The following is a 56,262-nucleotide window of genomic DNA, read 5'->3' as shown; positions in this document are numbered from 1 at the left end:
CCTTCGACGCTCCCTACTGGATCGGCGACTTCATCAAGGCGGCGGTCGCCGCGGTCGTCGCGTCACAGGTCCACCGCGCCTTCCCGAAGCTGCTCGCCCGACGTGCCTGAGATCCGTTTCGAGGCCGCCGAGGTCCGGGTCGAGTCCCCGGACCTCGACGGCGAGCGCACCATCCTCCGTCCCACCACCCTCACCTTGACCGAGCAGCGGATCGGGATCATCGGCAGCAACGGCTCGGGCAAGTCGACCCTGGCCCGGATGATCAACGGCCTGGTCACCCCGACCGCCGGGAGCGTCACCGTCGACGGTCTCGACGTGGACCGCAAGGGCGCCGCCGTGCGCCGACGTGTGGGGTTCACCTTCACCGACCCCGCCGCCCAGCTGGTGATGCCGACCTGCGTCGAGGATGTCGAGCTGTCCCTGCGCAGGACGGTGAAGGATCGCGTACGCCGCAAGCAGGTCGCCCTCGAGACGCTGGCCCGGTTCGGGCTCTCCGAGCGGGCCGAGGTCAGCGTCCACGCTCTCTCCGGTGGCCAGCGCCAGCTGCTCGCGCTGGCCGGCGTGCTCGCCACCGAGCCCGAGGTGATCGTCACCGACGAACCGACGACGCTGCTCGACCTACGCAACACCCGGATGGTCGGCGACCTGCTCTTCTCGCTCCCCCAGCAGCTCGTCCTCGTCACCCACGACCTCGACCTCGTACGCCGCTGCGAGCGGGTCCTCGTCGTCGAGGACGGCCGGGTCTGCTACGACGGCGAGGCCGGCGCCGCCGTCAAGCACTACGTGGGGACGGTGGACGCGGAATGAGCATGACCATCGGGCTCTACCGTGCCGGCGACACCGTGCTCCACCGGCTTCCGGTGGGCGCCAAGATGCTCGGTCTGGCCGTGCTCAGTGTGGCCATCGTGGCTCTGCGCGGTCCGCTGCTCTCGCTCGGTTTCCTCGGCGTCGCCATCGTCCTCGCCCTGATCGGCCGGCTCGACCTGCCGTCCACCGCACGGGCGCTGCGCGCCGTGCTCGTCATCGCACTCGTGATCGCGCTGCTGCAGTGGTGGCTGTTCACCTTCGACCGGGCGGTGGAGTCGCTGCTCGACCTCGTCTCCCTCGGCCTGCTGGCACTCACCCTGACCTCGACCACGCCGACCACCGAGACCCTCGACGCCGTCGTACGCTGGATCCGGCCCCTGCAGCGCTTCGGTCTCGACCCGGAGCGGGTCGCGCTCACGATCGCGATGGCGATCCAGGCCCTTCCCGGCACCCTCGCCCTGGCTCAGGAGACCCGCGACGCCGCTCGTGCCCGTGGCCTCGGACGCTCCCCCAGGGCGTACCTCTCCCCCTTCGTCATCCGCGTCGTCGCCCGCGCCCACGAGACCGGCGACGCCCTCAAGGCCCGCGGCCTCGGCGACTGACCCCCAGCCGAAGCGTCACCCCCGTCGGCCGAAGCGTCACCCCCGTCGGCCGAAGCGTCACCCCCGCCGCTCGAAGCGTCACCCCCGTCGGCCGAAGCGTCACCCCCGCCGCTCGAAGCGTCACCCCCGTCGGCCGAAGCGTCACCCCCGCCGCTCGAAGCGTCACCCCCGTCGGCCGAGACGGCATCAGCGTGCCATCTCGGCCGACGTAGTTGACGTCTCGGCCGACCGGGGTGACGTCTCGGCGAGTGGGGTTACCAGCCGGGCGGGAGGCGGTGGTCCCAGAGGGCGGCGGCCTCGATCTGGGCGGAGAGGGAGAGCAGCAGGGACTCCTGGGCGGGGCGGGCGGCGAGCATGACGCCGACGGGAAGGCCGGAGGGGGTCCAATGGAGGGGCAGGGAGATCGCGGGCATGCCGGTCACGTTCCAGGCCGAGGTCCAGGGGGTGAACTCCTTCTGCGCCTGGAAGTCGGCCGCGGGATCGGCGTCGTCCCGGATCGCGCCGACCTTCGGCGGCGGAGTGGCCAGGGTCGGGGTGAGGACGGCGTCGTAGGGGGCCAGGGCCTCCAGGGTCGCGGCGGCGTACCGGCGCAGCTCCGCGAGCGCCAGCCCGAACTCGGGCCCGCTGACAGCCTCTCCCCGCTCGGTGAGCCAGCGGGTGAGCGGCCGGATCTGGGACCGCTGGTCCGGGGCGAGGTTGACCACCGACATCGCGGTGCCGACGGACCAGACCGTCTCGAAGACGGCGACCGCCTCGACCGGCAACGGACGAGGGATGTCGACGATCTCGTGGCCCAGCGACGCCAGCAGCGTCGAGGCGTTCTCCCACGCGGCGACGCACTCGGCATCGACGGCCGTCTCCGCGATCAACGGCTCGATGAACCGGGCGATGCGCAGCCTTCCCGGCGGCCGCTCGCACGCGTCCAGGAACGGGAGCTGCTCCTCGGGCGCCCAGAAGGGATCACCCGTACGCCGCCCCGCGAGCACATCGAGAAAGGCCGCCGCATCCCGCACGGACCGAGCGATCGGGCCGGCGGTGGCGAGCCCGGCCGCGTCGCCGTACATCGGCGACGGGGAGATCCGTCCGCGGGTCGGCTTCAGGCCGACCAGCCCGCAGCAGGAGGCCGGGATCCGGATCGAGCCGCCACCGTCGGAGCCCTGCGCGACCGGCACGAGCCCGGCTGCCACCGCAGCGGCGGCACCTCCGGAGGAGCCGCCGGCGATCCGCGTACGGTCCCAGGGGGTGACGGCGGGCGGGGCCACGTCAGGCTCGGTGTAGCAGGGCGAGCCGAACTCGGGGGTGTTGGTCTTCCCGAGCGAGATCATCCCGGCTGCCTCGATCGACAAGGTGACGTTGTCGGAGACGTCAGGGACGAAGTCGGCGAAGACCGCCGACCCGAAGGTCGTCCGCACCCCACGGGTGAGATTGAGGTCCTTGATCGCCGTCGGCACTCCCCACAGCGGTGAGGCGCCGAGCGGCTTGACCACGAGCTCACGAGCGCAGGTCGAGATCCGCTCCTCGGCCACGGTGATGAAGGCGCCGACATCGTCGAGTCTGGCGATCCTGTCGAGATAGTGCTCGGCGAGCTCTCCCGGGGAGATCTCGCATCGATGCAGCAGCTCTCCCTGTTCCAGGGCGGTCAGATCATGAAGCTCGGCCACCCCTGCAGGCTAACGCCACTCGTCCTCGAGCATCGCGTAGTTCACCAGTGTCGCCCACTCGCCCTTGGTCCATTTCGCGTCACGCTCGACCGCCTCCTTGCGCATCCCGACCCGCTCGACCACCCGCGCCGAAGCGGCGTTGCGCTCGTCGACCCGGGCGACCACCCTGTGCAGGCCGAGCCCGTCGAACGCCAGCCCGAGCAGCGCTCGGGCCGTCTCGGTGGCGAATCCGCGCCTCTGGAACTCGGGGTTGAAGGCATACCCGATCTCCCCCGACCGCTGCTCCTTGCTGTGCCAGAAGAGCACGACGTCACCGATCAGCCGGCCCTCGTGCTCGACGGCGAGAGAGAGCACCTCACCTTCGCGGCGCAGGACGGAGAGGCGCCTCTCCGGCGCGTACGCCTTCCGCAGCTGGTCGCGGTCGCGCGGCACCGGCGGGATGTAGCGGCACACGTCCTCGAGCGAGAGATAGGCATGCAGGTCCTCGAGATCGCGCTCGACGTCGATCGGGCGCAGCGTCAACCGCTCGGTTCTGATGGGGTACTCCGGCGCCAGGGCGGGCTCGGCGAGCTCCTGGAAGAGACTCAGGTGCAGGTCGGCGGGACCGTCGAGACGTGCGTTGAGCGACTCCCACGGGGTGCGGGTGGGTGAGGCGACGAGCGCCGCGCCGCCCTCGACGAGCCGATCGGTGACGGTGGCGGAGTCGTCGACCTCGAACGCCACCCGTACGTGCCCGGCCACCGGGCGTCCGACCTCGACCTCGTCGATGTACGCGTGCTGGGCCGGGTTGGCGAGCTCGAGCGTGGCCCGGCCGGCGTCGAGGATGGTCACCTCAGCCCCGTCAGGGCCGGAGAAGGCTGCCTCCTCAGGAAGACCGAGGGTGTCGCGGTAGAACGCCACCGCCTCCTCGTAGTCCTTCGCCTCGACCACCACACGAAGCTGCTTCACGGGTCCGCTCATTCCGCCGCCTCCGTAGCGAAGAGCGAAGAATACGGAAGCGGCGGCCTGAGGCCTACCGTCGTTCGCTGGCGCTCACTCATGGCCGCAACGTACGGCCTAAGGCCCGTAAGTGCACGCGATAAATGACGAAGGTCAGGTCTCCCCCCGGAGACCTGACCTCGTGGCGCCGCCTGGCTTGGGAATCAGACGGCTGCGGGCGCGAAGCCCGCGAGCTTCTCGACGGCAGCTGCGAAGCGCGCCTGGACCTCGGCGTCGGCGAACACGTCGATCTCATGGGCCGGCTGCGAGACGATCGCGTCCTCGACGACGATCCCGCCGGCGATGCCGACGGAGCGAGCGGCGTCGGCGTGCGCCCACTTGCCGCCGTAAGGGGTCGGGGTCACGCCGACGACGGCGACGACCTTGCCCTTGATGGCACCCGCGGCGTACGGACGGGAGAGCCAGTCGATCGCGTTCTTGAGGACGCCCGGGATGGTGGCGTTGTACTCCGGGGTCACGATCAGCACGCGGTCGGCCTCGGTGACCGTCTTGCGGAGCTGAGTCACGGCCTCGCCCGGGTCGGCCTCGAGGTCCTCGTTGAAGAACGGCAGCTCGCCGAGGCCCTCGACGATCTCCAGGGAGACGCCCTCGGGCGCCCCGGCGGCGAGCTTCTCGGCGAGCTTGCGGTTGGTGGACTCAGCGCGCAGGCTGCCAACGAGTACGGCGATGCGGGTGTCGGACACGGGTTCTCCTCGAATGACGCGGAAAGTTCAATGTTGAACTGTCCAACACCCTCCCGCCGGAGATTCATTCCACGGCGACGGCGCCTGCGGGTGTGGTCTTGCTCACGTGACGTCGCAACCCGAAGGTGAGCCCGTCGACCAGCGCCTCCCAGGAGGCCTCGATCACGTTCGACCCGACACCCACGGTCGTCCACGAGGTCACGCCGTCAGAGGTCTCGATCAGCACCCGGGTCTTCGCGTCGGTGCCGTGGCCCTGGTCGAAGATCCGCACCTTGAAGTCGATCAGGTCGAAGTCGGCGACCACGGGGAAGGCACGCGTGATCGCGGCCCGCAGCGCCTGGTCCAGCGCGTTGACCGGGCCGTTGCCCTCGCCGGTCGAGACGTGGCGTACGCCGTCGGCGTGGATCTTCACGATCGCCTCCGTGGTCGAGGCCCCCGAGCCGGTCGAAGCAGCCTGACCACCACCACGTGCCTCGGAGATGACCCGCCAGGACTCGACCTCGAAGTAGGCCGGGCGCGCGCCCTCGACCTCCTCGATCAGGAGCAGCTCGAAGGAGGCGTCAGCCGCCTCGAAGGTGTAGCCGCGCTGCTCGGCCTCCTTGACCCTCTCGGTCACCCGGGTCACCAGGTCGCGGTCGTCGGAGAGGTCGTAGCCGAGCTCGCGTCCCTTGAGCTCGATCGAGGCCCGGCCGGCCATGTCCGAGACCAGCAGCCGCATGTCGTTGCCGACCGCGGCCGGGTCCATGTGCTGGTAGAGGTCGGGGTCGACCTTGATCGCGGAGGCGTGCAGACCGGCCTTGTGGGTGAAGGCGGAGGCGCCCACGTAGGGCTGCCGTCCCGCGGGTGGCACGTTGGTCACCTCGGCGACCGCGTGGGCGACGCGGGTCGCCTCGCCCAGCAGACCGGTCGGGAGCACCTCGCGGCCGAGCTTGAGCTGCAGGTTGGCGACCACGGAGACCAGATCGGCGTTGCCCGTACGCTCCCCGTAGCCGTTGATGCAGCCCTGGACGTGCATCGCGCCAGCCTCCACTGCGGCCAGCGAGTTGGCGACCGCGCACCCGGTGTCGTTGTGGCAGTGGATCCCGACAGCGCCCTGGGTGGTCTCGCGGACGTCGTGGACGACGTCGGAGACCCAGCCCGGCAGCATCCCGCCGTTGGTGTCGCAGAGCGCGACGACCTCGGCGCCGGCCTCGTAGGCCGTCCTCAAGACCTCCATCGCGTAGTCGCGGTTGGCCCGGTAGCCGTCGAAGAAGTGCTCGGCGTCGAGGAAGACCTGCTGACCCTCTTCGCGCAGGTGGGAGACGGTGTCGCGGATCATCGCGAGGTTCTCCTCGAGCGTGGTGCGCAGCGCGAGCTCGACGTGGCGGTCGTGGGACTTCGCCACCAGGGTGACGACCGAGGCGCCGGAGTCACGGAGCGCAGCGACCTGGGGGTCGTCGGCCGCCCTCACCCCGGCCCTGCGGGTCGACCCGAAGGCAGCCAGCCGCGCGTGCTTGAGGTCGAGCTCGGAGACGGCTCTTCTGAAGAACTCGGTGTCCTTCGGGTTCGCCCCGGGCCAGCCGCCCTCGATGAACCCGACGCCCAAGCCATCGAGATGCCGAGCGATCGCGAGCTTGTCGGCGACGCTGAGGTTGAGGCCCTCCTGCTGCGCACCGTCGCGCAGAGTGGTGTCGTAGACGTGGAATTCCATGGCTCTTCTGTCCTCGGGCTGGATCTGGGGTCTTGGGGCTGGGCTGGCTTCTGGGGCTGGGCAACAAAAAACCCTCTCGGGGACGAGAGGGTGGCGCGTCGAGCGGGGCTCGGCGCGCTAGCGAATGATGATGGCGTACGTCGTCATGGCCCTGATCCTGCCACGAAATCTCCTCCAGTGGGACGAGCGTCTCACCAGCCGAGGAGCTCGACCCACCACGGCTCGTCGCCGCCGGAGAACTGCGGGCCGTTGTCGGCAAGCGTCTGGACCGGGAAGAGAGCCAGGGTGAGGACCACCGCGAACCCGAGGGCCCACGGCACCCATCGCTCCGAGACCCGCCGGACCACCTTGGTCACCGGGTCGCGCAGCCGGTCGCGTCCGGAGCCGGTCCACAGCGCGCCCACGAAGGCCAGGCCCGCCAAGCCCAGAGCCGTCGGCAAGGAGAGCTGCAGGGCGAAGCCGATCAGCACTGCCGCCACCACGAACCCGAAGCCCCACACCCCGACGACGAACGTCTTCGGGAGCGAGCGGACCAGCCGCCAGGGCGCACCGATCAGGAGCCGGGGCGCGTCGTGCCACTTGCGGCCGCGATACCAACGCCAGCGGCGCAGATCGCCGGCGGCCAGCGTGCCGGCGCGGATCAGCCACGCCGCGCCGAGCACCGCCCAGAAGCCGACGCTCGGGAACGCAGCGATCACGCCGACGGCGAAGGCGAGCAGACCGAGCCAGATCGCCCCGCGGCGCAGCTTCTCCAGGCCGTTGTCGCGGCGGCTGTCCGGGCGCGGGCCGGGCCGGCCGACCGGCGGGAACGGCGCAGCGGGGGTGGTGGCCTTCTCACGCTCGGTCCGGTCGCTGAGCGAGAGCTGCTCGACCGGCTTGTGCACGAACGGTCGGCGCGGCGTACGCAGCCACTCGCGCACCTCGTCCAGCGTCGGGCGGTCGGCCGGATCGGGCGAGAGCGCCTGGCCGAGCAGCCCGCGCAGCAGCTGCGGCACGCCCTCCAGGTCGTGCTCACCGCGCCGGGCCCGGTCCATCAGCTTCATCGAGTTGCCTTCGCCGAAGGGCGGGCGGCCGGTCGCCGCGTACGCCACCACGGCGGCCCACGAGTGTACGTCCGACGCCGGGGTGGCCGGGTCGCCGACGGCGATCTCGGGCGGCAGGTAGCCGGGCGTGCCGATCAGCAGGCCGGTCACGGTGATCTTCGGGTCGTCGGCGACGCGGGCGAGCCCGAAGTCGATCAGGATCGGGGTGCGCCGCCCCTCCATAATTATGTTGGCGGGCTTGACGTCACGGTGAAGAACTCCGACGGCGTGGCAGTCGGCGATGCCCTCGGCCAGGTCGCTGGCCAGCTGCTCGACCTCGTCGCGCGAGAGCACACCCTCGTTGACGATCTTGTCGTGCAGCGTCGGCCCCGGGACGTATCGGGTCGCCAGCCACGGCACCTCGCCCCACGGGTCGGCCGCGACCACACCGGCGACCCACCTGCTCCGCACCCGTTGCAGCGAGGAGACCTCGCGTGCCAGCCGCTGGCGCCCCTCCTCGTCCCCGACGAACTGGGTACGCAGCACCTTCAGCGCCACCCGCTCACCGCTCACGCGGTGGCTGGCCAGATGGACCCGTCCCATCCCGCCCTGCCCCAGCAAGGAGAGCAGGTCGTAGTCACCGACGCTCTCTCGTCGGCTCGCCCGGGGCAGGCGCGGGGCTGTCGTCACGGGACAAACCTTAACCGCCGCAACCGACACCCGCCGAGACCGTGAAGCGCCGAGACGTCACCCCCGTCGCCCGAAGCGTCACCCCCGTCGCTCGAAGCGTCACCCCCGTCGCCCGAGTGGGCATCCATCTGCCATCTCGGTTCGCGGGAGTGACGCTTCGGCCTGCGTACGTGACGTCTCGGCCGACGCGACCGACGTCTCGGCCTCAGACGATCTTGCGCATCCAGCCGAAGGTGTCCTCGGCGCGGCCGAACTGGATGTCGACGAGCTGCTTGCGGATGGTCCGCCAGACCTCGCCGTCACCGGCCGAGGCGATGGAGCCGCCCTCGTGGACGAGCTCGCCGACCGGGGTGACCACGGCGGCGGTGCCGCAGGCGAAGACCTCGGTGATCTCACCGGACTCGACGCCGGACTTCCACTCGTCGATGGTGAACTTGCGTTCCTCGACGGTGTAGCCGAGCTTGCCCGCGAGCTCGATGATGGAGGCCCGGGTGATCCCCTCGAGGATGGTGCCGGTCTCGGGGGTGACGATCCGGCCGTCGGAGTGGACGAAGTAGAGGTTCATGCCGCCGAGCTCCTCGACGTACTTCCCCTCCTGCGCGTCCAGGAAGACGACCTGGTCGCAGCCGTTGGCCGTGGCCTCGGCCTGGGCGACCAGGGAGGAGGCGTAGTTGCCGCCGGTCTTGGCCGCGCCCATGCCGCCGCGGCCGGCGCGGGTGTAGTTCTCGCTGAGCCAGATCCGGACCGGCTTCACGCCGCCCTTGAAGTAGGAGCCGGCGGGCGAGGCGATGACCATGTAGGTGACGTGCTGGGCCGGGCGGACACCGAGGAACGCCTCCGAGGCGAACATGAAGGGCCGCAGGTAGAGGCTCTTCTCGTCGCTCTCGGATGCCTCGGGGACCCAGCGGTGGTCGACCTCGACCAGGTCGAAGACGGTCTGCACGAAGTCCTCGATCTCGAGGACGGGCAGAGCCAGGCGCTCGCTGGAGCGGGCCATCCGGGCGGCGTTGGCCTCGGGCCGGAACGACCAGATCGAGCCGTCCTCGTGCCGGTAGGCCTTCATGCCCTCGAAGATCTCCTGGGCGTAGTGCAGCACGGCTGCCGACGGGTCCAGGCTGATCGGCGCGTACGCCTCGATGCGACCGTTGTGCCAGCCCTGTTCGGGCGTCCACTCGACGGTGAGCATGTGGTCGGTGAAATGGTTGCCGAAGCCTGGGTTCGCCAGGACCTCCGCGCGCTGCTTGTCGGTGGCCGGTTGGGTCGACAATGTGGTGCTGATCTCCATGACCATGAGATTAGTCCTGTTCTGCGAGGGCTGTGCTATCGCGGGCGGGGTAAATGATGGGGACAGAGAAAGGGCCGGACGCAGGAGAATCTGCGCCCGGCCCTTCGAGGGTGAGCGTCTAGCCGACTACTCGCGCGGCGATCGCGTCGCCGACCTCGGAGGTCGTACGAGGCTCCGGACCGCGCTCGGAGAGGTCGGCGAGCACGGCGGCGTCGATGGCAGCGGCAGCCTCGGGGCGACCGAGGTGTTCGAGCAGAAGGGACCCGGACAGGATCGCCGCGGTGGGGTCCGCCTTCTGCTGGCCGGCGATGTCGGGGGCGGAGCCGTGGACGGGCTCGAACATCGAGGGGAACTCGCGGGAGGAGTTGATGTTGCCGGAGGCGGCCAGGCCGATGCCGCCGGTGATGGCAGCGGCGAGGTCGGTGATGATGTCGCCGAAGATGTTGTCGGTGACGATCACGTCGAAGCGGGCCGGGTCGGTCGCGAGGAAGATCATCACCGCGTCGATGTGGAGGTAGTCCACGGTGACGTCGGGGAACTCCTCGGCGACCTGCTGGGTGATCCGCCACCACAGCGAGCCGGCGTTGACGAGCACGTTGGTCTTGTGGACCAGGGTCAGCTTCTTGCGCGGGCGGGCCTGAGAGCGGGCGAAGGCGTCGCGGACGACCCGCTCCACGCCGTAGGCGGTGTTGACCGAGGTCTCGGTGGCGACCTCGTGCGGGGTTCCGACCCGCATCGCGCCACCGTTGCCGGTGTAGAGGCCCTCGGTGCCCTCACGCACCACGACGAAGTCGATCTCGCCCTTGTCCAGCACTGCCGGCGACAGCGGGGAGGTCGCCCCCGGGAAGAGTCGCGACGGGCGCAGGTTGACGTAGTGGTCGAGCTCGAAGCGGAGCTTGAGCAGCAGCCCGCGCTCCAGGATGCCCGGGGGCAGGTTGGGGTCGTTGGGCTTGCCACCGACCGCTCCGAGCAGGATGGCGTCTTGCTCCTTGATCTCGGCGAGAACAGACTCGGGCAGGACCTCGCCGGTGGCGAGATAGCGCTCGGCGCCGAGGTCGTAGCGGGTCTGCTCGAACTTCACCGGTCCCGCCGAGGCGGAGCCCGAGGCGATGTTTGCGGCGACCTCGAGCACCTTCAGCGCCTCGGCGGTCACCTCCGGTCCGATGCCGTCGCCGGGGATCACTGCGAGGTTGGTCGTAGACATGACGGCGAGACTAGTTGTCGTCAGGCAGCTGGCCGCCGTTGTCCCGCAGGTCGAGCGCCTGCTGGACCGCGGCGATGGTGTTCTCGACGCTGTGCGGGTTGTCGGGGTCGTGGCTCGCCGGGCCCCACTCGCGGCCCCACTTGTCGCCAGCATAGTCGGATCCAGCGGCGGGGCTCTCGGGGTACATCGCGTACATGGCTTCTTCCTTCACACGTCAGGGAATCAGAGGGTGTGGGAGAGAAGCCGGGGTCTTTGGAAGACGGAAGCCACCGCGACGAGGTGGCTTCTCCTGCGGTCGTTACCGCCGGGCCCCGTCGCGGCACTCGAGTACGAGAAAAATGCTCCGCATGGTGTTCTGACGTTAACCCGGCAGACGCCTTGAAAGAACGGATCTGGACGAATGGTCCGCCATCCGAGACGCCCGTGCGCACGATCACACCCGTCATCAGGAAGACTGGCCATGTGAGTGCACCCCCAGAGCTTCCGGACATCGTGACCCGCGCCTTCGACGTCTCCCGTCGGGCGGGGTACGTCTCGTTCTGCCGCAACGAGACCGGACGGCTTCTGGCGACCCTCGCGGCCACCCGGAGCGGCACCATGGCGGAGTTCGGGACCGGATGCGGTATCGGCACCGCCTGGCTGCGAAGCGGCGTACGCGGCGACGCGGCCCACATCGTCTCCGCCGAGCTCGACGAGCACCTCGCCAAGGAGGCCGCCGAGATCTTCGCCGATGACAAGCAGGTCGAGGTGATCGCCGCCGACTGGGGCATCCTGCGCGACCGCGGCCCGTTCGCACTGCTCTTCTTGGACGCCGAGACCCCCGGCGGGGTCTCCCCCGACCAGCTCGCTGAGCTGGTCGAGGAGGGCGGCATCGTCGTCATCGACGACCTCATCCCCACCGACCTGTGGCCGCCGATCGTCTACGGCCGGGTCGACAGCCTGCGCGAGTCCTGGCTCACCGACGAGCGCTTCACCACCGTCGAGGTCATGGTCGCCCCCGACACCAGCGTCCTGATCGCCACCAAGCGCTAGCCGGACTCCGACCGGACGGTCAGATCGCGCAGCCGTCGGGACCGCAGGCATCGCCGTCGCCGACGATCGTCAGTGCCGGCTTGGTCTCGGCGTGCACCCGCTCCAGCAGCTGGCTGAACACCTTCGTGGGCTGCGCGCCGGAGACGCCGTACTTCTCCTCGACGACATAGAACGGCACCCCGGTCGCGCCGTAGGCGCGGGCCTGGTCGACATCGGCCTGTACGTCGGCCGCGAACTCGTCGCTCGCGAGCACCTCGTCGACGCGGGCGGCGTCGAGACCGACGTTGACAGCGGCCTGCCGCAGGACGGCATGGTCACCCATCGACTCGCCCCGGGTGAAGTACGCAGCGAGCAGCTCCTCCTTGAGCGCGGCCTGTCTGCCCTCGGCCTTGGCCAGGTGGATCAGCCGGTGGGCATCGATGGTGCGCGCGTGCGGCGTGTCCTCGTAGCTGAACTCGAGACCGGCCGCGGCGGCAGGGACACTGACCTGCTTCATCATCTCGCGGGTCTGCTCGACGGAGGCACCGAACTTCTTAGACAGCGCCTCGACCGTGGTCTCGGTCGGCACCTGCGGCGCGGTCGGGTCGAGCTCGAAGGAGTGATAGACGATCTCGACGTCGTCGCTGTGCTCGAAGCCCTCCAGGGCCTCCTCGAGGTGGCGCTTGCCGATGTAGCACCAAGGACAGACGACGTCGGACCACACATCAATACGCATGTGACGGGAACGTCTCGTCCGGTACGAAACATTCCGCAGCAGACTGCTGTGCCTGATGGGCAGGATGAGCAGGACCCCTGAGACCGTCTCAGGGGTGACCAGGGGATGGTCCAGGAACCCGCCAGGGATCTGCCGGACGCGGCCGAGGGTCGCTTGGGGCGAGGCTCGATGCATGATCCAGATCGATGCCCTCTCCAAGAGGTACGGCGGGTTCACGGCCGTCGACAACGTGACCTTCAATGCCGAGCCCGGTCGGGTGACCGGTTTCCTCGGCCCCAACGGCGCCGGCAAGTCCACGACCATGCGCATCCTGGTCGGGCTCACCGATCCGACCTCCGGCAGCGCCCATCTCCTCGGCCGCCACTTCTCCCAGCTGCCCAACCCTGGCCTCGAGGTCGGCGTCCTCCTCGACGCCTCCGCACAGCACGGCGGCCGCACCGGCCGGGAGATCCTCACCCTGGCCGCCCGCACGATGGGTCTGCCGAAGACCCGCGTGGCCGAGACCCTCGAGCGGGTCAGCCTGACCGAGGAGGAGGCCGGGCGGCGCGTACGCAACTACTCCCTCGGGATGCGTCAGCGGCTCGGGATCGCGACGGCCCTGATCGGGGAGCCGGAGGTGCTGATCCTCGACGAGCCCGCCAACGGGCTCGACCCCGCAGGCATCCGCTGGATGCGGGACCTGCTGCGCGGCTTCGCCGACGACGGCGGCACCGTGCTCCTCTCGTCCCACCTGCTGCACGAGATCGAGGTCATCGCCGACGACATCGTGGTCATCGGCAACGGCCGGATCGTCGCGCAGGGCACCAAGCAGGAGCTGCTCGCCGGCGGCGGGACGTACGCCCGCTCCAACGACCTCACCGCCCTCGGGCGGGCGCTCCAGCGGGCGGGCCACACCGCCGAGATCACCACCGAGGGTGCCGTCCTCAGCGACGCCGAGCTCGCCGCTGCCGGCCAGATCGCCTTCGACGCCGGGCTGGTGCTGACCGAGCTCCGCGCCGCCGACGGCGCCGGCCTGGAGGAGATGTTCCTCCAGCTCACCGCCTCCAACCAGCGCGACCACCTCGAGTCCCCCGAAGGGCTGGATTCATCGAAAGGGAAGGCAGCATGACCACCACGACCATCGCCCCTGAGCCGGCCAGCCCGGCCGGGCATCAGCAGGAGGCGGCCCACCGCCGCACGCGGGCCGTCCCCGCCCCGATCCCGTTCGGGCGCATAGCCGGCATCGAGCTGCGCAAGATGTTCGACACCCGCTCCGGCTTCTGGCTGGTGGCGAGCATCGGCATCCTCGCGGTGATCGCCACCGCGGCGATCATCGTCTTCTCCGATGACGACGCGCTCACCTACGGCATGTTCGCGACGGCGATCGGCATCCCGATGGCCGTGATCCTGCCGATGATCTCGGTGCTGTCCGTCTCGAGCGAGTGGAGCTCTCGTACGGCGCTGACGACCTTCACCCTCGTCCCCAGCCGCGGCAAGGTGATCGGCGCCAAGGCGGTTCTGACCGTCGCCCTCGGCGTCGTCTCGATGACAGCCGCGCTGGGGATCGGGGCACTGGGCAACCTGCTCGGCACCTCCATCGCCGGAGTCGACCCGGTCTGGGACCTCACCGCGGTCATCTTCGCCCAGACCATTCTGGCCCAGATCATCGGCATGCTGATGGGGTTCATGCTCGGCACGCTCTTCCGCAGCTCACCGGCGGCGATCGTCGGCTACTTCGTCTACGCCCTGGTCCTGCCCACGATCTCCAACGCGCTCGTCATGGTCAACGAGTGGTGGCGCGACAACGGATCCTGGCTCGACCTCAACTGGGCCTCCACCCGCCTCTTCGACAATGACATGACCCGCGAGGCCTGGGCACAGCTCGGCACCGCCAGCGCCATCTGGCTGCTCGTCCCTCTGCTGATCGGCCTACGCCTCGTCCTGAAGTCCGAGGTCAAGTAATCGGCCGAGTCGGCCCAAACTGACAACAGATCCCGCCGAGTCGGCGCGTCATGACGCGCCGACTCGGCGGGATCTTCGGTCAGCTTGCGCCGACTCGGCACTCTGGGGATCAGCGCGCGGCTGAACCCTCGGTGTAGTCGTCGTCGGCCTGGCTCCACGAGAAGTGGGCACGCAGGGCCTTGCCGGTGGCCTCGATCGGGTGACCGGCCTCCTCCTCGCGCAGCTTCTGGAACTCGGTCGCACCGTTGTCCTGGTCGGCGATGAACCGGGCGGCGAAGGAGCCGTCCTGGATCTCGGCGAGCACCTGCTGCATGGTCTCCTTGACCTGCGGGCCGATGACGCGCGGGCCGGAGACGTAGTCGCCGTACTCAGCGGTGTCGGAGATCGACCAGCGCTGCTTGGCGATGCCGCCCTCCCACATCAGGTCCACGATGAGCTTGAGCTCGTGGAGCACCTCGAAGTAGGCGATCTCGGGCTGGTAGCCGGCCTCGGTCAGCGTCTCGAAACCGGCCTGGACCAGGTGCGACACGCCGCCGCAGAGCACGGCCTGCTCGCCGAAGAGGTCGGTCTCGGTCTCTTCGGTGAAGGTCGTCTTGATGACCCCGGCGCGGGTGCCGCCGATGCCCTTGGCGTACGCCTTGGCGATGTCCCAGGCCGAGCCGGAGGCGTCCTGCTCGACGGCGATGATGTCCGGGATGCCGCGGCCGGCGACGTACTCACGACGGACCGTGTGGCCCGGGGCCTTCGGGGCCACCAGGATCACGTCGACACCCTCGGGAGCCTTGATGTAGCCGAAGCGCACGTTGAACCCGTGGCCGAAGACGAGGGTCTTGCCGGCGGTCACGTGGGGCGCGAGCTCGTCGTTGTAGAGACCGCGCTGGTGCTGGTCCGGGGCGAGGATGACGATCACATCCGCCTCGGCGGCGGCGTCGGCCGGCGTGAGGACCTTGAGGCCCTCCTCCTCGGCCTTGGCGGTCGACTTCGAGCCGGGCTGCAGACCGATGCGCACGTCCACACCGGAGTCACGCAGGTTGAGCGCATGGGCATGGCCCTGGCTGCCGTAGCCGATGACGGCAACCTTCTTCGCCTGGAGCAGCGAGAGGTCGGCGTCGTCGTCGTAGAAAATCTCAGCCACGAGGGCTTCTCCTTAGTTGTTGTTTGATATGGGTTCAGACCGCGGGAGGCGGAGCGGGCACAGCCACGGATCGCAGGCTGCGCTCGGAGATCGACCGGGAGCCACGGCCCATGCCGACCATGCCGGACTGGGAGAGCTCACGGATGCCGAAGGGCTCGATGACCCTCAGGAAGTCGTTGAGCTTGCCGGTGTTGCCGGCGAGCTGGACGACGACGGTGTCGGTGGACACGTCGACGACCTTTGCCCTGAAGAGCTGGATGGTGTCGAGCACCTGACTGCGGGTCTCCGCGGTGGCGGCGATCTTGACCAGCATGAGGGCGCGCTGGACGCGCGACTCGGGCTCGAGCTCGACGATCTTGATCACCTCGACCAGCTTGTTGAGCTGCTTGGTGACCTGCTCGAGAGGGGTGTTCTCGAGATTGACCACGACCGTCATGCGCGAGATCTCGTCGTGCTCGGTCGGTCCCACCGCGAGGGACTCGATGTTGAAGCCACGGCGCGAGAAGAGCGCGGCCACACGTGCCAGGACACCGGGCTTGTTCTCGACCAGGACGCTCAGCGTGTGCTTGCCGCCGGTCTTCACGGGCTGGATGCTCATCAGAGGTCGTCCTCGTCGAACTCGGGCGCGAGGTCGCGCGCGTACTGGATCTCGTCGTTGGAGGAGCCGGCGGCGACCATCGGCCACACCATGGCGTCCTTGTTGACCCGGAAGTCGACCACGACAGGCGCGTCGTTGATCTCCATGGCCTTCTCGATGGTGGCATCGACGTCGTCGGCGGAGTCGCAGGCCAGGCCGACGCAGCCCATGGCCTCGGCCAGCTTGGGGAAGTCGGGGATGCGCTTGTGCTGGCCGTGGGACTGCAGGTTGGTGTTGGAGTAGCGCTCGCCGTAGAAGAGCGTCTGCCACTGGCGCACCATGCCGAGGTTGTCGTTGTTGATGATCGCGACCTTGATCGGGATGTTCTCGATCGCGCAGGTCGCGAGCTCCTGGTTGGTCATCTGGAAGCAGCCGTCACCATCGATCGACCAGACCGTGGCGTCCGGGCAGCCGACCTTCGCGCCCATCGCGGCCGGGACGGAGTAACCCATCGTGCCCAGGCCACCGGAGTTGATCCAGGTGTTGGGGTGCTCGTAGCCGATGAACTGCGCCGCCCACATCTGGTGCTGGCCGACGCCGGCGGTGAAGATCGTCTCGTCGCCGGAGATCTTGCCGAGACGCTCGATGACGTACTGCGGGGAGAGGCCGTCTGCGGGGAGGTCGTAGCCGAGCGGGTAGGCCTTCTTGATCCCGGCCATGAACGAGATCCAGCCCTCGTAGTCGCCCTCCTTGCCGGCTTCCTTCTCCGCGGTGAGCACAGTGATCAGGTCGGTGAGGACCTCGCGCACGTCGCCCACGATCGGGACGTCGGCGTAGCGGTTCTTGCCGATCTCGGCGGGGTCGATGTCGGCGTGGATCACCTTGGCGTTGGGGGCGAAGGAGTCCAGGTTGCCGGTGACCCGGTCGTCGAACCGGGCGCCGAGGCTGATGATCAGGTCGGACTTCTGCAGGCCGGCGACCGCGGGGACGGTGCCGTGCATGCCCGGCATGCCCAGGTGCTGCGGGTGGGAGTCGGGGAAGGCGCCGCGGGCCATCAGCGTGGTCACCACCGGGATCCCGGTGAGCGTGGCCAGCTGGAAGAGCTCGCGGTGGGCGCGGGAGCGGATCGTGCCGCCGCCGACGTACAGGACCGGCTTCTTGGCCTCCAGCATCAGGCGCGCCGCCTCGCGGATCTGCTTGGCGTGCGGCCTGGTCACCGGGCGGTAGCCCGGCAGGTGGAGCTCGGTCGGCCACCGGTAGGTGGTGGTGGCCTGCAACGCCGACTTGGTGACGTCGACGAGGACCGGACCCGGCCTCCCGGAGGAGGCGAGGTGGAAGGCCTCAGCGACCCGGAGCGGGATCTCCGCCGGGTCGGTGATGAGGAAGCTGTGCTTGGTGACCGGCATCGTGATGCCGCGGATGTCGGCCTCCTGGAAGGCGTCGGTGCCGATCATCGCCGCGCCGACCTGGCCGGTGATGGCCACCATCGGCACGGAGTCCATGTTGGCGTCGGCGAGCGGGGTGACCAGGTTGGTCGCGCCCGGACCGGAGGTGGCCATGCAGACGCCGACCTTGCCGGTCGCGGCGGCGTAGCCCTGGGCGGCGTGGCCGGCTCCCTGCTCGTGGCGTACGAGGATATGGCGGATCTTCGAGTCCATCAGCGGGTCGTACGCCGGAAGGATCGCGCCTCCCGGAATGCCGAAGATGTTCTCGGCACCCGCTGCTTCCAGCGACTTGATCAGGCTCTGTGCGCCTGTCATCTGCTCGCTCATGTCCGCCGTCCTACTCATCGGAGCTTCTACTCATGGGCTGTGCTCGGTTGTCTTGCTTGGGCTGCTTGTGCAACAAAAAACCCTCCGGCCCGGCGGGCAACGGAGGGAGACGCGTCGTCTGGGGCCAGTGGCTCCTAGGCGACGCGCCTGCTAAGTACGATAATGCTGTTCAGCATGCTCACACGTTAACCCCAGGTGTCGCGCCGTGTCACCACACCCTATCGGTCGTCCCATGATCTGAGATCACCGTCCCAGTATCTGTCACTCGATCAGTCCGAGGCGCTCGCGCAGGAACGTCCAGGCGAAGGCGGAGAGGTGGGCCGACTGGGCGTTGTTGGCCGCCCCACCGTGCCCGCCCTCGATGTTCTCGTAGTAGGTGACGTCCTTGCCGGTGGCGGCCAGCAGCGCGGCCATCTTGCGGGCGTGGCCGGGGTGGACGCGGTCGTCCTTGGTGGAGGTGGTGAGCAGGACGGGCGGGTAGGTCCTCGAGCCGTCGAGCAGGTGATAGGGCGAGAAGGTCTTGAGGTACTCCCACTCCTCCGGCACGTCGGGGTCGCCGTACTCGGCCATCCACGACGCCCCGGCGAGGAGATGCGAGTAGCGCTTCATGTCCAGCAGCGGCACCTGGATCACGACGGCGCCGAAAAGCTCCGGGTAGAGCGTGAGCATGTTCCCGGTCAGCAGTCCGCCGTTGGATCCGCCCTGGATCCCGAGGTGCCTCGCGTCGCTCACGCCGGTCTCGGCGAGGTGGCGGGCGACGGCGGCGAAGTCCTCGTACGCCTTGTGCCGGTTCTCCTTCAGCGCTGCCTGGTGCCAGGCCGGGCCGTACTCCCCTCCCCCGCGGATGTTGGCGACGGCGTAGACCCCGCCCTCACTGAGCCAGGCCCTCCCCACCCCAGCGGAGTAGCCCGGGGTCATCGGGATCTCGAAGCCGCCGTAGCCGTAGAGCAGCGTCGGGGCCGGGCCTGCGCCGTCGAGCGCCGCCTCGGGGCCGACGATGAAGTAGGGCACGCGGGTGCCGTCCTGCGACGTGGCGAAGCGCTGCTCGGCCCGGAGCCCCTCGGTGTCGAACCAGGCCGGCGCCGACTTCAGCGGCTCGATCGTCTCCGCGCCGATCTCGGTCAGTCCGTACGTCGCCGGGGTCAGATAGCCGCTGGTGACGACCCAGACCTCGTCGGACTCGACCGCGTCGACCGCTCGCGTGCCGACCGCGGCCACGGGATCGGTCGCCGGGAAGTCTGAGCGCGTCCACTCCGCGTTGCCCGAGGCCGGAGGCGTCAATGTGTACGGCCGGTTCTTGACGTCCTCGAAGACGTTGAGGACCAGATGGCTGCGGGTCCAGGTAGCACCGGCGAGAGAGGTGCTCGGGGTGGGCTCGAAGAGCACGGTGAGGTCGCGCTCACCGGCCAGGAACCGGTCGGCCTCGATCGCGAGCAGCGAGCCGGCGGCGTACGTGATCTCCTTCGGCGCCCAATCCTCACGGAGCTCGACGACCAGCCACTCGCGATGGAAGCCGGCCTCGGCCGAGTCGGGGATGTCGAGCTTGGTGAGGGTCTGCTCGGGGGTGCCGGGGTCGGTGACGACGTACGTCTCGGACCGGTAGAACGCGATCGAGCGGCTGACCAGGTCGCGTTCGAAACCGGGGGTGTGGATGTGGCGGGCGGAGATGTACATGTCCTCGTCGGTGCCCTCGTAGACCACCGCCGCATCCTCGAACGGAGTGCCGCGGCGCCACAGCTTCACGATGCGCGGGTAGCCGCTCGGGGTCAGCGAGCCCGGCCCGAAGTCGGTGAAGACATAGACCGCGTCGGGGCCGCACCAGGAGAGCCCGCCCTTGGCGCCGCCCTGCTCCACGGCACGGGTGAACCCACCGTCCGCAGGTGCTACGAACGCCTTCTCGACCAGGTCGAACTCCCTGGTCACGTCGGCGTCCGAGCCACCCGGGGAGAGATCGACGAGCACCTTGCGCCACGGCTCGCCGGGCCCGGGCCGAAGCACCGAGGCGCCGTGCCAGACCCAGCTCTCGCCCTCTTCTTCAGCGAGCGCGTCGAGGTCGAGCAGGAGCTCCCACTCGGGATCGTCGGTGCGGTAGGACTCCGGCGTGGTGCGCCGCCAGATGCCACGCTCGTGGTCGGCGTCGCGCCAGAAGTTGTAGAGATGCTCACCGAGGAGCGAGACCTCGGGCACCCGGTCGTCGGAGTCGAGCACCTCGAGGATCTGCGCCTCGATCTCGGCGAACACGGGATCGGCCCCGACGCTCGCGTGGGCCTCCTCGTTGCGGGCCCGCACCCACGCCAGCGCGTCTGCGCCCTCGACCTCCTCCAGCCAGCCGAACGGGTCCTCCCCGGCAGGGTCGAGCGGGGTCACGATCGTCAGCTCAGAGGTCATGCGGGAAGGCTACTTCGCAGGGCCCGAGTTGCAGCCGACAGGCACACTGGCCTCATGAATGAGGCGGAGGGGTCGTCGAAGGGTCTGCCGCGGCGAGCGGCGACACGGACGGCCAAGCTGGCCGCGCTGCCGATGGGGTACGCCGGGCGCAAGGCGCTCGGGCTCGGGAAGCGGATCGGGGGCAAGCCCGCCGAGGCAGTGCTGGCCGATGTCCACCAGCGTACGGCCGACCAGCTGTTCCGCACCCTGGGTGAGCTCAAGGGCGGCGCGATGAAGTTCGGGCAGATGCTCTCGGTGATGGAGGCGGCGCTGCCGGAGTCGCAGGCGGCCCACTACCGAGACCAGCTCACCCGGCTCCAGGACTCCGCTCCCCCGATGCCGACCGGGATCGTACGCGGCCTGCTGGCCCGAGACCTCGGCAAGGACTGGTCCGAGCGACTGGTCGAGCTCTCCGAGGAGCCGGCCGCCTCGGCCTCGATCGGACAGGTCCACCGGGGCCGGTGGGTCGACGGCCGCGAGGTGGCGGTGAAGGTGCAGTATCCCGGCTCCGAGGAGGCCCTGCGCGCCGACCTGCGCCAGATCGGCCGGCTGGGAGCGATCGGCAACGCGGTCGTGCCCGGCATGGACGTCAAGGCTCTCGTCGCCGAGATGCAGGAGCGGGTCATCGAGGAGCTCGACTACCCGAAGGAGGCGGAGGCCCAGCACGTCTTCGCCGAGGCGTACGCCGACCATCCCCTGATCGACGTCCCCGATGTCGTCACGGTGGGCCCGTCGGTGCTCGTCACCGAGTGGGTGGAGTCGCAGGGCTCGATCGCGAAGGTGATCGCCGAGGGCACCCCCGAGGAGCGCGACCACTACGGCGAGCTGCTCGCCCGGTTCTGGTTCTCCGCACCCGAGCTGACCGGGATGCTGCACGCCGACCCGCACCCGGGCAACTTCCGGGTCCTCCCCGAAGGCCGGATGGCGGTGCTCGACTTCGGGCTCGCCGCGCGGCTCCCGGAGCGCGGCCTCCCCGAGCCGATGGGCCGACTCATCCGGATCGCCTCGACCGGCGACGCCGAGGCACTGGTCCAGGGTCTGCGCGACGTCGGCTTCATCCGCGACGGGATCAAGGTCGAGCCGCAGCACGTGCTCGACTACCTGGCCCCGTTCGTGACCCCGGCGCTGGAGGAGCGCTTCCGATTCACCCGGTCGTGGATGCGGGAGGAGTTCAAGCGGATCAACGATCCCAAGGACCCCGCCTACACAGTCGGTCTCAAGCTCAACCTGCCGCCGTCCTACCTGCTCATCCACCGGGTCTGGCTCGGTGGGCTCGGGGTGCTGGCGCAGCTCAACGCCGAGGCGCCGTTCCGGGAGATCCTCGAGGAGCACCTGCCGGGCTTCGCGGGCTGAGGTCAGGTCTGGTCAGGCAGCACGGTCTGTCCCACCGGGCCGGGGTTGTAGGCGATCTCCCAGCGGGCGCCGTCAGGGTCGGCGAAGTAGCCGGTGTAGCCACCCCAGGCCCTCTCCTCGGCCACGGAGGCCTGGCGCCCGAGCGACCGGGCGAGCCACAGGATGCCGTCGACCTCCTCACGGGTGGCGACGTTGTGGGCGAGGGTGAACGGGGCAACGCCGTCGCCGGTGGTGATCGGTCCGACCTCCTCCTCGAACTCGGCCCGGTCCCACAGCGAGAGGATCACGTGCTCGCCGACACGGATCATGAGCACCCCGTCGGCCTCGAGCTCCGGGGTCCAGCCGAGTCCGCCGACGTAGAACGCCCGACTCGCCGCGACGTCGGCGACGGCGAGCGTGATGAAGCTGATGCGCTGGTCCATGGCAATCAGACTGCCACGGACCAGCGGAGGTCAGGCGTCCTTCGTGCTGCCCGGCTTCTCTCGCAGGACGTCGCGGCGAACGCGGTACTCGTCCTCGTCGATCTCGCCTGCGGCGTACCTCTCGGCCAGCCTCGCCTCGCCCGCGCGCCGCGGCCCCTCAGCCACCCGCTTGCGGCCGAAGACGACGACCGCGGTGATGATCGCCGCGATCACGAGGAACCACAGGATGGGGAAGATCGGCCAGAAGGCCGGCGGCCCTCCCCCGTCGTGCCACGGGCCGCTCTCGCGCCACGGGCCCCAGCTGTCGCCGGTCACGGCGAGGGTTGTCACCGTCTCGTTGATGCTCATCGCTCTCTCCAATCTGTTGGGCTCTCTGTGCCCTCCAGACTGCTGCGCACGAGCCATCGGCACATCGGCTCAGAAGCGGGGACGGGGTACGCAATCCCGCGTAGGTTAAAGAGGTCTAGTAAGGTACGCCTAACCTAAAACAGAAAGCGGGACGAGATGTTCATCGCACGGAAGGCGGCGGTGCCCGTCGCACTGGTCGCGGTCGCGGCCGGCTTGGCGGCATGTGGGTCTGACACCGGTTCCTCGAAGAGCGCTGCGGACGGGAGCTGGAAGCCCGTCACCGTGCAGCACGCTTTCGGCGAGACGGTCATCGAGGAGAAGCCCGAGCGGGTCGCCACTGTCGACTTCGCCAACCAGGAGGTCCCGCTCGCGCTCGGGATCGTCCCCGTGGGCATGTCGAAGATGACCTGGGGCGACGACGACGGCGACGGCGTCCAGCAGTGGACCGAGGACAAGCTGAAGGAGCTCGACGCCAAGACGCCTGTGCTGTTCGACGAGACCGACGGCTACGACTTCGAGGCCGTCGCCGGCACGAACCCCGACGTCATCCTCGCCGGTTACTCGGGCCTGACCGAGGACGACTACAAGACCCTCAGCGAGATCGCCCCGGTGGTCGCCTACCCGGACGACCCGTGGGCGACCGAGTGGCGCGACTCCGTCCTCCAGAACGCCAAGGGCCTCGGCATGGAGTCCGAGGGCGAGGACCTGGTCGCGGACCTGGAGCAGACCATCGCCGACGCTGCGGCGACGCGACCCGAGCTCAAGGGCACGACCGGCATGTTCATGACCCATGTCGACCCGGCCGACCTGAGCGAGATCAACTTCTACAGCGCCGCTGACACGCGGTCGAAGTACCTCGCCGACCTCGGTATGGAGGTCGCTCCGAGCATCATCGAGGCCACCGGGGACAGCGGCGACTACTCCGGCTCGATCAGCACCGAGCGGGCCGACGAGCTCGCTGACGTCGACGTCATCATCACCTATGGCGGCCAGGAGCTCATCGACGCTCTCGAGGGGGACCCCGTGCTCTCCCAGCTGCCGGCGGTGAAGAACAAGGCGATCGTCACCCTCGACGGTGCCGAGGCGATGGGCACTGCGGCCAACCCGACCGCCCTGTCGGTGTCGGCCCTGGCGGAGGACTATGTCGGCCTGCTGGCCGACGCTGCCGCGTACACCACCAAGTGACCGTCGCACGACGACGGATCGACCCACCGAGATGACGACGTCTCTGACCAGCCGTCCAGGATCCGCGCCCGCCGGCCCCACAGCCCATCTGCGCGGCACCCGGCGGACGCGGAGCCTGGCGCTGCTCGCGCTCGCGGCCGCGGTCCTGGCGGCCGCGACCACCTCCATCGTCCTGGGCTCGCGCGAGGCGTCCTGGGCCGACATCTGGGCCGGCGTCTCCGGCCAGGCGGAGGGATTCGCCCAGGCCGCGGTCGCCAAGCGGGTGCCACGAACCGTGCTGGCTGCCGTCGCGGGAGCCGCGCTGGCGGTGTCGGGCCTGGTGCTGCAGGGCATCACCCGCAACCCGCTGGCCGATCCCGGCATCCTGGGGGTCAACACGGGCTCCTCGCTGGCCGTAGTCGCCGGTATCGCCTGGTTCGGCCTGGTCTCCCCGATCAGCTACATCTGGGTCGCCATCCTCGGCGCCGCCCTCGCATCGGCCTTCGTGTGGACCGTCGGGTCGCTGGGCCGAGGCGGCGCCACCCCGCTCAAGCTCACCCTCGCCGGCGCCGCCACCGCTGCCGCGCTGTCGTCCTTCGTCACCGCGGTCGTCCTGCCCAGACCCGATATCTCCGAGAACGTCGTCTCCTGGCAGGTCGGTGGCGTCGGCGGAGCCACCGACGACAAGCTGTGGCTGGTGGCACCGTTCCTCCTCGTCGGCGCTCTGCTGTGCGTCTGGTGCGCCCGTGGACTCAACATGCTCGGTCTCGGCGACGACCTCGCCTCCGGGCTCGGCGAGCACGTGACCCGGACCAGGCTGCTGGCAGCCGCCGGTGCCGTCACGCTCGCCGGGGCCACCACCGCTATCACCGGGCCGATCGCGTTCGTCGGACTGGTCGTGCCTCACGTCGGTCGGCTCCTGATCGGGACCGACCACCGATGGCTGCTGCCCTTCAGCGTGATGGGCGGCGCGGTGCTGCTGTTGGTCGCGGACGTCCTCGGACGCGTCGTCGCCCCGCCGACCGAGGTCGACGTCGGGATCATCACCGCCATCGTCGGAGCGCCGGTCCTCATCGCGGTCGTGCGCCAGGCCAAGGTGCGTGAGCTGTGACCCTCTCTCCGTACGCCATCGGGGCCGAGAGCGCTGCCGACGCCGCCGCGGACCTGCGCCTGGTCGTCGCGGCCCGTCGGGGCCGCGAGCGCAGGCGTCGCCAGCTGATCGCCCTCCTTACCGCACTCGTGGCGGCCGCCTACCTCGGCAGCCTGATGCTCGGCTCGACCACCTACGGACTCGCCGAGGTGGCCGCGGTCGTGTTCGGCGCCGACGCCGGCGGTGCCGAGTTCATCGTCGGACGGCTGCGGTTGCCGCGAGCCACCCTCGCGCTGGTGGTGGGGATCGCCTTCGGCCTGGCGGGCGTCACCTTCCAGACCCTGCTGCGCAACCCGCTCGCGAGCCCCGACGTCATCGGCGTGACCGAGGGCGCGAGCGCTGCCGCGGCCGTCGCCATCGTCAGCTTCTCGCTCGGCGGCCTTCTCGTCTCCTGGGTCGCGGTCGCCGCAGGGGTCGGCGTCGCGCTCACCATCTACCTGCTGGCCTATCGGCGCGGCACCGCGGCCGGTACGCGTCTGATCCTCATCGGCATCGGCATGGCCGCGATGATGCAGAGCGTCATCTCCTGGCAGCTCGAGCGCGCCACCAACTTCCAGCTCGCCGAGGCGTTGCGCTGGCTCACCGGAAGCCTGAACGGAGCGCTGTGGCGCGACGTCCTCGTGGTCCTCACGGCGGTCGTCGTGCTGGGCGGTGCCGTGCTCCTCCAGACGCGTGCCCTCGCTGCCGCACAGCTCGGTGACGATGCGGCCTCCGCGCTCGGCGTACGCATCGAGCGGACGCGACTGCTCACGATCGTCGCCGCGGTCGGACTGGTGTGCGTGGCGACGGCCGCATCCGGACCGATCGCGTTCCTCGCTCTGCTCTCCGGGCCCATCGCCGCACGGATCGTCGGCTCCCGGGGCTCCCTCCTGGTTCCGGCGGCCCTGGTCGGCGCGCTGCTCACCCTCGTCGCCGACTTCGCGGGCCAGTACGCCTTCGGCACCCGGATGCCGGTCGGCGTGGTCACGGGCATCCTCGGCGCTCCGTACCTGCTCTATCTCATCGTCCGCGTCAACAGAGTCGGAGGCACCCTGTGACCCTCAACCAGCCCGCTGACCAGCCCAACGGCCGGCCGCGCTTGGAGATCGAGAAGCTGACTCTCGGCTACGGCGACCGGGAGGTCGTGCACGATCTGGATCTCGTCATCGCACCGGGCGAGGTCACCGCCATCGTCGGTCCGAACGCGTGCGGCAAGTCGACGCTGCTTCGCTCGATGACACGGCTGTTGCCGCCCCGGACCGGCCGCGTGCTGCTGGACGGCAAGGAGGTTCATGCGACGCCGGCCAAGCAGCTCGCCCGGCGGATGGGCCTGCTGCCGCAGTCGCCGATCGCGCCGGAGGGGATCACCGTCGGCGAGCTGGTGGGCCGTGGCCGGCACCCGCACCAGCGAGTCATGACTCGCTGGTCGGAGGCCGACGACCGCGCGGTGACCGCTGCGCTTCGCGCCACCGACACCGTCGAGCTGATCGGCCGCTCCGTCGACGAGCTCTCCGGTGGCCAGCGGCAACGGGTCTGGATCGCGATGGCGCTCGCGCAGGAGACCGAGATCCTGCTTCTCGACGAGCCCACCACCTTCCTCGACATCAGCCATCAGGTCGAGGTGCTCGACCTCCTGACCGACCTCAACCGCAGCGCCGGCACCACGATCGTGATGGTGCTGCACGATCTCAACCTCGCGGCGCGCTACGCCGACAACCTCATCGCCCTGCACGACGGCCGCCTGCACTCCGCCGGCCGACCCCATGAGGTCTTGGTCCCGGAGCTCGTCCAGGACGTCTTCGGGATGCGCAGCACGGTCATCCAGGACCCTGTCTCGGACAAGCCGCTCATGCTGCCGATGGGGCGTCACCATGTCGTGGCGGTGGACGCGCTCTAGTGGGCTACGGCCGGAGAGGGCTGCGCTGGCGTCCCTGCTCGTCGAAGTTCGCGGGGTCGAGCCAGTGCTCGTGCCGCTCCCGCACGGCGGGCCACTCCTCGGCGGTGACGGAGAACCAGTCGGTGTCCCGGTTGCGTCCTTTGACGACCATGTGGTTGCGGAACCGGCCCTCGTAGCTGAACCCCAGTCGCTCCGCGGCCCGTCGTGACGGCTCGTTGAGCGCGTCGAGCTTCCACTCGAACCGCCGGTAGCCCAGCGTGTCGAACGCGTGCCACATGAGCAGGTGGATCGCCTCGGTCGCCATGCGCGTCCGGGCCAGCGACGGACCGAAGAGCACGCCACCGACCTCGATGCTCCCGTTCCCGGGGTCGACGGCGTGGTAGCCCGCGACCCCGCTCGCCCTGCCGTCGCGCTCCCCTTCCTTCGGGACGAACGCGAACGGCACGACGTCGGCGGCATCGACGAGGCCCGCCAGGTGCATCCACAGCTCCTGCAGCGAGGTGGGCATCGGGATCGGCCGGTAGGTCCACAGGTCGGCGTCCCCGGGTCCGCAGACCGCGGTGTAGAGGTCCGAGTACAGCGCCGACGAGAGCGGCGCGATCCGGACGTAGCGCCCCTCCAGAGCCACCGGCTCCGGCCACGGCCGCGCCTGCCAGCCCTCGACGAGGTCACCCACGGGATAGGAGAAGTCGGTCACGGCGGTCATTCTCGCTGACCGCCGTGACCGCTGCTCAGTAGGCCGCCGCATCCGCCGTCGCGAGCGAGCGCCGAGCTGCACCGACGGCGAGCATGCCGAGCACGCAGACCAGGAGCAGCACACCGGCGAGGATCATCACCGACTCCACGGCGAACCGGTCCGCGAGCGGCCCGAACACGATCATCGAGACCGGCATCGCCACCGACATGACGATCCCGTAGAACCCGAACACCCGGCCGCGCATCGAGTCGTCGACCTGCTCCTGCAGGACCGTCGTCGCGGGCACCAGCAGCATCTGGAACAGGATGCAGATCACCAGCCCGGCGACCGAGAACATCCAGAAGTCGGTCGAGACGCCCAGCCCGACGACGAGCACACCGACGCCGACCGAGGCGGCGACCATCAGCCGCATCCGGCGCTTCACCTTCGGCCCGAACACGGCCATCATCGCGCCACCGAGGAGCATCCCGACGCTCCAGAACAGCTCGTTGACGCCCAGCATCCAGACCTCCTCGCCGAAGCTGCGCGTGATCATCAGCGGCGTGAGGTGCGCCGGGGCGCCGGCCATGAACATGACGACCGCCACCAGCACCATCACCCAGCGCACCGAGGCGTTCCCCCTGACGTAGCGAACGCCCGCGACCAGGTCACCGAAGTAGCTCACCGGCCCTGACGAGCCGGTCGCCCGAGCCACCCGGGCCACCGGAACCAGAAGAAGCAGGAGTACGCCGGCCACGGCCGTCACCACGTCGATGAAGAAGACCGCGACGATGTCGGTGCTCGCGTAGATCCCGGCGGCCACCGCCGGCGCGAACAGCATCATCCCGGACTGGATCGTCTGCTGGACGCCGTTGACGCGCATCAGGTGCTCGGCCGGGACGATCTGCGGGAGCATGGCGTTGACCGCGGGCCCCTGGATCCCGGCCAGCGCGGAGCGGACCGCCATGGCGACGAAGATCATCCACAGGTCACCGGCCCCGGTCAGCATCAGCAGCGCGAGCACCAAGGTGGCTGCCGCGATCGTCGAGTCGGCCCCGATGATCAGGAGCTTGCGCGAGTGCCGGTCGGCCCACACCCCACCGAAGACCGACACCACCGCCTGCGGCAGCATCCCGGCCGCGACGCTCAGGGTCAGCACCGCGGCCGACCCGGTCTCGACCGTGAGATGCCACATCACCGCGTACGCGACGATCATCGACCCCAACGACGACACTGTCTGGCCACCGAGGAAGACCAGCACGTCTCGCTTCCATCGATCCGACCTCTGATCCGACCTCTGATCCAACATCGCAACCACTCCCGCGTCAGGTGGGCCGCCGTGTCGGCCCCTCACCCATCCCACGAACGGTCGCGGTCGGTTTCGACAGGCCGCGGGTCGACTACTCCGGCATCGGGTCGAAGTCGAAGGCCGGGAGACCGTCGAGACTGACAGGGTTCTTCCGGCGCCGGTACTCGGCGGAGCCGTCGACCCCCTTGCGTTCGAAGTACGCCGGGAGCAGCTCGCGCTCGCCGACGTACGACATCAGCGGGACGGCGAAGCCGCAGGAGTCGGAGACCCGCTCGATGTCCACGACGACGACCGCGCGGGCGCCGGGGAGGTCGGTGAAGCGGCCGGCCAGGGCGGCGTACTCCTCGTCGTAGCGGGTGACGACCCGGCCACGGCCATGGAAGCGGACGATGTTCGGCGCCCCGTCGAAGGCGCAGAACATCACCGTGATCCGGCCGTTCTCACGCAGGTGCGCGATGGTCTCGCTGCCGCTCCCGGTGCCGTCGACCCACGCGAAGGTGAGCTCGTCCAGCATCCCGAAGGTGCCCGGCATGCCCCGCGGTGACACGTTGACATGACCATCATCGGCGAGCGCCGCGGTGGCTACGAAGAAGACGACCTGACGATCGACGAACTCCCGTAGGCGACCCTCGACGCGCGCATGAACCTTTCCCATGCGGCAGATCGTGTCAGCAGGAACGCCGGGTCCGCCCGCAATATCCAGCGGGCGGACCGGCCCTGTCCTACTGCCCTACTCCGGGACGAGCCGGTAGGCGCCGTCGGAGGCCGAGGTGGCCATCGAGGCGTAGGCCCGCAGCGCCGCGGAGACCTTACGGTCACGGTTGGCAGGGGTGTAGGGCTTGTCGCGCTTCTCCTGAGCCGCGCGGCGCTGGTCGAGGACGAAGTCGTCGACGTCGAGCGCGATCGAGCGGTTCGGGATGTCGATGGAGATCTGGTCACCGTCCTCGATGAGTGCGATCAGGCCACCGCCGGCCGCCTCCGGGGACACGTGGCCGATCGAGAGGCCGCTGGTGCCGCCGGAGAAGCGGCCGTCGGTGATCAGCGCGCACTTCTGGCCCAGACCGCGGCCCTTGAGGAAGGAGGTCGGGTAGAGCATCTCCTGCATTCCCGGCCCGCCCTTCGGCCCCTCGTAGCGGATCACCACCACATGGCCGGCCTCGACCAACTTGCCGAGGATGCCCTCGACCGCGGCGTCCTGGGACTCGAAGACGATGGCCGTGCCGGTGAAGGTGAGGCAGTCGTCGGGGACGCCGGCGGTCTTGACGACACAGCCGTCGGGGGCGACGTTGCCCGACAGGATCGCCAGCCCGCCGTCGGCGGAGTAGGCGTGCTCGAAGTCGCGGATGCAGCCCTCTGCGGCGTCGGTGTCGAGGCTGGCCCAGAGGTTCTCTGTGGAGAACGCCTCGGTCGTACGCACCCCGCCGGGCGCGGCGAGGAAGAGGTCGAGCGCCTCCTGGCTGGGGTTCTCGGCGCGGATGTCCCAGGCGCCGAGCCACTCGTCGATGGTGTCGGAGTGGATGGTGTGGACGTCCTCGTTGAGCGCGCCGCCGCGGCGCAGCTCGCCGAGCAGGGCAGGGATGCCGCCGGCGCGGTGGACGTCCTCCATGTGGTACTTCGGACTGTTGGGGGCGACCTTGCTCAGGCACGGGACCCGGCGCGAGATCTGGTCGATGTCGTCCACGTTGAAGTCGAGCTCGGCCTCGCGGGCGGCCGCGAGCAGGTGCAGCACGGTGTTGGTCGAGCCGCCCATGGCGACGTCGAGCGCGACCGCGTTCTCGAAGGCGCTGCGGCTGGCGATGCTCCGCGGCAGGACGGACTCGTCGTCCTCCTGGTAGTAGCGGCGGCAGAGCTCGACGACCGTACGTCCCGCCTCCTCGAACAGCGCGCGGCGCTTGGCGTGGGTGGCCAGGGTCGAGCCGTTGCCGGGCAGGCTCAGGCCGATGGCCTCGGTGAGGCAGTTCATCGAGTTGGCGGTGAACATGCCCGAGCACGAGCCGCAGGTCGGACAGGCGGCGCGCTCGACCGTGTCGAGGAGCTCGTCGCTGACGTCCTCGTTGACCGAGAGCACCATCGCGTCGACCAGGTCGAGCTTGTCGTGGACCAGGCCCTCGACGGCGACCGTCTTGCCGGCCTCCATCGGGCCGCCGGAGACGAAGACCACCGGGATGTTGAGGCGCAGGCTGGCGAGCAGCATGCCGGGGGTGATCTTGTCGCAGTTGGAGATGCACACGATCGCGTCGGCGCGGTGCGCCTCGACCATGTATTCCACCGCGTCCGCGATCAGCTCGCGGCTCGGCAGCGAGTAGAGCATCCCGGCGTGGCCCATCGCGATGCCGTCGTCGACGGCGATCGTGTTGAACTCCTTGGCCACTCCCCCGGCCTCCTGGATCGTCTCGGCGACGATCTTGCCGAGGTCACGGAGGTGGACATGGCCGGGCACGAACTCGGTGAACGAGTTGGCGATCGCGATGATCGGCTTGCCGAAGTCGTCATCGGTCATGCCGGTCGCGCGCCACAGCGCGCGAGCACCCGCCATGTTGCGGCCCGAGGTCGAGGTTGCGGAGCGAAGAGTGGGCATGGCGATCAGATTACGCCCGGCGGCGTACGTCCCAGAACACGGTGACACACGCTGGACCGTCGATCGGTCTCGGCAGTTCATCCGCCTTCTACTGTCGGCCCCGTGCCCAGCCTCACACCTTCGCGGCCCGGACCACCATCACGTCGGGGATGTCGCGGAGGATCTCGCGCCAGGAGTCGCCGGCATCGGCGGAGGCCCAGACTGAGCCGTTGCGGGCGCCGAAGTAGACACCGGCCGACTCGTGGTCGTCGGCGCACATCGCATCGCGCATGACACCGACGTAGAAGTGGTCGGGCAGGCCCGAGTCGAGCGCCTCCCAGTGGTCGCCGGCGTCGCGCGAGCGCCACACGATCGGCTTGGCCTCCGGCGGGTAGCGGGACTCGCCGGCACCGATCGGGAAGGTGAAGATCGTGTCGGGCTCCTTGGGGTGGACGACCATGGCGAAGCCGAAGTCGGTGGGCAGACCGTCGGCGATGGACTTCCACGAGGCGCCCTCGTCGTCGGATCGGTAGACACCGCCGTGGTTCTGCAGGTAGAGCCGCTCGGGGCGAGACGGGTGGCGAGCAACCTTGTGGACACACTGGCCGAACTCGGGGTACTGCTGCCCCTCGGGCAGGAAGACCGCGATGATGCCGTTGTTGCGCGCCTCCCAGGACTTCCCGCCGTCACGGGTCTGGTAGACGCCGCCGGTCGAGATCGCCGCGGTCACCGAGTCCGGATCGGTGGGGTGCGGCAGGATCGTATGGAAAGCCTGTCCGCCGAACCCCTCGTTCCACTCGGTGCGGTGGGGGTGGTCCCACAGCCCGCGGACGAGCTCGAAGGACGCGCCTCCGTCCTGCGACCGGAAGATCGCGCCCGGCTCGACCCCGGCCCAGATCGTGCCATCGGGGAGGCCGGGCTGGAGCTGCCAGATCCGAGCCAGGCTCGCGTCGACGTCCTCCGGGAACGACATCGAGGTCTCGGTCCAGGTCTCACCGCCGTCGGCCGAGGCACGCACCAGCGCACCCAGCCACAGCGAGGAGCATCCGGCAAGGACTCGCCCGGTCCCGGGCTCGATCATGGCGGAGTAGATCTCCTCCATGTCATGGTGCGGACCGGTGAAGTCCCAGTCCTGCCGGGCGTCGTCAGAGCGCCCTATCCACAGACCCTTGCGGGTCCCGACCAGCAGCTGCGTACCCATGCTTCCAGCATCCACCCGCTCACCGTCTGTGGCCAGGAGATTTCAGCGAAAGAACGCCGAAGGAAAACATCTTGCCTCGTCGACGCCGGCCGGGCCCGGCTTCTTCGGCCTGGGCCACCCAGCCCCTAGCCTGAGGACATGACCAGACCTGTTGCCTGGGAGACGTTCACCGCGATCCTCTTCGACCTCGACGGCGTGATCACGCCGACCGCGGTCGTGCACATGCGTGCCTGGGAGGAGATGTTCAACGCCTACCTGCAGGAGAAGACCCCGGGCGCGCCCGCCTACACCGACCAGGACTACTTCGCCTACGTCGACGGCAAGCCCCGCTACGACGGTGTGCGTGACTTCCTCGCCTCCCGTGACATCCGGCTTCCCGAGGGCACCCCGGAGGATGCGCCTGAGCTGGAGACCGTCTGTGGTCTCGGCAACCGGAAGAACAACGCCTTCAACCTCGTGCTCGAGCGCGACGGCGTGGAGGCCTACCCCGGGTCGGTCCAGCTCCTGGACCATCTCGCCACGCTCGACGTCCGGCTCGGCGTCGTGTCCTCGTCGGTCAACGCGCCGACCGTGCTGAAGGCGGCCGGGCTCCTGGACCGGTTCGAGACGGTCGTGTCGGGAGCCGTCGCAGATGAGCAGGGGCTGCCCGGCAAGCCTGCACCGGACACCTTTGTCTACGCCGGTAAGGTCCTGGGAGCCACCCCGGGCGAGGCCGTCGTCCTGGAGGACGCCGTCTCCGGGGTGCGCGCCGGCAGGGCAGGCGAATTCGCGCTCGTCGTCGGGGTGGATCGCGGCGCAGGCCACGACACCCTCACGGCCGCCGGCGCCGATCTCGTCGTATCCGACCTTGCTGAACTCGTCCCTGATGGACACCGTCCTGATGGACACAGTCCTGAACCACCTGCTCGAGGAGCACAGCAGTGAAGACCAACGTCGGCCCGAACCCTCTGGACCGGGCCCGTTACCCCATCGACCCGTGGCGGCTGGTGGAGACCAGCTACTCCCCCGACGATCTCGGCCTGACCGAGACGATCTTCAGCGTCGCCAACGGCTATCTCGGCATGCGCGGCACCCCGGAGGAGGGGCGCCCGACCTACGCGCACGGCACCTTCATCAACGGCTTCCACGAGACCTGGCCGATCCGCCACGCCGAGAACGCCTACGGCTTCGCCAAGACCGGCCAGACCATCGTCAACGCCCCCGACGCCAAGATCATGAAGATCTACGTCGACGACGAGCCGCTGACCTTCGGCACCTCCGACCTGGAGGAGTACGAGCGGGTGCTCGACTTCCGCGAAGGCGTGCTGCGGCGACACCTGGTGTGGCGTACGCCCTCGGGCAAGCGGGTCGCGATCAACTCGACCCGGATGGTGTCGATGACCCAGCGTCACCTCACGATCCAGACCCTGGAGATCACGATGCTGAGCGGCTCGGCTCCGATCGTGGTCTCCTCCCAACTGCTCAACCGTCAGGACGGGAAGGACGAGTATCACGTCCCGTCGGCGGCGCTCGGCGAGGGCATGGACCCGCGCAAGTCCACCTCCTTCGACACCCGCGTGCTCATCCCCCAGATGTCGGTCGCCGACGAGGAGCGGATGACCCTCGGCTACCGGTGCGCCAACTCCGGGATGACGATCGCGGTCAGCGCTGCCCACCAGCTCGACACCCCGGACCCGGTCGAGACCGTCGTTCGCGCCGAGGACGATCTGGCCAAGACCGTCTTCCGGGTCGACGCGACCGAGGGCAGCACGCTGCGGCTGCAGAAGACGGTGGCGTACCACACCTCCCGCGGGGTGCCGGTGCGCGAGCTGGCCGATCGCTGCGAACGTACGCTCGACCGGGCGACCCGCCAGGGTGCGAGCCACCTGGAGCGCGATCAGCGCGACTGGTACGACGAGTTCTGGTCGGCCGCCGACGTCGAGATCTCCGCTGCCGCCGAGGCGGACACCGAGGACATCGCGGCCGCCCAGCAGGCGATCCGGTTCAACCTCTTCTCCCTCGCCCAGGCGACCGCCCGCACCGACGGGCTCGGCGTCCCCGCGAAGGGGGTCACCGGCTCCGGCTACGAGGGGCACTACTTCTGGGACACGGAGTGCTACGTCATCCCGTTCCTCTGCTACACCCAGCCCGAGGTCGCCCGCAACGTGATGCACGCCCGCTCGGTGATGCTTCCCGCGGCCCGGCAGCGCGCGCTGGAGATGGCGGCGAAGGGCGCGCTGTTCGCATGGCGCACCATCAACGGGCAGGAGGCCTCGGCCTACTACGCGGCCGGCACCGCACAGGTGCACATCGACGCCGACATCGCCTTCGCACTGATGAAGTACGTCTACGCGACCGGCGACACCGGCTACCTCGTCCGCGAGGGCGTCGACATCCTGGTCGAGACCGCCCGGATGTGGGCCGATCTCGGCTTCTGGCGCCACAACGGCGAGCCGTCCTTCCACATCCACGGCGTGACCGGGCCGGACGAGTACACCACAGTGGTCAACAACAACCTGTTCACCAACGTGATGGCCCGCTACAACCTGGAGAAGGCCGTCGAGACCATGGAGATGCTCCGCAAGGAGTATCCGCGTGAGCACGCGCAGGTCATGGGCCGGCTCGACATCTCCCCGGACGAGGTCGAGGAGTGGGGTCGCTGCGCTGCCGCGATGCACATCCCCTACGACGAGGGGCTGGGGATCCACCCCCAGGACGACAACTTCCTCGACCGCGAGGTGTGGGACCTGCCCAACACCCCCGACGACGTACGCCCCCTGCTGCTGCACTACCACCCGCTGGTCATCTACCGGTTCCAGGTGCTCAAGCAGACCGACGTGGTGCTCGCCCTCTTCCAGCAGGGCAACCGGTTCACCGCCGAGGAGAAGCGGGCCGACTTCGAGTACTACGACCCGATCACCACCGGTGACTCGACGCTGTCGGCGGTGGTGCAGTCGATCATGGCGGCCGAGGTGGGCTACCAGGACGACGCGCTGCGCTACTTCTACGACGCGCTCTACGTCGACCTGCACAACATGCACGGCAACACCGTCGACGGCATGCACATCGCCTCCACCGGCGGCGTGTGGGGTGGGCTGGCGTGCGGCTTCGGCGGGATGCGCGACTACGACGGCAAGCTCTCCTTCGACCCGCGGCTGCCGGCCGAGTGGGGCTCCCTGGTCTTCCGGGTCCAGTGGCACTCGACCCGGATGCAGGTCGCGCTGACCGCCGACCAGATCGTCTTCACCGTCATGGACACCCCCGGCGAGGAATTCGACATCCCGATCAGCGTCCGCGGCGAGGAGTTCGTGGTCGCCAAGGGCGCCCCGGTCATCGTGCCGCTCGCCGACCAGGGGCCGCGGATCGGCACCCACCTCGACGAGGAGCCGCACGGCGGCATCCGGTCCGACGGGTCGAAGATCACCGCCACCGTACCGACGCCGATCCCGCCGGAGGTCTACGAGCAGGAGCACATCGAGCGCATCGAGCACGCGACGATCCCGCACGACGGCGCGCGCGGGTCCGAGCGGCTCGCGGATGAGGCCAACACGGCGGTCAACCTCTCCAACATCTCGCAGACGGACTCGGCGCAGTAGCAGGTCTTTGCCTGGCCCTAGACTGACCGGGTGGTTCAGCGCTTCTCGAACGGTAGTTCTTCTCTCCGCGCGAGGCTGGCCCACCCGGTCGTCCTGGTCCTGATCGGGATCGCGTCGGTTCAGGTCGGCGCGACGTTCGCCAAGTCGCTCTTCGACGAGGTCACCCCGACGGCGATGGTGTGGCTGCGGCTGTCACTGTCCGCGCTGATCCTGCTGGCGATCACCCGGCCCCGGGTCCGCGGCCTCGCGCGGCGCGACTGGCTGGTCGTGGTCGCGTTCGGTGCCTCGCTGGGGCTGATGAACTGGGCGATCTACCAGGCCTTCGCACGGCTCCCGATCGGGATCGCGGTCACCATCGAGTTCATCGGTCCGCTCACGATCGCGCTGGTCACCTCCCGGCGGGCCCGGGACCTGGTCTGGGTCGCACTGGCCGCCGCGGGGGTGGTGCTGCTCGGCCTCGAGCCGGGCCGGATCTCGATCCCGGGCGTGCTGTTCGCCCTGCTCGCGGGGGCCTGCTGGGCTGCGTACATCGTGCTGTCGAAGGCGACCGGAGCGCGCTGGGAGGGGCTCGACGGGCTCGCGCTGGCCTCCACCGTCGCGGCGCTTGCGCTGACGCCTGCGGCGATGGCGTACGCCGACGGGCTCGGGTCTCCACATGTGTGGCTGATAGGGCTGATGGTCGGCCTGATGTCCTCGGTGGTGCCCTACTCCCTCGATCTCGTCGCCCTTCGTTCGATCAAGTCGGGGCTCTACGCGATCCTGATGTCTCTGGAGCCGGCCGCCGGCGCACTCGCTGCGATCCTGATCCTCCACGAGGGGCTCTCGGTCCTGCAGTGGCTGGCCATCGCCTGTGTCGTGGTCGCCTCCGCGGGGGCGACCACGACCGGGAAGTCCGAGCGTCACGTGCCGGCGGAGTCGACCCCGGCGTGACCTCGTAGGGCACATGGTGCCGCGTTTCACACAAGCGACATCGGAACGTCACTGACTCCGAATGTTCAGGTCACTACAATTCGGTGACAACTCCCCCTCTCCCTGCTCGGTCCTCGCCTGTCTCTGGAGTTGCTCCGTTGTCGTCCATCACCACCCCTGTGTCCACTGCTGCCGCCGCCCAGGTCGCCGTGCTCTTCGCCGCGCGCACCGCCGGCCGGATGGCAGGCCCGTTCCTACGCCCCATCCAGCTGCTGATCGCCTGGCCGGTGGCTTCCCAGCTCGCCGCCCGGCACAACGCCAAGGCCGCCGAGGAGGAGCTCCTGCTCCGGCGTGCGGAGCGCGAGGAGGTCGAGCACTTCCTCCGGCTGCTCGCTTCGGAGAGAATGTCTGTATGAGCGAGCGTCAGCGAACGACGGCATGACGTTGCCGAAGGCGATCGCCGAGTCCACGGTGGCGTTCCGTGACGTGCTCTCCGACGACGGCACACTGATCCGCGCCTGGACCAACGACCCCGAGGGCATCATCGACGGGCCGACGGTGCTGCTGTGCAACGGACTCGGCACCAGCCCGTGGAACTGGCCGGCGCTGTTGCACACCTCCTGCGGCGTACGCGTCGTCTCCTGGCAGCACCGCGGCACCTCCGGCTCGGCGCGCCCCATTGACCCGGAGCAGACCACGTCGAGACACTTCGCCGAGGACGCGCTGTCGGTGATGGACGCCTTCGCTCTCTCCCGGCCGGTCGTGATGGGCTGGTCGATCGGGGTCAACACCGCCTTCGAGCTGGCCGCGGACCATCCCGAACGGGTCTCCGGCGTCTTCGGGGTCGCCGGCGTGCCCGGCGACACCTTCAAGTCGATGCTGGGGCCGCTGCGACTGCCCGCCCCGGCCGCCGCGATCCTCACCCGCACCGCGTCGAAGGTGCTGCGCCGCACCGGCTCCCTCATCACCCCCGTGGCGACCCGCCTCGACCTCGGACCCCGGGCGATCGAGGTGTTCTCGAAGGCCGGCCTGATCGGCAAGGTCCCCGACCCCGAGCTCGCCGCGGCGGCGCTGGCGGAGTTCCTGACCACACCGGTCGAGTGGTACTTCCACCTCGCGCTGCGCACCTCTCAGCGCCGCTCGGTCTCACCGCGCCGGATCAAGGTGCCGGTCGTGCTGGTCGCAGGGACCCGAGACCTCATCGCCGGCGCACGCCACATGTCCCGGGTCGCCGCCCGCGTCAAGAACGGCACCTTCGTCGAGCTCGACGGCACCCACTTCGTGCAGATGGAGCAGCCCGACCGCGTCCACCAGCTGCTGCTGGCCTTCCTCGCCCGGGTCGCCGAGCACCAGCGCGCCTGATCTGCGCCGAGGCGTCACTCCGGTCGGCCGAAGCGTCAGGCGCGTCGGCCGAAGCGTCAGTCGGTGCGGCCGCGGCGAGATGTAACACGTCGTTCGTAGTACTACTCGCCCTATCGGAACGACCGGATAGTGCTACGAACGACGTGTTACACGTGCGGCACCGGCCAGATCTCGACCGACATACGTGACGCCTCGTCCGACCGGAGTGACTACTCGGCCGACCGGAGTGACGCCTCGGCCGACGGGAGTGACGTTTCGGCGGGGGTGATCATGGCTCGGCGTGCGGCTCGGCGGAGGGTGGCGAGGACGGCTGGGCCGAGGAGCGCGATGGCGATGGCGGTGGTGATCGCGCGCATGGTGTCCCAGCTGCTGGTCGAGGTGACCAGCGTATAGCGCAGGAACGTCGCCAGGTTCTCGCCGAGCGCGGCACCGGGATCGTAGGACAGGTTGCCGCTGCCCCCGGGCACCGTGACTCCGGTGAGCAGCGGCCAGCCCTGCAGGTTGAGGAGCAGCCCATAGGCGTACGAGGCGAAGATCCCGTACGCCGCGAGCAGCCCGATCTCGGCGCGGCCGCTCGCACGCGGCAGGAAGCCGGCCCCCATCGCCACCCAGGCGGCGCCGAGCATCTGATAGGGCAGCCAAGGCCCGACACCGGCGGTGACGAGCGCGGCGACGAACAGGCTCGTGCAGCCCAGCACGAACCCGAAGGCGGGGCCGAAGACGCGGCCGCCGAGGATCAGCATGAAGAAGACCAGCTCCACCCCGCCGGTGCCGGCGGAGACGGCGCGCAGCACGGCCTCGATCGCGCTGAGCACGCCCAGGACAGCGATCATCCGAGTGTCGATCCCGCCCGCGGAGAGCTCGCTCAGCAGCACCATCAGCATCAGCGGCAGCAACGCGAGGAAGATGAACGGCGGCTGCACCCGCTCGTAGCCGTGGAGCAGCAGCGGCCAGGCGAACATCATCAGGCCGGCCACGGAGATGATCGCGAGCAGGACCGCCGTGCGGGGCGAGAACCGGATCATCCCTCGCCCACCGCCTCGACGATCTCGCGCACGTGCAGCCATCCCGGGCCGAAGACCTTGCTCACCTGGGGTGCGAACGCGGGCGACTCGGCGGTCACGCTGCGTACGTCACCGGCGGAGACCACCTCGCCCTCCGCGAGCACCACCACATCGTCGGCTGCCTCGGCGACGAACTCCACGTCGTGGGTCGCCACCAGCACCGCCTTGCCCGCAGCGGTGAGCTCGCGAAGGATCTCGGCCAGCGCGTGCTTGGCGGCGTAGTCGAGGCCACGGGTGGGCTCGTCGAGGAGCACGACCGGCGGGTCAGCGCTCAGGATCAGAGACAGTGCGAGCGCGAGGCGCTGGCCCTCAGAGAGGTCGCGCGGGTGCTGGTCGTCGGGGATACCGGGGACCAGGCTGTCCAGGATCTCCCGGGTCCGCGGGCCGCCCGCGTCGCACTCCTCGGCGACCGTCTCCAGGTAGAGCAGGTCTGCCGCGGTCTGCGGAAGCAGCCCGACGAGGGTGCGTCGGGCGTCGGGATCGAGGGTCGCGGGGTCCTTGCCGTCCACGGCCACCGATCCGGCAAGCCGCTTCTGGGTCCCCTGCAGCGTCCACAGCAGCGTCGACTTGCCCGACCCGTTGCGTCCCATCAGCGCCGTCACCCGCCCCGCGGGCAGCTCGAACGAGACGTCGTGCAGGACCGGCGTACGTCCTCGGGTCACGGTGAGACCCGAACTTCTCAGGCTTTTGCTGCGCTTCTCTGGCGTTGCAACGCCTGAGAAGCGCAGCCCTGAGAAATTGGTAGAGGGCCGGTCAACCGGGTATTCCAACCCCCGCGCCCGCCGCCTCGCATCCCGCACAGTCAGCGGCAGCGGCGACCAGCCGAGCTCGCGTCCGAGCTCGACGAGCGGCGGCACGATGGGCGAGGTCTCCAGGATGTCGGCGGGGTCGCCGACGGCGACGGAACCGTCGCCGACGAGGAGCGCGATCCGGTCGGCGAACGGCACGACCCGCTCGAGACGGTGCTCGGCGACGACGACGGAGGTGCCGAGGTCGTGGACGAGCCGCGTGATGGTGGCGAGCACGTCCTCGGCGGCGGTCGGGTCGAGGGCGGATGTCGGCTCGTCGAGCACGACGACCCGCGGGTGGGTGGTCAGCACCGAGCCGATCGCGACGCGCTGCTGCTGCCCGCCCGAGAGCGTACGCAGCGACCGCTGCCGCAGCTCGGCGATCCCGAGGAGGTCGAGGGTCTCCTCGACCCGGCGCCGCATGGTCGCCGGCGCGAGCCCGAGCTGCTCCATCCCGTAGGCGAGCTCCTCCTCGACCGTGTCCGTGACGAAGCCGGCCACCGGGTCCTGCCCGACGTAGCCGATGATCCCGGCGCGTTCGCGCGGCGGCGTACGGATGATCGAGGTGCCGTCGAGCAGCAGGTCCCCTTCCAGCGCACCGCCGGAGAAGCGCGGCACCAGGCCGGCGAGGACGCCGAGCAGCGTCGACTTCCCGGACCCGGTCGGGCCGGAGACGAGCAGCAGCTCGCCCTCCTCGATGGTGAGGTCGACGTCCTTGAGCACGTGCTCGGAGGAGTCCGGCGGGGTGAAGGTGATCCTTCGCAGCTCGATCATGCGGTTGCCTCCTCCTGGACGAGTGATGCCGGAACCGGTGCGGCGACGACCGGGACCAGTCCGATGAGCACGCCTGCCAGCGCGGTCAGCGTGACCCCCGGGACGGCGCTCACCCCTGGATAGGCGATCGGGACCTGGTCGCGGGCGATCCACCAGCCCGCCGCGCCGACCGCGACCCCGCTCAGCGCCACCACGACCTCCGGCCAGCGCCACCGGTCGGGCCGGTAGACGGTCCGCGTCACCCGGCGGCCGGCGAGCCTCAGCCCTCCGGCCGCGGCCCCGGCGCCGAGCACCAGCATGGTGGCGGCCAGCCAGCCGGGCGTGGTGCCGTCCAGGACCGCGTAGACGCCGACGCAGAGGCCGACGAGGGAGACCAGCATGAGCGCCGAGGTGATCCGCCTGGTGAGGGCCGGGATCCCGGCGGTGCGGCCGTAACCGCGCGTGTCCATCCCGGCCGCCAGCGCCATCGACCGCTCCAGGGCATCCTCGAGCACCGGGACGAGGAAGCGGCGCAGCCGCTTGACCTTTCCGGTCGCACCGGAGCGCAGCCGTTGCGCGGCGCGCACCCGCTGGACCGACTCGGCCAGCTGGGGCAGCACGGTCACCGCGACCACGACGGCGGTGCCGACCTCGTAGAGAGCCGGCGGCAGCGAACGGAGCAGTCGCTTCGGGTTCGCCAGCGCGTTGGCCGCGCCGACGCAGATCACGATCGCACCCAGCCGCATCCCGTCGTAGAGGCCGGCCAGCAACGCCTCTCGGGTGAGCGGGCCGAGCAGCCGGATCCCCAGCACCCAGTCCGGGAGCGGGATCTCCGGCAGATCGATGAGCACGTGACCCGGCACGGCACCCAGAAGCACCCGGAAGAGCACCCGGGTCACGACGATGAAGAGCGCGAGGCCGACGTAGAGCCGGAACGACCTCGCCCACGGCTGGTCGCCGCGTCGCGCGGCGACCACGACCGACACCACCCCTACCAGGAGCAGGAGCAGCAGCGGGTTGGTGGTGAACGAGGCGTACGCGGCCAGGCCGATCGCCCACACCCACCAGGCGACCGGGTGCAGATCACGCGGCAGACGCGCGACCGCGGCCCTGCGGATCACATCGCTCATCGCCGACGCCACCACACGGCACCGGCGAGAGCGAAGAGACCGAGGATGCCGACCGGCGCGACCCAGGCGGGCAGCGGCTCGGGGTCGGAGCTCGGCCGCGGCTCGGTGTTCGAGCCTGTCGAGTCCTCCGGAGATGACTCCGGCGACGGGCTTGAGGGCGCCCCCACAGCATCCCCAAGCACCGTCGCCGGAGCGGTAACGACATTGTCGTCTATCCACGTGAACGCAACACCCTGCCCGGAGGTCACGGCTATTTCGGTAACATTTCTGGAGGCGTAGCTCCAGGCGCCCGAGTCGTCGGTGATCCACAGCGACCAGTAGGCGTCAGCGGGCGGCATCTGGGCGCAGCCCGCCTCCTCCGGCCGGCCCGCGACGCGGCAGACGACGCTCGGCATCGAGGTCACGAAGGTGAGCGGATGTCCCGCCTTCTCGAAGAGATCGGCGCCGGTGTCGCCCTCCTCCGGCTGGACGCAGGCGACCTTGGGACCGCCGCCCAACGCGTTCGGCTCGACCACGACGGTCACGCCCGCGCACGGTTCCACGGCGGAGGACGCGGCTGACGATGAGACTGCGGATGAGACGGGTGCGGTGGCCCCGGCGAGGATCGCCAGGGCCACCGCTACGGACCGCAGAGTCAGCACGAGCTCTTCGCGGTCGCGTCCTTGGGCAGGAAGACCAGCGACGGCAGCGCCTGTGCGGCCGCGAGGCGGTACATCCCCTCGGACTCCTTCGTCAGCCCCTTGGTGTTGCCTTCGGTCAGCGCGGCGTCGTCGTAGGCCACCGCCCCGGCGTCGTCACCACAGGTCACGACGTGGTCGGCGACCCAGGCGGCCGCCTTCTCGGCGGCAGCGGTCTCGCCGGCACGCCCGAACGCCCATCCGGCCAGGCCGGTGGTGTTGGAGTTGGCGACGTTGCCGGTGGCTGCCTTCAGCGAGCCGTCCTCGGCCTGGGTCTCCTTCAGCCAGTCCGCGCCCGACTTGACGGCCTTCTCCGCCTCCGGGCTCGCCACCGACGACAGGGCGATCAGCGCGAACGCGGTCGCGTCGGCGTCCGGGACGGCCTTCGGGTCACCGTCGCAGGTCTGGTCGGCGGCAGCGGCGTCGGCGGTGAAGGTGACCCGGAACCAGCCCTCCTCGCACTGCTGCCCGGCCAGGAACTCCGCCGCGGCCGCGGCCTTCTTGCTCTCGGCGTTGCTCAGTGCCCACACGGCGTACGACTGGCCGATGGTGTTGGAGTAGTCGGCCGCCTCCTTGTTCTTGGTGTCGAGCTTGTCGGCGATCCGGCCGTTCTCGGCGACCGTGCCCTCGAGCTGCGTGAGCAGGCCGGGGTCGGAGGCGTCGACGTTCTGCTGGAGGACGAGCGCCTTCGCGGTGGCGCCGGCCGAGGTGACGGTGCCGAAGCCGGGCGAGGTGTAGGCGGCCTTGTTCTCCATCACGGCGTCGGTGATCGTCGCGAGCTCCTCGTCGTAGCCGCCGATCTCAGCCAGCGCGATCCCGATGTCGGCGCTGAGCCCGAAGTCGTCGGTGCCGTACTGCGCGTTGCGGGCCACACCCTTTGGCGCCTGGGCGACGAGCCAGTCGGCCACCGAGGTGGACACCTTGGCGTCGTAGGTGCTCTTCTCCCCCTCCTCGATGGCCTTGTCGCCGCAGCCGGCGAGCGAGGTGAGGGCGAGGGCGGCGGCGATGCCGCCGAAGACGGTCTTCTTCATGGTTCCTTCCGCGCTGTTCGTCGGGAAGGCACGAGGCCGACCCGCTGCGTTCCACGACAGCGTCAGGTCAGTACGCGTCCGTCGACGGGTGCTCCGGCTCGCTCAGGACACCTCGGAGTCCTGGGCCTACGGTTGCGGGTCAGCGCCGGAGTTCGACCGGCTTCCCCCACCACGGCGTGTGTTGATTGAGGCTCTGCTAATTCGGGGCAATCCTATGCCGGGCGGGCTCTGCTTGCGGGATCGCGGTTCGAGCAGTCACTCTGTCCCCATGCGCCACAGGATTCTCGGCCTTGTCGCAGCATCGATCTCGGCCACCCTTCTCGCCCTCCTCCCGACCATCCCAGCCCGGGCCGAACCGGCCCGGACATCGGTGACGTACGCCGATCTCGTCGCCATGTTCGGCGAGAAGGTCGGCGACCGGCGGACCGTCGAGACCGGCCTCCCGACCCTCAACCGCGCGATGGCCGACGCCCGGATCACCACCGCCTACCGACAGGCGGCCTACCTGACCACGCTCGCCAACGAGAGCTCGTTCCACCACGACGCCAAGGGCCGCGACAAGCGGAAGTTCACCGGCCGTGGCTACATCCAGCTGACCGGCGAGGCCAACTACACCGACGCCGGCGCCTACTTCGACATCGACCTGCGCCGCCGCCCCGAGCTGGCCAGGTCCCTGGACCACAGCGCGCCGATCTCGCGGTGGTACTGGACCGTCGCCCGCGACATCAACCCGCTCGCCGACGCCCTCGACATGGGCAAGGTCAACGCGGCGATCGGCTACCCCCGCAACAAGGCCGAGGACGCCGAGCGCTGCCGCGACTTCAAGGCCGCCCTGAAGCACCTCAACGGGTCGGTGCCCAAGGGGATCAGATGCGCCCGTCCGGCCGTCGCGGAGACGCGCGGACGGTGATGTCCGCAGAGGACGTACCGGAGGGGTACGTCACTTCCTGCCGTTGCGCCGGTCGCTGACCGCGATCGCCGAGGTGCCCTCGTCCTTGAGCTCGAACAGGTCGATCGCCTTGATCAGCTTGGTCCAGGTGGCGTAGCCGTAGTTGCGGGGGTCCTCGGAGGACTGGTTGCGGATGCGGGAGACGACGGTGCCGACCAGGGCCCAGCCGTCGTCGTCGGCGGCCGCGGCGATGGAGTTGCGCAGCAGCTGGATCAGCCTGGCGTTGCGCTTCAGCACCTGGCCCGTGGTCGCGGCGGCGGCCTGCTTGCGGGCGGGCGCTACGCCGGCCTCGGTCTCGGTCACCTCCTCGGTGTCACCGAGCTTCTCCACGACGGTGAACCGGGTGCAGGCGCTCTTGAACGGCGCCGGTGTCTTCTCCCGGCCGTAGCCGTAGACCGCGCGACCCTTCTCCCGCAGGTAGTGCACCAGCGGGGTGAAGTCGGAGTCGGAGGAGACCAGCGCGAACGCGTCCGGGATGGCCGCATGGAGCAGCTCGACCGCGTCGATCGCGAGCGCCATGTCGGAGGCGTTCTTGTGCGCGGTCAGGTCGAACTGCTGCATCGGCCGGATCGCGGCGTCGTGCAGCTCCCCGATCCAGCTCTTGAGCTCGGACTTGGTCCAGTTGCCGTAGGCCCGGCGGATCGTCACCTCGCCGTACTCGGCCAGGTCGTTGAGGATCGCGTCGATCTTGGACGCGGGAGCATTGTCCGCGTCGATGAGCAGGGCAATACGGAAGGGCTCGGTCATTCGGGACAGTCTGCCAGCCCCTGAGGCTGAGGGCGGGCTGCACCTTCCCACCACGGCTCGATTGTGCACCGCTCACGGACGCGAAACGCCCGCGCTCTCCCACCATGGCGGGAAAGCGCGGGCGATGTCGTACGTCAGGCCAGCGCGTACGTCAGGCGAGCTTCTCCAGGATCAGCTCGCGGACCCGCTTGGCGTCGGCCTTGCCACCGGTCGCCTTCATGACCGCGCCGATGAGCGCGCCGACCGCGGCCTGGTTGCCGCCGCGGATCTTCTCGGCGACCGCGGGCTGGGCGTCGATGGCCTCGTCGACAGCGGCACCGAGCGCGCCGTCGTCGGAGACCACGGCGAGGCCGCGGGCGTCGATGATCTCGGAGACGGTGCCCTCACCTGCGAGAAGACCCTCGAAGGCCTGGCGGGCCAGCTTGTCGGTCAGCGTCTTGGCGTCGACCAGCTTCTGCACCTCGGCGACCTGCACCGGGGTGACCCCGAGCTCGGCGAGCTCGACGCCACGGTCGTTGGCACTGCGGGAGAGCTCGGCCATCCACCACTTACGGGCGGCCTGTGCGGAGGCTCCTTCGGCGACCGTCGCCTCGATCAGCGACAGAGCGCCGGCGGCCCAGACGTCGCGCATCTCCAGGTCGGAGTAGCCCCACTCGACCTGCAGGCGCGCCCGCTTGTCGGCGGTGCGCTCCGGCAGGCTCGCGCGCAACTCCTCGACCCACTCACGCGACGGCGCGACGGGAACCAGGTCCGGCTCTGGGAAGTAGCGGTAGTCGTCGGCGTCCGACTTCGCCCGGCCGGCCGAGGTGGTGCCGGTGTCCTCGTGGAAGTGGCGGGTCTCCTGGAAGATCGCCTCCCCCGCGTCGAGGATCCCGGCGTGACGCGACATCTCGAAACGTACGGCCCGCTCGACCGAGCGCAGCGAGTTGACGTTCTTCGTCTCGGTGCGCGTCCCGAGAGTCCCGGAGCCCTTCGGGGACAGCGACAGGTTCACGTCGCAGCGCATCGAGCCCTGGTCCATGCGTACGTCGGAGACGCCCAGGCCCAGCAGGATCTCGCGCAGCGCGGCGACGTAGGCCTTCGCCACCTGCGGCGCCTTGGCGCCGGCGCCGAGGATCGGACGCGTGACGATCTCGATCAGGGGGATGCCCGCGCGGTTGTAGTCGACCAGCGAGTAGTCGGCACCGTGGATTCGGCCGGTCGCACCACCGATGTGGGTGGTCTTGCCGGTGTCCTCCTCCATGTGGGCGCGCTCGATCTCGACCCGGTAGGTCTCCCCCTCCACCTCGACGTCGAGGTAGCCGTCGTAGACGATCGGCTCGTCGTACTGAGAGGTCTGGAAGTTCTTCGGCATGTCCGGGTAGAAGTAGTTCTTCCGGGCGAACCGGCACCACTCCGCGATCCTGCCGTTGAGCGCGAGCCCGATCCGGATCGCGCTCTCCACCGCCTTGGCGTTCACGACCGGCATCGAGCCGGGCAGGCCGAGGCAGGTCGGGCAGACCTGGGAGTTGGGCTCGCCGCCGAACGTCGCCGGGCAGCCGCAGAACATCTTGGTGTTGGTGTTCAGCTCGACGTGGACCTCCAGGCCCATCGCCGGGTCGTACTTCTCCAGCACCTCGTCGAACGGGACGAGACCCAAAGAATCGGATACAGCCGTCATCGGGCCACCTCCAGCTTGTCGATCGAGAGCACCGGGCCGACGGCGCCCTCGAGGGCAGCACCGACGCGGTAGAGACGGGCGTCCTCCAGGACCGGCGCGAGGAGCTGTACGCCGACAGGCAGCCCGTCCACGTCGGAAACCCCGGCCGGGATGGAGATGCCGGGAGTGCCGGCCAGGTTGGCCGGGATGGTGGCCAGGTCCTGCATGTACATCGCGAGCGGGTCATCGAGCTTCGCGCCCAGCGGGAACGCGGTCGACGGGGACGTCGGCGAGACCAGCACGTCGACCTGCTCGAAGGCCTTCTTGAAGTCCTCGATGATCAGGGTGCGGATCTTCTGCGCCTGGCCGTAGTAGGCGTCGTAGTAGCCGCTCGAGAGCGCATAGGTGCCGAGGATGATCCGGCGCTTGACCTCGTCGCCGAAGCCGGCGTCGCGCGACGCCTTCATCACGTCCTCGGCGGACGGCGACCCGTCGGGGGTGACCCGCAGGCCGTAGCGCATCGCGTCGAACTTGGCCAGGTTGGAGGAGCACTCCGCCGGCAGGATCAGGTAGTAGGCGGCCATCGCGTGCTCGAAGCTCGGCGTGGAGACCTCCACGACGTCGGCGCCCAGCTTGGTGAGCAGGTCGACCGACTCTGCGAACTTGCGCATCACGTCCGGCGCCCAGCCGCTCTGCCCATTTTCTTGGCCGCCCAGCTCCTTGATGACGCCGACCTTGACGCCCTTGAGGTCGCCGGTCGCACCGGCGCGAGCGGCGTCGACGAGCCCGGTCACCGGGGTGGTCGTCGAGGTCGAGTCGAGCGGGTCGTGCCCGCCGATCAGCTCGTGCAGCAGGGCGCTGTCGAGGACGGTGCGGGTCACCGGGCCGACCTGGTCCAGCGAGTTGGCCAGCGCAACGAGGCCGTAGCGGGAGACGGAGCCGTAGGTCGGCTTCACCCCGACGGTGCCGGTGACCGCACCCGGCTGACGGATCGAGCCACCGGTGTCGGTGCCGAGCGCCAGCGGCGCCTCGTACGCCGCGACGGCGGCCGCCGAGCCACCACCCGAGCCGCCGGGGATCCGGTCGAGCTTCCACGGGTTCCTGGTCGGGCCGTAGGCGGAGTGCTCCGTGGAGGAGCCCATCGCGAACTCGTCCATGTTGGTCTTGCCGAGGATCGGCAGGCCGGCGTCCTTGATCTTCTTGACCACGGTCGCGTCGTAGGGCGGGACCCAGCCTTCGAGCATCTTGGAGCCGCAGGTCGTCGGCAGGCCGATGGTGGTCAGCACGTCCTTGACCGCGATCGGCACGCCGTCGAGAGCATGCAGCGCGTCACCGTTGGCCCGGCGCGCGTCGGAGGCGGCGGCCTGCGACAGTGCGCCCTCGGCGTCGATGTGGAGGAAGGCGTGGACGTCGCCGTCGACCGCGGCGATCCGGTCGAGGTGGACCTGGGTCAGCTCGACCGAGGTGGTCTCACCGGCGGCGAGGGCGTCGGCGAGCTCCGCAGCCGTCTTCAGAATGAGGTCGCTCACTGCTCGTCCCCCAGGATCCGCGGCACCGCGAAGCGCTGCTCCTCGACGCTCGGCGCGCCGGAGAGCGCCTGCTCCGGCGTCAGACTCGGGGTCACGACGTCCTCACGGAAGACGTTGGTCATCGGAAGCGGGTGGGAGGTGGCAGGCACGTCATCGCCGGCAAGCCCCTGGATCGAGGCGACGGACTCGAGGATCACCTGAAGCTGCGGGGCAAGGTGATCGAGCTCGGCGTCGCTCAGGTCGATGCGGGCGAGGTCGGCCAGGTGCGCGACCTCGTCGCGGGTGATTTCTGGCATGCGCACATCCTAGGTGTCCTCGGGCGCAACTCTCACCTCGGCAGCCGCCGGTGTTGCCAAGCGCTAATGTTAGTGACTAACATTATCCGAGTGGCCACCCCCAAGACGCTCCGCACCAGGGCACGCATCCTCGACGTAGCCCTGGACCTGTTCGAGCGCCAGGGGTACGACGCGACCACCGTGAGCCAGATCGCCGAGGCCGCGGGCATCACGCAGATGACCTTCTTCCGGCACTTCCCCACCAAGGACGCAGTGCTGGTCACCGATCCGTACGACCCGCTCATCGCCGAGGCCGTGGGGACGCAGCCGCTCGGGCTGCCACCGCTCCAGCGGGTCCGAGGCGGCTTCCTCAGCGCCCTCGCCGGGATCGCCGCGGTCGAGGACGCCACCGCCCGTCGACGCGTCGCGATCGTCGCCCGCCACCCGAGTCTGCGCGCCGCCGTCGCCACGTCCACCCAGGACACTCAGGACGCGATCGTCGAGCGATTGGCCGCCGATGGCACTCCGCGCCTCGACGCCGTCATCGCGACGGCGGCCGTCCTCGCCGCGGTGACTGCGGCGCTGCTGTCGTGGGCGGATCCTGACAGCGTCGCCCTCGACGACAGCACGTCGCTCGAGGATCTCGTACGCCACGCCCTCGACCAGCTCACGCCGGCGACCGGAGAACGGCCATGACCGCGTTGAGTCTCGACTCGATCAGCCACACCTTCCCGGCCTCCCGGACGCCGTGGAGCAGGCGTCGCGTGGGCCTGGCCCGCCCGGCGCTGGACGGGCTCACTCTGCACGTCGACCACGGCGAGGTGGTGGCGATGATCGGCCTCAACGGCGCGGGCAAGACGACCGCACTGCGCGCGCTCGCAGGCAGGCTGAGCCCCGATTCCGGCACCGTGAAGATCCTCGGCCATGACGCGGCAGAGCTGCCCCGCGACGTTGCGGCGCAGTTCGGGCATGTGGTCGATGCGCCCCTCGTCTTCGCGGATCTCACCGTGACGGAGAACCTTCGGGCCGCCGCGCGACTGCACGGCTGCTCCAGCGGTCAAACGGAGGAGCTGGCCACCGCCGCGAGGAGCCGGCTCGGCCTGGATGCCTGGGCCGACGTCCGCGCACGCGCGCTCTCCCAGGGCAACCGGCAGCGGCTCGGCATCGGGGGCGCCACGATCCACTCACCGCGCGCGCTGGTGCTCGACGAGCCCACCAGCGCCCTGGACCCGCGCGGTGTCGTGATCGTGCGGGAGCTCGTGCGGGACCTGGCGGCACAAGGCGCGGCCGTCTTGGTCAGCAGCCACCATCTCGACGAGGTGTCCCGGATAGCCGACCGCATCGTCGCCGTCCACGCCGGCCACGTCGTCGACACCTTCGCCCCCGAAGGCCCGGATCTCGAGTCGCGCTTCTTCGCGAGCGTGCTCGCGGCCGAGCGCGAGGAGCCCCGAGCCGCCATGAGGAGAGAAGCATGATCCCCGGCCTGCGAGCGGCCCTCCAGGTCGAAGCACTGCTGCTGCACCGCTCGACGGTCCTCCGGATCGCCGTTCCGGCGCTGGTCGTACTCGTCCCGTGCGGCAGCTTCGGCGCCGTGGCTCTGGCGCGCTCCGGCTACGGAGTCGGTGCCGCCGCGGTGAAGCTGGCGCCGTACGCCACCGGCGACCCGGGAACCACCGTCATGGTGGCGCTCGCCCAGATCCTCAGCGTCGCGGTGCTCACGGCCGGTGGGTTCGCGACGGCATGGGCGTTCGGGCAGCCTTTCACCGACGGCACCGCAGGTGCGTCCTTCGGGCTGACGGTGCCGCGCACCACGATCGCGCTGGCTCGCTGCCTGGTGATCCTCGCGAGCCTCGCCGCCGTCGTGCTCGCCGCGACGCTCGTCGGTCTCGCTCTCGCCGCGCTGGCCGGCGCGGCCCTCGCGACGGCGCCACCGAGCACTCCGCCGGGACTCGGACAGGCGACCGTCACAGCCCTCACCGCCGGGATGCTCGGAATCGGGCTGGCCCTTCCGTTCGCCTGGGTCGCGACGGTCACCCGGAGCGCGTTCGGCACCGTCGGCGTACTGATCGCCGTCATCGCCGCCACCCAGGTGATCGTCCTCCTCGGCGCCGGCTCCTGGTTCCCCTACGCCGCATCGTCGCTGTGGACCGGGATGGGCGGCGCAGAAGCGGCCGCAGCCGTCGGCCTGCCACAGCTGGCGCTGGCCGCTGCCGTCGGCCCGATCGCGGTGGTCGCCGTCGTGCACGCCTGGCGGCGCCTCACCGACGTGTAGCCCGTCCTGATGGCCGAGTTTCGGCCGCGTACAACCGATCTGGCACCCGACCGCGTCTTCAACCCTGACAATCGGCTCGAGAGATCGGACGGATCGATGGCGAGACCCCCAACCCAGGAACAGTTCGAAGAGTTCGCCCAGACCGCCTGGCCGCGGCTCTATCGGACTGCCTACCTGCTCGTCGGTGACCACGGGCGCGCAGAGGACCTGGTGCAGACGGCCTTGGCGAAGACCTTCGGGAGCTGGGGCCGGGTGCGCACGCTCGAGGCCGCTCCGGCATACGCCAGGCAGGTGCTGTTCAACACCGCGATGAGCTGGTTCCGCCGGGCGTCGTGGAACCGCGAGCAGCCGACCGAGGTCCTCCCGGACCCCGGTCATGAGAACGACCCGACCACCCGATCGGTCCTGCTGGACGCTGTCGCGGCGCTGCCGCCTCGACAGCGAGCCGTCGTCGTCCTCCGCTTCTACGAGGACCTCGACGTGCGCCGCACCGCCGCCGTGCTCGGCTGCACGGAGGGCACGGTGAAGAGCCAGACCTCGTCCGCCCTCGACAAGCTCCGCACCGTCCTCGGGAACCCGACTCTCACCCTGGAGATGACCCATGACTGACAACGACCTGCGTACGCTGCTGCGTGACGCTGCTGACGATGTGCCCGTTCCCCGTCTGGCCACCGACGAGCTCCACCTCCGCACCCGATCCGTCCGCAGACGTAGGCGCGCGGGCTGGGTTGCCGGCGCGGCAGCACTCGTCCTGGCCGGCGGAATCGGAACGTACGCCTTGGGCGGGACGCTCGGAGACAGTGGTCCCGACATCGCTGCAGCCGAGGGCGATCCCCGGGGCTGGGCTGTCGCCGAGGGCGGGGCCGTGCACTTCGGGGACGGAACCACGGTGACGTATGGCGGGACCGTGAACGACCTGCGCTACACCTCTGTCGGCCTCCTGGCCCGCAGCACCCAGAGGAACGCCCGGCTCTCCCTGATCACCACCGCCGGGGTGGCTCCATTGGACTTCGGTGACGTCAGCGACCGGCTCATCGGCACCGACCCCGACTCTCCGTACGTCGCCTGGACCGTCAAGGACGGAGACGGCTGGCTGGTGCGTGTGGTCGACCTGGGCAAGGGCGAGAAGGTCGCCGACGTCCCGATATCGGGGAAGTACACCTGGGCCGGCTGGAAGACCCCGCCGGTGGCGGTCGACGGCGAGCATGCGTACGTCGCCCTCGACGACCGCACCCTCGACGTCGAGTGGCGTGCCGGGCACGTGTCGAGGTCGAAGGGTCTCCCGGGCAAGTACACCACCGAGGTGATCAACGGGCGAGCAGTCGAGGGCGTCGTCGGCGGTCTCCAGAGGGTGGTCGATGTGGCCACCGGCAAGGTGCTCCTCACCGTGCGCAGCTCCGACTACCCCGACGGGCTGGTCACGCTCCGGATCGCCCCCGACGGCCAGCACGTCCTCGCGTCGCCGTACCTGACCTGCGACGAGCAGGGCAGCTGCCGCGAGGCAGCGAGCGGCTCGTTGTACGACCTGAGCCTCGGGACGAAGACCACGGTCGACCTCGGCGACCGATTCGGCTGGACTCCGGAGGGGCACGTCATCCGGGCCACCGGGACCGAGGTGGAGACCTGCGACGAGGAGGCTCGGGGATGCGCCGCGGCTCCGATCGAGCTGAGGAAGGGCGTCTCGACCGTCAGCGGGGCGATGCACCAGTCCTGACCGCGAGCGGTCGATTCCTGAGCCACGCGCTCAGGGATCGACCTCTCGACGTCATAGCCTGACTACTCGGCGTCAGAGACTGACGCTTCGGCGGGGCCGTTCTCCAGGAGGGTCTTGAAGTCGGCCTCGTTCAGGAGCTTGAGGCCGAGCTCCTCTGCTTTCGCCGCCTTGGAGCCGGCGCTCTCGCCCACCACGACGTAGTCGGTCTTCTTGGAGACCGAGCCGGCCGCCTTGCCGCCGCGAGCGATGATCGCCTCCTTGGCGCCATCACGGGAGAAGTCCTCCAGGGACCCGGTGACCACGATGGTCAGGCCCTCGAGGTTGCGGGGGACGGACTCGTCGCGCTCGTCGGCGAGGGAGACCCCGGCCGTACGCCACTTCTCGACGATCTCCTGGTGCCAGTCGACCTGGCGCCACTCGACGATGGCCTCGGCGATGATCCCGCCGACGCCCTCGGTGGCGGCGAGCTCCTCCTGGGAGGCGGCCCAGATGGCATCGAGCGAGCCGAACTCGGTGGCCAGCGCCCGGGCCGCTGACGGGCCGACGTGGCGGATCGACAGCGCGACCAGCACCCGCCACAGCGGGACCTGCTTGCGCTCCTCGAGGTTGCCCAGCAAGCCCATTGCGTTGGCGTTGAGGACCCGGTCGCCGGCGCCGGCCTCCTTCTCCGCCTTCTTCGCTGCGCGGGTGAAGAAGGCGGTGGTGGCCAGCTTGGCCTCGTCGAGCGCGAAGATGTCGCCCTCGTTGGTGATCACCTCGGAGGCCAGCAACGCGTCGGCCGCCTCGTAGCCCATCCCCTCGATGTCGAAGGCGCCCCGCCCGGAGGCGAAGAAGACCCGCTCCCGCACCTGAGCCGGGCAGCCGCGATGGTTGGGGCAGCGCAGGTCCTTGTCGCCCTCCTTCTGCTCGGCGAGCGTGGTGCCGCACGCGGGGCACTCGGTGGGCATCACCCACTCGGCCAGCCCCTCGGGCCGCAGCGGCAGCACCGGTCCGAGTATCTCGGGGATGACGTCGCCGGCCTTGCGGAGGATGATCGTGTCGCCGGGGCGTACGTCCTTGCGCTTGACCTCGTGGGCGTTGTGCAGCGTCGCTCGCTCGACGGTCGACCCGGCGACCTTGGTGGGCTCCATGACACCGAAGGGCGTGACCCGGCCGGTGCGGCCGACGCCGACATCGATGGCGAGCAGCTTGGCGTTGACCTCCTCGGGCGGATACTTGAACGCGATCGCCCAGCGCGGAGCGCGGGAGGTGGAGCCCAGCCGGCGCTGCAGCGAGATGTCGTCGACCTTGATCACGACGCCGTCGATCTCGTGCTCGGTGACGTCGTGACGGTGCTCACCGAAGTAGCTGATGAACTCCTCGACCTCGGCGAGGCTCTTGAGCACCTTGACCCGATCGGAGGTGGGCAGCCCCCAGGCCTTCAGCGCGTCGTACGCATGTGACTGGGCGACCGGCTGGAAACCCTGCCGGGCGCCGATGCCGTGGCAGACCATTCCGAGCTCGCGGGTGGCGGTCACCCGAGGGTCCTTCTGCCGCAGCGACCCTGCGGCGGAGTTGCGCGGGTTGGCGAACATCGGCTTGCCCGCGTCGACCAGGGAGGCGTTGAGCTTGTCGAAGGCCTCGTTGGAGAGGAAGACCTCGCCGCGCACCTCGACCAGGTCGGGCACCGGGAACTCGTCGGTGCCGGTCAGCCGGTGCGGGATCGACTTGATGGTGCGTACGTTCGGGGTGACGTCCTCGCCCGTGCGGCCGTCGCCGCGGGTCAGCGCCCGGACCAGGCGGCCCTTCTCGTAGAGCAGGTTGATGGCCAGCCCGTCGACCTTGAGCTCGCACAGCAGCTCGGCCTCGCCGACGCCGTCCTTCGCGATCCGGGCATACCAGCCGGCGAGCTCTTGATAAGAGAAGGCGTTGTCGAGCGACTCCATCCGCTGCAGGTGGTCGACCGCGGTGAACTCCGTCGAGAACGTGCCGCCGACCTTCTGGGTGGGAGAGTCGGGCGTGCGCAGCTCGGGGAACTGCTCCTCGAGCTCGTTGATCCGACGCCACAGCTGGTCGAACTCGGCGTCGGAGAGCGTCGGGTCGTCGAGCACGTAGTAGCGGTAGCGAGCGTCCTCGATCTGCTCGGCGAGCTCCTGGTGCTCGTTCTTCTGCTCGGGCCCGGCCTCGGCGGTCACGTCATCGTTCACGGGCACCATCTTGCCTCGTCCCACCGACAACTTCCGCCCTTGCCGGGCCGGAATGTGCACGGCATACCCGCCCGGGCGTTTTCGGTGATTCACCAGCCCAAACGACACTCAACCCCCTCAATATCGACGCAACCCGTCAACACCTGGGTGACGCGGGTCACGACGCAGGGTAAAGCGAGCTATCTTCCTGCGGCATCGGCTGAGGCGGGCCGACACCTTGCCCCCAAGAGACCGCCTTGTGAGGTCTGCAGTGTTTTCTCGGCTCGCGGTGACGCTGCTCGCAGCGCTCGCCCTCCTGCTGACGCCTCTCGGCGCCGCCCCTGCGCTCGGACTGGGCGGCCTCTTCTCGGACCCCGAGGTCGAGGTCTCGATCGTCTCGCAGTCCAAGAGCGGCGCGGTCCTCGACGTCCACGGCACCGACTACCTCGGCAGGCGGCCGGGCATCGAGATCGCGCTCAACCCGGTGGGCTACTCCGGCTCAGGCACCCGGAACACCTTCATCAAGTCGGTGCTGATCAACCCCGAGGACCCCGACGACTGGGCCTACCAGTTCACCCTCGACGCCGCCCAGGTCGCCAGGCTTGACCCCGGCACGAGCTACCAGATCATCACGATGCGCGGTGGGGATCGCGACCTCTACGACAAGTCCGACACGGCGCACGTGAACGTCCCGTTCGACTTCGACGCACTCGCTGAGCCCGAGAGCTCACCGACCCCCGAGGAGCCCTCCACCGGAACCGGAGGATCTGGTTCGGGTTCGGGCTCAGGTTCGGGGTCCGGCTCCGGTTCGGGCTCCGGTTCGGGCTCCGGCGGTGGCACGTCCCCGGGTCGCACCACCGATGGTGACTCCCGCGACGGGGCCGGCTCCGTCGAGAAGCCGAAGAAGAAGGCGTCGAAGAAGCCGTGGTCCGCGCCGGAGGAGCCGCCGACGACGAGAGGCCTCGAGCTCACCGGCCTCGGCGAGGCCTCCGTCGACGCTGACGAGGTGATCCATGCCGAGGCATCCGGCTTCAAGCCCAACGAGACCGGCATCAAGGTCGTCGTCTACTCGACCCCGCTGGTCCTCTCGACCGACGTCACGGCCAACGGCCGCGGCGTCGCGAAGTGGTCGGGCCGGCTGCCCAAGGACATCGGACTCGGCGAGCACACCCTCACCTTCCAGGGCTCGGTCGACCGCGGCATCAGGTTCGTCGTGACCGGCACCCCCAGCGACGGCGAGTGCGTCGAGAGCGGCTGCGCACCAGCGACAACGGCGGTCACGAAGGCGACGCCGACCGGGGACGGCGGCGGTGTCGGCATGCTCACCTGGATCATCGTCGCCACCATGATCGTCCTGGCCCTGACGGCCAGTGCGGTCGCCCTGC

53 protein-coding genes and 1 riboswitch (2 of these 54 only partly in view) are annotated in these 56,262 nt (G+C 69.8%); of the genes, 23 read left to right on the top strand and 30 right to left on the bottom strand.

Annotated elements, in window-relative coordinates:
* The 3 genes in view from BJ988_RS04485 to BJ988_RS04475 are tightly spaced (each overlapping or abutting the next) and all read left to right on the top strand, a layout consistent with a single transcriptional unit that may run on beyond the window.
* Positions 1–110, top strand: partial view of a biotin transporter BioY gene (locus BJ988_RS04485; RefSeq protein WP_179656916.1) — the 3' end only. Its footprint begins 499 nt before the window's first position; only the last 110 of its 609 coding nucleotides appear in the window; the start codon falls outside the window, past its left edge; its stop codon occupies positions 108–110.
* Positions 103–807, top strand: a complete 705-nt coding sequence (locus BJ988_RS04480; RefSeq protein WP_179656915.1) for an ATP-binding cassette domain-containing protein — start codon at positions 103–105, stop codon at positions 805–807. Before BJ988_RS04485 ends, BJ988_RS04480 begins: the two co-directional genes overlap by 8 nt.
* The gene (locus tag BJ988_RS04475) at positions 804–1,409 is read left to right on the top strand and encodes an energy-coupling factor transporter transmembrane component T family protein (protein ID WP_179656914.1); all 606 of its coding nucleotides are present in this window, start codon (positions 804–806) and stop codon (positions 1,407–1,409) included. The genes BJ988_RS04480 and BJ988_RS04475 overlap by 4 nt, the downstream gene beginning before the upstream one ends.
* Positions 1,410–1,663: 254 nt before the next feature.
* On the opposite strand, the gene BJ988_RS04470 is transcribed toward BJ988_RS04475, so the two are convergent.
* From BJ988_RS04470 to BJ988_RS04435, 8 genes are all read right to left on the bottom strand, one after another.
* Complete coding sequence (locus BJ988_RS04470) at positions 1,664–3,070, bottom strand: amidase family protein (RefSeq protein WP_179656913.1); 1,407 nt, start codon at positions 3,068–3,070, stop codon at positions 1,664–1,666.
* A 9-nt stretch (positions 3,071–3,079) separates the two neighbouring features.
* Positions 3,080–4,030: a GNAT family N-acetyltransferase gene (locus BJ988_RS30300; RefSeq protein ID WP_179656912.1), complete on the bottom strand. Its 951-nt coding sequence runs from the start codon at positions 4,028–4,030 to the stop codon at positions 3,080–3,082.
* A gap of 182 nt (positions 4,031–4,212) precedes the next feature.
* A complete protein-coding gene (locus tag BJ988_RS04460) occupies positions 4,213–4,752 on the bottom strand; it encodes an NAD(P)H-dependent oxidoreductase (protein ID WP_179656911.1) in 540 nt (179 codons plus the stop codon).
* A 64-nt stretch (positions 4,753–4,816) separates the two neighbouring features.
* Positions 4,817–6,442 carry a citramalate synthase gene (cimA, locus tag BJ988_RS04455; protein ID WP_179656910.1) on the bottom strand — a complete coding sequence of 542 codons (1,626 nt, stop codon included), beginning with the start codon at positions 6,440–6,442 and terminating at the stop codon, positions 4,817–4,819.
* A 191-nt stretch (positions 6,443–6,633) separates the two neighbouring features.
* Entirely contained in the window at positions 6,634–8,154 is a 1,521-nt protein-coding gene (locus BJ988_RS04450) for a protein kinase domain-containing protein (RefSeq protein WP_179656909.1), read from the bottom strand.
* Between the two features lie 205 nt (positions 8,155–8,359).
* A complete protein-coding gene (locus BJ988_RS04445; protein WP_179656908.1) occupies positions 8,360–9,439 on the bottom strand; it encodes a branched-chain amino acid aminotransferase in 1,080 nt (359 codons plus the stop codon).
* Positions 9,440–9,557: 118 nt separating this feature from the next.
* On the bottom strand, positions 9,558–10,643 hold the full coding sequence (locus BJ988_RS04440; protein WP_179656907.1) for a 3-isopropylmalate dehydrogenase: 1,086 nt from the start codon (positions 10,641–10,643) through the stop codon (positions 9,558–9,560).
* 10 nt (positions 10,644–10,653) lie between these two features.
* Positions 10,654–10,839 carry a hypothetical protein gene (locus BJ988_RS04435; RefSeq protein ID WP_179656906.1) on the bottom strand — a complete coding sequence of 62 codons (186 nt, stop codon included), beginning with the start codon at positions 10,837–10,839 and terminating at the stop codon, positions 10,654–10,656.
* A gap of 266 nt (positions 10,840–11,105) precedes the next feature.
* Between BJ988_RS04435 and BJ988_RS04430 the strand changes: the two genes are divergently transcribed.
* The gene (locus tag BJ988_RS04430; protein WP_179656905.1) at positions 11,106–11,675 is read left to right on the top strand and encodes a class I SAM-dependent methyltransferase; all 570 of its coding nucleotides are present in this window, start codon (positions 11,106–11,108) and stop codon (positions 11,673–11,675) included.
* 19 nt (positions 11,676–11,694) lie between these two features.
* Here BJ988_RS04430 and BJ988_RS04425 read toward each other — a convergent pair whose 3' ends face one another.
* Positions 11,695–12,390: a DsbA family oxidoreductase gene (locus BJ988_RS04425; RefSeq protein WP_179656904.1), complete on the bottom strand. Its 696-nt coding sequence runs from the start codon at positions 12,388–12,390 to the stop codon at positions 11,695–11,697.
* Positions 12,391–12,562: 172 nt separating this feature from the next.
* Between BJ988_RS04425 and BJ988_RS04420 the strand changes: the two genes are divergently transcribed.
* Both BJ988_RS04420 and BJ988_RS04415 read left to right on the top strand, forming a co-directional pair.
* Positions 12,563–13,498 carry an ABC transporter ATP-binding protein gene (locus tag BJ988_RS04420; protein WP_179656903.1) on the top strand — a complete coding sequence of 312 codons (936 nt, stop codon included), beginning with the start codon at positions 12,563–12,565 and terminating at the stop codon, positions 13,496–13,498.
* Positions 13,495–14,331 carry an ABC transporter permease gene (locus BJ988_RS04415; protein WP_179656902.1) on the top strand — a complete coding sequence of 279 codons (837 nt, stop codon included), beginning with the start codon at positions 13,495–13,497 and terminating at the stop codon, positions 14,329–14,331. Before BJ988_RS04420 ends, BJ988_RS04415 begins: the two co-directional genes overlap by 4 nt.
* A 109-nt stretch (positions 14,332–14,440) precedes the next feature.
* Here the strand turns inward: BJ988_RS04415 and ilvC are convergent, their stop codons facing one another.
* From ilvC to BJ988_RS04395, 4 genes are all read right to left on the bottom strand, one after another.
* Positions 14,441–15,466: a ketol-acid reductoisomerase gene (ilvC, locus tag BJ988_RS04410; RefSeq protein WP_179656901.1), complete on the bottom strand. Its 1,026-nt coding sequence runs from the start codon at positions 15,464–15,466 to the stop codon at positions 14,441–14,443.
* Positions 15,467–15,500: 34 nt separating this feature from the next.
* Entirely contained in the window at positions 15,501–16,064 is a 564-nt protein-coding gene (gene ilvN / locus BJ988_RS04405; protein WP_179656900.1) for an acetolactate synthase small subunit, read from the bottom strand.
* A complete protein-coding gene (locus BJ988_RS04400; RefSeq protein WP_179656899.1) occupies positions 16,064–17,815 on the bottom strand; it encodes an acetolactate synthase large subunit in 1,752 nt (583 codons plus the stop codon). The genes ilvN and BJ988_RS04400 overlap by 1 nt, the downstream gene beginning before the upstream one ends.
* Before the next feature lie 261 nt (positions 17,816–18,076).
* Positions 18,077–20,203 carry a prolyl oligopeptidase family serine peptidase gene (locus tag BJ988_RS04395; protein WP_179656898.1) on the bottom strand — a complete coding sequence of 709 codons (2,127 nt, stop codon included), beginning with the start codon at positions 20,201–20,203 and terminating at the stop codon, positions 18,077–18,079.
* 54 nt (positions 20,204–20,257) lie between these two features.
* On the opposite strand from BJ988_RS04395, the gene BJ988_RS04390 reads away from it, so the two are divergent.
* A complete protein-coding gene (locus BJ988_RS04390; protein WP_179656897.1) occupies positions 20,258–21,595 on the top strand; it encodes an ABC1 kinase family protein in 1,338 nt (445 codons plus the stop codon).
* Positions 21,596–21,597: 2 nt separating this feature from the next.
* On the opposite strand, the gene BJ988_RS04385 is transcribed toward BJ988_RS04390, so the two are convergent.
* Positions 21,598–22,017, bottom strand: a complete 420-nt coding sequence (locus tag BJ988_RS04385) for a VOC family protein (RefSeq protein WP_179656896.1) — start codon at positions 22,015–22,017, stop codon at positions 21,598–21,600.
* Positions 22,018–22,047: 30 nt separating this feature from the next.
* Positions 22,048–22,365, bottom strand: a complete 318-nt coding sequence (locus BJ988_RS04380; RefSeq protein ID WP_179656895.1) for an SHOCT domain-containing protein — start codon at positions 22,363–22,365, stop codon at positions 22,048–22,050.
* Between the two features lie 156 nt (positions 22,366–22,521).
* Between BJ988_RS04380 and BJ988_RS04375 the strand changes: the two genes are divergently transcribed.
* The 4 genes from BJ988_RS04375 to BJ988_RS04360 are packed head-to-tail and all read left to right on the top strand — an operon-like array spanning position 22,522 to position 26,555.
* Positions 22,522–23,550 carry an iron-siderophore ABC transporter substrate-binding protein gene (locus BJ988_RS04375; RefSeq protein WP_179656894.1) on the top strand — a complete coding sequence of 343 codons (1,029 nt, stop codon included), beginning with the start codon at positions 22,522–22,524 and terminating at the stop codon, positions 23,548–23,550.
* Positions 23,551–23,581: 31 nt separating this feature from the next.
* The gene (locus BJ988_RS04370; protein WP_179656893.1) at positions 23,582–24,640 is read left to right on the top strand and encodes a FecCD family ABC transporter permease; all 1,059 of its coding nucleotides are present in this window, start codon (positions 23,582–23,584) and stop codon (positions 24,638–24,640) included.
* Positions 24,637–25,716: an iron chelate uptake ABC transporter family permease subunit gene (locus BJ988_RS04365; RefSeq protein WP_218860592.1), complete on the top strand. Its 1,080-nt coding sequence runs from the start codon at positions 24,637–24,639 to the stop codon at positions 25,714–25,716. The genes BJ988_RS04370 and BJ988_RS04365 overlap by 4 nt, the downstream gene beginning before the upstream one ends.
* Positions 25,713–26,555, top strand: a complete 843-nt coding sequence (locus BJ988_RS04360) for an ATP-binding cassette domain-containing protein (protein WP_179656892.1) — start codon at positions 25,713–25,715, stop codon at positions 26,553–26,555. The genes BJ988_RS04365 and BJ988_RS04360 overlap by 4 nt, the downstream gene beginning before the upstream one ends.
* A 4-nt stretch (positions 26,556–26,559) precedes the next feature.
* On the opposite strand, the gene BJ988_RS04355 is transcribed toward BJ988_RS04360, so the two are convergent.
* From BJ988_RS04355 to BJ988_RS04335, 5 genes are all read right to left on the bottom strand, one after another.
* A complete protein-coding gene (locus tag BJ988_RS04355) occupies positions 26,560–27,252 on the bottom strand; it encodes a GNAT family N-acetyltransferase (protein WP_343051462.1) in 693 nt (230 codons plus the stop codon).
* A gap of 34 nt (positions 27,253–27,286) precedes the next feature.
* On the bottom strand, positions 27,287–28,492 hold the full coding sequence (locus BJ988_RS04350; protein ID WP_343051461.1) for an MFS transporter: 1,206 nt from the start codon (positions 28,490–28,492) through the stop codon (positions 27,287–27,289).
* 139 nt (positions 28,493–28,631) lie between these two features.
* Positions 28,632–29,195, bottom strand: coding sequence for a pyridoxamine 5'-phosphate oxidase family protein (locus tag BJ988_RS04345; protein ID WP_179656889.1), 564 nt, complete (start codon positions 29,193–29,195; stop codon positions 28,632–28,634).
* 75 nt (positions 29,196–29,270) lie between these two features.
* A complete protein-coding gene (gene ilvD / locus BJ988_RS04340) occupies positions 29,271–31,118 on the bottom strand; it encodes a dihydroxy-acid dehydratase (protein WP_179656888.1) in 1,848 nt (615 codons plus the stop codon).
* Positions 31,119–31,230: 112 nt separating this feature from the next.
* A complete protein-coding gene (locus tag BJ988_RS04335; RefSeq protein ID WP_179656887.1) occupies positions 31,231–32,298 on the bottom strand; it encodes a WD40/YVTN/BNR-like repeat-containing protein in 1,068 nt (355 codons plus the stop codon).
* 138 nt (positions 32,299–32,436) lie between these two features.
* On the opposite strand from BJ988_RS04335, the gene BJ988_RS04330 reads away from it, so the two are divergent.
* The 5 genes from BJ988_RS04330 to BJ988_RS04310 all read left to right on the top strand — a co-directional run bounded on the left by BJ988_RS04330 (position 32,437) and on the right by BJ988_RS04310 (position 38,144).
* Complete coding sequence (locus tag BJ988_RS04330; RefSeq protein ID WP_179656886.1) at positions 32,437–33,222, top strand: HAD family hydrolase; 786 nt, start codon at positions 32,437–32,439, stop codon at positions 33,220–33,222.
* A complete protein-coding gene (locus tag BJ988_RS04325) occupies positions 33,219–35,873 on the top strand; it encodes a glycoside hydrolase family 65 protein (protein ID WP_179656885.1) in 2,655 nt (884 codons plus the stop codon). Before BJ988_RS04330 ends, BJ988_RS04325 begins: the two co-directional genes overlap by 4 nt.
* A gap of 30 nt (positions 35,874–35,903) precedes the next feature.
* On the top strand, positions 35,904–36,803 hold the full coding sequence (locus tag BJ988_RS04320) for an EamA family transporter (RefSeq protein ID WP_179656884.1): 900 nt from the start codon (positions 35,904–35,906) through the stop codon (positions 36,801–36,803).
* Positions 36,804–36,961: 158 nt separating this feature from the next.
* Positions 36,962–37,198, top strand: coding sequence for a hypothetical protein (locus tag BJ988_RS04315; RefSeq protein ID WP_179656883.1), 237 nt, complete (start codon positions 36,962–36,964; stop codon positions 37,196–37,198).
* Between the two features lie 22 nt (positions 37,199–37,220).
* Positions 37,221–38,144, top strand: a complete 924-nt coding sequence (locus BJ988_RS04310; RefSeq protein ID WP_179656882.1) for an alpha/beta fold hydrolase — start codon at positions 37,221–37,223, stop codon at positions 38,142–38,144.
* A 209-nt stretch (positions 38,145–38,353) separates the two neighbouring features.
* On the opposite strand, the gene BJ988_RS04305 is transcribed toward BJ988_RS04310, so the two are convergent.
* The 5 genes from BJ988_RS04305 to BJ988_RS04285 form a co-directional block, all read right to left on the bottom strand.
* Entirely contained in the window at positions 38,354–39,169 is an 816-nt protein-coding gene (locus BJ988_RS04305) for an ECF transporter S component (RefSeq protein WP_179656881.1), read from the bottom strand.
* Complete coding sequence (locus tag BJ988_RS04300; RefSeq protein WP_179656880.1) at positions 39,166–40,770, bottom strand: ABC transporter ATP-binding protein; 1,605 nt, start codon at positions 40,768–40,770, stop codon at positions 39,166–39,168. Before BJ988_RS04300 ends, BJ988_RS04305 begins: the two co-directional genes overlap by 4 nt.
* Complete coding sequence (locus tag BJ988_RS04295) at positions 40,767–41,879, bottom strand: CbiQ family ECF transporter T component (RefSeq protein WP_179656879.1); 1,113 nt, start codon at positions 41,877–41,879, stop codon at positions 40,767–40,769. Before BJ988_RS04295 ends, BJ988_RS04300 begins: the two co-directional genes overlap by 4 nt.
* Positions 41,876–42,403, bottom strand: coding sequence for a hypothetical protein (locus BJ988_RS04290; RefSeq protein WP_179656878.1), 528 nt, complete (start codon positions 42,401–42,403; stop codon positions 41,876–41,878). Before BJ988_RS04290 ends, BJ988_RS04295 begins: the two co-directional genes overlap by 4 nt.
* Before the next feature lie 110 nt (positions 42,404–42,513).
* Positions 42,514–43,587 (bottom strand): prenyltransferase/squalene oxidase repeat-containing protein, encoded by a 1,074-nt coding sequence (locus tag BJ988_RS04285; RefSeq protein WP_179656877.1) that lies wholly within the window; start codon positions 43,585–43,587, stop codon positions 42,514–42,516.
* A gap of 66 nt (positions 43,588–43,653) precedes the next feature.
* A riboswitch (cobalamin riboswitch) is annotated at positions 43,654–43,792 on the bottom strand.
* A gap of 63 nt (positions 43,793–43,855) precedes the next feature.
* On the opposite strand from BJ988_RS04285, the gene BJ988_RS04280 reads away from it, so the two are divergent.
* Entirely contained in the window at positions 43,856–44,497 is a 642-nt protein-coding gene (locus BJ988_RS04280; protein ID WP_246321401.1) for a hypothetical protein, read from the top strand.
* Between the two features lie 30 nt (positions 44,498–44,527).
* On the opposite strand, the gene BJ988_RS04275 is transcribed toward BJ988_RS04280, so the two are convergent.
* The 4 genes from BJ988_RS04275 to gatC form a co-directional block, all read right to left on the bottom strand.
* Positions 44,528–45,283, bottom strand: a complete 756-nt coding sequence (locus BJ988_RS04275; RefSeq protein WP_179656875.1) for an NYN domain-containing protein — start codon at positions 45,281–45,283, stop codon at positions 44,528–44,530.
* Between the two features lie 151 nt (positions 45,284–45,434).
* Positions 45,435–46,943 (bottom strand): Asp-tRNA(Asn)/Glu-tRNA(Gln) amidotransferase subunit GatB, encoded by a 1,509-nt coding sequence (gene gatB, locus BJ988_RS04270; RefSeq protein WP_179656874.1) that lies wholly within the window; start codon positions 46,941–46,943, stop codon positions 45,435–45,437.
* Entirely contained in the window at positions 46,940–48,451 is a 1,512-nt protein-coding gene (gene gatA / locus BJ988_RS04265; protein WP_179656873.1) for an Asp-tRNA(Asn)/Glu-tRNA(Gln) amidotransferase subunit GatA, read from the bottom strand. The genes gatB and gatA overlap by 4 nt, the downstream gene beginning before the upstream one ends.
* Positions 48,448–48,747: an Asp-tRNA(Asn)/Glu-tRNA(Gln) amidotransferase subunit GatC gene (gatC, locus tag BJ988_RS04260; RefSeq protein ID WP_179656872.1), complete on the bottom strand. Its 300-nt coding sequence runs from the start codon at positions 48,745–48,747 to the stop codon at positions 48,448–48,450. The genes gatA and gatC overlap by 4 nt, the downstream gene beginning before the upstream one ends.
* A gap of 90 nt (positions 48,748–48,837) precedes the next feature.
* Between gatC and BJ988_RS04255 the strand changes: the two genes are divergently transcribed.
* The 5 genes from BJ988_RS04255 (at position 48,838) to BJ988_RS04235 (ending at position 52,712) form a co-directional block, all read left to right on the top strand.
* Positions 48,838–49,422, top strand: a complete 585-nt coding sequence (locus BJ988_RS04255) for a TetR family transcriptional regulator (protein ID WP_179656871.1) — start codon at positions 48,838–48,840, stop codon at positions 49,420–49,422.
* Complete coding sequence (locus BJ988_RS04250; protein WP_179656870.1) at positions 49,419–50,201, top strand: ABC transporter ATP-binding protein; 783 nt, start codon at positions 49,419–49,421, stop codon at positions 50,199–50,201. The genes BJ988_RS04255 and BJ988_RS04250 overlap by 4 nt, the downstream gene beginning before the upstream one ends.
* On the top strand, positions 50,198–50,998 hold the full coding sequence (locus tag BJ988_RS04245) for a hypothetical protein (RefSeq protein ID WP_179656869.1): 801 nt from the start codon (positions 50,198–50,200) through the stop codon (positions 50,996–50,998). The genes BJ988_RS04250 and BJ988_RS04245 overlap by 4 nt, the downstream gene beginning before the upstream one ends.
* A 96-nt stretch (positions 50,999–51,094) precedes the next feature.
* Positions 51,095–51,607 (top strand): SigE family RNA polymerase sigma factor, encoded by a 513-nt coding sequence (locus BJ988_RS04240; protein ID WP_179656868.1) that lies wholly within the window; start codon positions 51,095–51,097, stop codon positions 51,605–51,607.
* Positions 51,600–52,712 (top strand): hypothetical protein, encoded by a 1,113-nt coding sequence (locus BJ988_RS04235; protein ID WP_179656867.1) that lies wholly within the window; start codon positions 51,600–51,602, stop codon positions 52,710–52,712. Before BJ988_RS04240 ends, BJ988_RS04235 begins: the two co-directional genes overlap by 8 nt.
* Before the next feature lie 62 nt (positions 52,713–52,774).
* Here BJ988_RS04235 and ligA read toward each other — a convergent pair whose 3' ends face one another.
* Positions 52,775–54,907: an NAD-dependent DNA ligase LigA gene (gene ligA / locus BJ988_RS04230; protein WP_218860590.1), complete on the bottom strand. Its 2,133-nt coding sequence runs from the start codon at positions 54,905–54,907 to the stop codon at positions 52,775–52,777.
* 259 nt (positions 54,908–55,166) lie between these two features.
* On the opposite strand from ligA, the gene BJ988_RS04225 reads away from it, so the two are divergent.
* Positions 55,167–56,262: the 5' portion of a hypothetical protein gene (locus BJ988_RS04225; protein ID WP_179656865.1), read on the top strand. Its footprint extends 404 nt past the window's final position; 1,096 of the gene's 1,500 nt are visible here — the first part of the coding sequence; its start codon is at positions 55,167–55,169; its stop codon lies off the right edge, out of view.

This window comes from Nocardioides panzhihuensis (genome assembly GCF_013408335.1).
Classification (GTDB): Bacteria; Actinomycetota; Actinomycetes; order Propionibacteriales; family Nocardioidaceae; genus Nocardioides; species Nocardioides panzhihuensis.
Note: the sequence above shows the minus strand (reverse complement) of the source record. Positions and strands in the feature narration are given on the sequence as shown.

Coding starts and splice junctions, on each gene's coding strand:
- gatB (WP_179656874.1), bottom strand. CDS start 46,943: ATGACGGCTGTATCCGATTCTTTGGGTCTCGTCCCGTTCGACGAGGTG.
- BJ988_RS04330 (WP_179656886.1), top strand. CDS start 32,437: ATGACCAGACCTGTTGCCTGGGAGACGTTCACCGCGATCCTCTTCGAC.
- BJ988_RS04415 (WP_179656902.1), top strand. CDS start 13,495: ATGACCACCACGACCATCGCCCCTGAGCCGGCCAGCCCGGCCGGGCAT.
- cimA (WP_179656910.1), bottom strand. CDS start 6,442: ATGGAATTCCACGTCTACGACACCACTCTGCGCGACGGTGCGCAGCAG.
- BJ988_RS04445 (WP_179656908.1), bottom strand. CDS start 9,439: ATGGAGATCAGCACCACATTGTCGACCCAACCGGCCACCGACAAGCAG.
- BJ988_RS04345 (WP_179656889.1), bottom strand. CDS start 29,195: ATGGGAAAGGTTCATGCGCGCGTCGAGGGTCGCCTACGGGAGTTCGTC.
- BJ988_RS04380 (WP_179656895.1), bottom strand. CDS start 22,365: ATGAGCATCAACGAGACGGTGACAACCCTCGCCGTGACCGGCGACAGC.
- BJ988_RS04250 (WP_179656870.1), top strand. CDS start 49,419: ATGACCGCGTTGAGTCTCGACTCGATCAGCCACACCTTCCCGGCCTCC.
- ilvN (WP_179656900.1), bottom strand. CDS start 16,064: ATGAGCATCCAGCCCGTGAAGACCGGCGGCAAGCACACGCTGAGCGTC.
- BJ988_RS04300 (WP_179656880.1), bottom strand. CDS start 40,770: ATGATCGAGCTGCGAAGGATCACCTTCACCCCGCCGGACTCCTCCGAG.
- ilvD (WP_179656888.1), bottom strand. CDS start 31,118: ATGCCCACTCTTCGCTCCGCAACCTCGACCTCGGGCCGCAACATGGCG.
- ligA (WP_218860590.1), bottom strand. CDS start 54,907: ATGGTGCCCGTGAACGATGACGTGACCGCCGAGGCCGGGCCCGAGCAG.
- BJ988_RS04295 (WP_179656879.1), bottom strand. CDS start 41,879: ATGAGCGATGTGATCCGCAGGGCCGCGGTCGCGCGTCTGCCGCGTGAT.
- BJ988_RS04240 (WP_179656868.1), top strand. CDS start 51,095: ATGGCGAGACCCCCAACCCAGGAACAGTTCGAAGAGTTCGCCCAGACC.
- BJ988_RS04245 (WP_179656869.1), top strand. CDS start 50,198: ATGATCCCCGGCCTGCGAGCGGCCCTCCAGGTCGAAGCACTGCTGCTG.
- BJ988_RS04385 (WP_179656896.1), bottom strand. CDS start 22,017: ATGGACCAGCGCATCAGCTTCATCACGCTCGCCGTCGCCGACGTCGCG.
- BJ988_RS04310 (WP_179656882.1), top strand. CDS start 37,221: ATGACGTTGCCGAAGGCGATCGCCGAGTCCACGGTGGCGTTCCGTGAC.
- BJ988_RS04435 (WP_179656906.1), bottom strand. CDS start 10,839: ATGTACGCGATGTACCCCGAGAGCCCCGCCGCTGGATCCGACTATGCT.
- BJ988_RS04285 (WP_179656877.1), bottom strand. CDS start 43,587: ATGAAGAAGACCGTCTTCGGCGGCATCGCCGCCGCCCTCGCCCTCACC.
- gatC (WP_179656872.1), bottom strand. CDS start 48,747: ATGCCAGAAATCACCCGCGACGAGGTCGCGCACCTGGCCGACCTCGCC.
- BJ988_RS04370 (WP_179656893.1), top strand. CDS start 23,582: ATGACGACGTCTCTGACCAGCCGTCCAGGATCCGCGCCCGCCGGCCCC.
- BJ988_RS04440 (WP_179656907.1), bottom strand. CDS start 10,643: ATGTCTACGACCAACCTCGCAGTGATCCCCGGCGACGGCATCGGACCG.
- BJ988_RS04235 (WP_179656867.1), top strand. CDS start 51,600: ATGACTGACAACGACCTGCGTACGCTGCTGCGTGACGCTGCTGACGAT.
- BJ988_RS04395 (WP_179656898.1), bottom strand. CDS start 20,203: ATGACCTCTGAGCTGACGATCGTGACCCCGCTCGACCCTGCCGGGGAG.
- BJ988_RS04425 (WP_179656904.1), bottom strand. CDS start 12,390: ATGCGTATTGATGTGTGGTCCGACGTCGTCTGTCCTTGGTGCTACATC.
- BJ988_RS04475 (WP_179656914.1), top strand. CDS start 804: ATGAGCATGACCATCGGGCTCTACCGTGCCGGCGACACCGTGCTCCAC.
- BJ988_RS04400 (WP_179656899.1), bottom strand. CDS start 17,815: ATGAGCGAGCAGATGACAGGCGCACAGAGCCTGATCAAGTCGCTGGAA.
- BJ988_RS04335 (WP_179656887.1), bottom strand. CDS start 32,298: ATGGGTACGCAGCTGCTGGTCGGGACCCGCAAGGGTCTGTGGATAGGG.
- BJ988_RS04280 (WP_246321401.1), top strand. CDS start 43,856: ATGCGCCACAGGATTCTCGGCCTTGTCGCAGCATCGATCTCGGCCACC.
- BJ988_RS04420 (WP_179656903.1), top strand. CDS start 12,563: ATGATCCAGATCGATGCCCTCTCCAAGAGGTACGGCGGGTTCACGGCC.
- BJ988_RS04375 (WP_179656894.1), top strand. CDS start 22,522: ATGTTCATCGCACGGAAGGCGGCGGTGCCCGTCGCACTGGTCGCGGTC.
- BJ988_RS04305 (WP_179656881.1), bottom strand. CDS start 39,169: ATGATCCGGTTCTCGCCCCGCACGGCGGTCCTGCTCGCGATCATCTCC.
- BJ988_RS30300 (WP_179656912.1), bottom strand. CDS start 4,030: ATGAGCGGACCCGTGAAGCAGCTTCGTGTGGTGGTCGAGGCGAAGGAC.
- BJ988_RS04275 (WP_179656875.1), bottom strand. CDS start 45,283: ATGACCGAGCCCTTCCGTATTGCCCTGCTCATCGACGCGGACAATGCT.
- BJ988_RS04390 (WP_179656897.1), top strand. CDS start 20,258: ATGAATGAGGCGGAGGGGTCGTCGAAGGGTCTGCCGCGGCGAGCGGCG.